33 protein-coding genes (2 of these 33 cut by a window edge) are annotated in these 57671 nt (G+C 71.3%); 15 read left to right on the top strand and 18 right to left on the bottom strand.

All coding sequences use genetic code 11. From position 1 onward, the window contains the following. The 7 genes from HNR07_RS04300 to HNR07_RS04270 form a co-directional block, all read right to left on the bottom strand. On the bottom strand, positions 1-1558 hold the 5' portion of the coding sequence (locus tag HNR07_RS04300) for a DEAD/DEAH box helicase (RefSeq protein WP_184362217.1). The gene continues 1298 nt to the left of window position 1, outside the view; 1558 of the gene's 2856 nt are visible here — the first part of the coding sequence; its start codon is at positions 1556-1558; its stop codon lies beyond the left edge, outside the window. Between the two features lie 12 nt (positions 1559-1570). Next, complete coding sequence (locus HNR07_RS04295; RefSeq protein ID WP_184362214.1) at positions 1571-2467, bottom strand: diacylglycerol/lipid kinase family protein; 897 nt, start codon at positions 2465-2467, stop codon at positions 1571-1573. A 116-nt stretch (positions 2468-2583) separates the two neighbouring features. Further along, positions 2584-3009, bottom strand: a complete 426-nt coding sequence (locus HNR07_RS04290; RefSeq protein ID WP_184362211.1) for a DUF397 domain-containing protein — start codon at positions 3007-3009, stop codon at positions 2584-2586. A gap of 149 nt (positions 3010-3158) precedes the next feature. Next, positions 3159-4010 (bottom strand): twin-arginine translocase subunit TatC, encoded by an 852-nt coding sequence (gene tatC / locus HNR07_RS04285; RefSeq protein ID WP_184371439.1) that lies wholly within the window; start codon positions 4008-4010, stop codon positions 3159-3161. Positions 4011-4213: 203 nt separating this feature from the next. Further along, positions 4214-4552 (bottom strand): Sec-independent protein translocase subunit TatA, encoded by a 339-nt coding sequence (gene tatA / locus HNR07_RS04280; RefSeq protein ID WP_184362208.1) that lies wholly within the window; start codon positions 4550-4552, stop codon positions 4214-4216. 66 nt (positions 4553-4618) lie between these two features. Beyond that, positions 4619-4804, bottom strand: a complete 186-nt coding sequence (locus tag HNR07_RS04275) for a hypothetical protein (protein ID WP_184362205.1) — start codon at positions 4802-4804, stop codon at positions 4619-4621. A gap of 60 nt (positions 4805-4864) precedes the next feature. Then, positions 4865-6916 (bottom strand): helix-turn-helix transcriptional regulator, encoded by a 2052-nt coding sequence (locus HNR07_RS04270; protein ID WP_184362201.1) that lies wholly within the window; start codon positions 6914-6916, stop codon positions 4865-4867. A 128-nt stretch (positions 6917-7044) separates the two neighbouring features. Between HNR07_RS04270 and HNR07_RS04265 the strand changes: the two genes are divergently transcribed. Continuing rightward, positions 7045-8163 (top strand): DUF3866 family protein, encoded by a 1119-nt coding sequence (locus tag HNR07_RS04265; protein WP_184362198.1) that lies wholly within the window; start codon positions 7045-7047, stop codon positions 8161-8163. Here the strand turns inward: HNR07_RS04265 and HNR07_RS04260 are convergent. Together HNR07_RS04260 and HNR07_RS04255 are read right to left on the bottom strand one after the other, a co-directional pair. Next, positions 8150-9268 (bottom strand): methionyl-tRNA formyltransferase, encoded by a 1119-nt coding sequence (locus HNR07_RS04260; protein WP_184362195.1) that lies wholly within the window; start codon positions 9266-9268, stop codon positions 8150-8152. The two genes, HNR07_RS04265 and HNR07_RS04260, sit on opposite strands and share 14 nt — an antisense overlap. A gap of 88 nt (positions 9269-9356) precedes the next feature. Then, the gene (locus HNR07_RS04255) at positions 9357-11543 is read right to left on the bottom strand and encodes a BTAD domain-containing putative transcriptional regulator (RefSeq protein WP_184362191.1); all 2187 of its coding nucleotides are present in this window, start codon (positions 11541-11543) and stop codon (positions 9357-9359) included. 482 nt (positions 11544-12025) lie between these two features. On the opposite strand from HNR07_RS04255, the gene HNR07_RS04250 reads away from it, so the two are divergent. Continuing rightward, positions 12026-12577: a VOC family protein gene (locus HNR07_RS04250; RefSeq protein ID WP_184362188.1), complete on the top strand. Its 552-nt coding sequence runs from the start codon at positions 12026-12028 to the stop codon at positions 12575-12577. Positions 12578-12653: 76 nt separating this feature from the next. Here the strand turns inward: HNR07_RS04250 and HNR07_RS04245 are convergent, their stop codons facing one another. Next, entirely contained in the window at positions 12654-13085 is a 432-nt protein-coding gene (locus HNR07_RS04245; protein WP_221318704.1) for a pyridoxamine 5'-phosphate oxidase family protein, read from the bottom strand. 51 nt (positions 13086-13136) lie between these two features. Continuing rightward, positions 13137-14681 (bottom strand): aspartate aminotransferase family protein, encoded by a 1545-nt coding sequence (locus HNR07_RS04240; protein WP_312893582.1) that lies wholly within the window; start codon positions 14679-14681, stop codon positions 13137-13139. A 172-nt stretch (positions 14682-14853) separates the two neighbouring features. Here HNR07_RS04240 and HNR07_RS04235 point away from each other — a divergent pair, with 172 nt between their 5' ends. Beyond that, the gene (locus tag HNR07_RS04235; RefSeq protein WP_184362182.1) at positions 14854-16221 is read left to right on the top strand and encodes an FAD-dependent oxidoreductase; all 1368 of its coding nucleotides are present in this window, start codon (positions 14854-14856) and stop codon (positions 16219-16221) included. Next, on the top strand, positions 16218-17063 hold the full coding sequence (locus tag HNR07_RS04230; RefSeq protein WP_184362179.1) for an alpha/beta fold hydrolase: 846 nt from the start codon (positions 16218-16220) through the stop codon (positions 17061-17063). Before HNR07_RS04235 ends, HNR07_RS04230 begins: the two co-directional genes overlap by 4 nt. On the opposite strand, the gene HNR07_RS04225 is transcribed toward HNR07_RS04230, so the two are convergent. After that, a complete protein-coding gene (locus tag HNR07_RS04225) occupies positions 16978-18048 on the bottom strand; it encodes an AraC family transcriptional regulator (RefSeq protein ID WP_246420077.1) in 1071 nt (356 codons plus the stop codon). The genes HNR07_RS04230 and HNR07_RS04225 overlap by 86 nt on opposite strands. A gap of 81 nt (positions 18049-18129) precedes the next feature. Between HNR07_RS04225 and HNR07_RS04220 the strand changes: the two genes are divergently transcribed. The 6 genes from HNR07_RS04220 (at position 18130) to HNR07_RS04195 (ending at position 25198) form a co-directional block, all read left to right on the top strand. Next, positions 18130-18987, top strand: a complete 858-nt coding sequence (locus HNR07_RS04220) for an NAD(P)H-binding protein (protein WP_184362176.1) — start codon at positions 18130-18132, stop codon at positions 18985-18987. A 66-nt stretch (positions 18988-19053) separates the two neighbouring features. Continuing rightward, positions 19054-20679: an MFS transporter gene (locus HNR07_RS04215; protein ID WP_246420075.1), complete on the top strand. Its 1626-nt coding sequence runs from the start codon at positions 19054-19056 to the stop codon at positions 20677-20679. 27 nt (positions 20680-20706) lie between these two features. Next, complete coding sequence (locus HNR07_RS04210) at positions 20707-21537, top strand: NmrA family NAD(P)-binding protein (protein ID WP_184362173.1); 831 nt, start codon at positions 20707-20709, stop codon at positions 21535-21537. A gap of 198 nt (positions 21538-21735) precedes the next feature. Next, complete coding sequence (locus tag HNR07_RS04205) at positions 21736-22494, top strand: SDR family oxidoreductase (RefSeq protein ID WP_184362170.1); 759 nt, start codon at positions 21736-21738, stop codon at positions 22492-22494. A 106-nt stretch (positions 22495-22600) separates the two neighbouring features. Continuing rightward, entirely contained in the window at positions 22601-24367 is a 1767-nt protein-coding gene (locus HNR07_RS04200) for an acetyl/propionyl/methylcrotonyl-CoA carboxylase subunit alpha (protein WP_184362167.1), read from the top strand. A 60-nt stretch (positions 24368-24427) separates the two neighbouring features. Further along, complete coding sequence (locus HNR07_RS04195) at positions 24428-25198, top strand: thioesterase II family protein (protein ID WP_184362164.1); 771 nt, start codon at positions 24428-24430, stop codon at positions 25196-25198. 102 nt (positions 25199-25300) lie between these two features. Here the strand turns inward: HNR07_RS04195 and HNR07_RS04190 are convergent, their stop codons facing one another. Continuing rightward, positions 25301-25504 (bottom strand): acyl-CoA carboxylase epsilon subunit, encoded by a 204-nt coding sequence (locus HNR07_RS04190; protein WP_184362161.1) that lies wholly within the window; start codon positions 25502-25504, stop codon positions 25301-25303. Positions 25505-25879: 375 nt separating this feature from the next. Between HNR07_RS04190 and HNR07_RS04185 the strand changes: the two genes are divergently transcribed. The 4 genes from HNR07_RS04185 to HNR07_RS04170 all read left to right on the top strand — a co-directional run bounded on the left by HNR07_RS04185 (position 25880) and on the right by HNR07_RS04170 (position 48633). After that, positions 25880-39586 carry a type I polyketide synthase gene (locus tag HNR07_RS04185; protein ID WP_184362158.1) on the top strand — a complete coding sequence of 4569 codons (13707 nt, stop codon included), beginning with the start codon at positions 25880-25882 and terminating at the stop codon, positions 39584-39586. Positions 39587-39639: 53 nt separating this feature from the next. Then, entirely contained in the window at positions 39640-46020 is a 6381-nt protein-coding gene (locus tag HNR07_RS34660) for a type I polyketide synthase (protein ID WP_184362155.1), read from the top strand. A 10-nt stretch (positions 46021-46030) separates the two neighbouring features. Further along, positions 46031-47608 carry an acyl-CoA carboxylase subunit beta gene (locus tag HNR07_RS04175; RefSeq protein ID WP_184362152.1) on the top strand — a complete coding sequence of 526 codons (1578 nt, stop codon included), beginning with the start codon at positions 46031-46033 and terminating at the stop codon, positions 47606-47608. A 71-nt stretch (positions 47609-47679) separates the two neighbouring features. Further along, a complete protein-coding gene (locus tag HNR07_RS04170; protein ID WP_312893580.1) occupies positions 47680-48633 on the top strand; it encodes a zinc-binding dehydrogenase in 954 nt (317 codons plus the stop codon). Here the strand turns inward: HNR07_RS04170 and HNR07_RS35435 are convergent. Beyond that, a complete protein-coding gene (locus tag HNR07_RS35435; protein ID WP_184362149.1) occupies positions 48623-51856 on the bottom strand; it encodes a BTAD domain-containing putative transcriptional regulator in 3234 nt (1077 codons plus the stop codon). The two genes, HNR07_RS04170 and HNR07_RS35435, sit on opposite strands and share 11 nt — an antisense overlap. A gap of 147 nt (positions 51857-52003) precedes the next feature. Here HNR07_RS35435 and HNR07_RS04160 point away from each other — a divergent pair, with 147 nt between their 5' ends. Beyond that, positions 52004-53074, top strand: coding sequence for an alkene reductase (locus HNR07_RS04160; protein WP_184362146.1), 1071 nt, complete (start codon positions 52004-52006; stop codon positions 53072-53074). A 118-nt stretch (positions 53075-53192) separates the two neighbouring features. On the opposite strand, the gene HNR07_RS04155 is transcribed toward HNR07_RS04160, so the two are convergent. The 4 genes from HNR07_RS04155 to prcB all read right to left on the bottom strand — a co-directional run. Beyond that, positions 53193-54329 carry an FKBP-type peptidyl-prolyl cis-trans isomerase gene (locus tag HNR07_RS04155; protein ID WP_184362143.1) on the bottom strand — a complete coding sequence of 379 codons (1137 nt, stop codon included), beginning with the start codon at positions 54327-54329 and terminating at the stop codon, positions 53193-53195. Positions 54330-54568: 239 nt separating this feature from the next. Then, a complete protein-coding gene (pafA, locus tag HNR07_RS04150) occupies positions 54569-55927 on the bottom strand; it encodes a Pup--protein ligase (RefSeq protein WP_184362140.1) in 1359 nt (452 codons plus the stop codon). Between the two features lie 110 nt (positions 55928-56037). Beyond that, a complete protein-coding gene (gene prcA, locus HNR07_RS04145) occupies positions 56038-56817 on the bottom strand; it encodes a proteasome subunit alpha (protein ID WP_184362137.1) in 780 nt (259 codons plus the stop codon). Positions 56818-56901: 84 nt separating this feature from the next. Beyond that, a protein-coding gene (prcB, locus tag HNR07_RS04140) for a proteasome subunit beta (protein WP_184362133.1) crosses the window boundary here: on the bottom strand, positions 56902-57671 show its 3' portion. The gene runs 79 nt beyond the window's last position; only the last 770 of its 849 coding nucleotides appear in the window; its start codon lies beyond the right edge, outside the window; its stop codon occupies positions 56902-56904.

Genomic DNA, 57671 nt, shown 5'->3' with positions numbered 1-57671 from the left:
GGCCGACCAGGTTGACCGCCATGTTGTAGGAGGGCTGGAAGCTGGAGTTGAGCGGGTAGGTGCGGGTGCCCGCCAGGCTGGCCACCGACTCGGGGTCGGTCCCGGCCTGCCAGACGACGACCGCGTGCCCCTCGACGTCGATGCCGCGGCGCCCGGCGCGCCCGGTGAGCTGGGTGTACTCGCCCGGGGTGAGCGCGGCGTGGGTCTCGCCGTTCCACTTGTCGAGCTTCTCGATCACCGTGGTGCGCGCGGGCATGTTGATGCCCAGGGCCAGTGTCTCGGTGGCGAAGACCGCCCGGATGAGCCCCTTGGAGAACAGGTGCTCCACGATCTCCTTGAAGGTGGGCAGCATCCCGGCGTGGTGCGCGGAGATGCCCGCCTCCAGGGCGCGCAGCCAGGAGTCGAAGCCGAGCACGGTCAGGTCCGCGCGCGGGATGTCCGCGCAGCGGGACTCGGCGTACTCGCGGATGTGGTCGGCCTCGTCAGGGGTGGTGAGCACCAGTCCGGAGGCCACGCACTGGCGGACGGCGTCATCGCAGCCGGCGCGGCTGAAGATGAAGGTGATCGCCGGAAGCAGCCCCTCGGCGTCCAGCTCCTCGATGATCATCGGCCGCGTGGGCGGGGCGAATCGGGTGCGCGGGCGCACGTTGCCGCGGGCCCGGCTCTGCGGGTGGCGGCGCCGGTTGGCCAGCTGGGTGGTGCGCGAGTCGTCCTCGGCGGTGCGGGTCAGGTAGGGGTTGATGAGCAGCTTGCGGCCGCCCACCTGGATTTCTCGCGGGCGCTGCTGCTGGGAGCGGCGCCGTTCGCGCTTGCGTTTGGCACGGCCGCCGCGCCCCTCCCCGTCGTCCTCACCGCCGGAGGCGGTCTCCTCGGGCCGCTCGTCCACGAACAGGTCGTGCAGGCGCTTGCCCACCATCACGTGCTGCCACAGGGGCACGGGGCGCTTCTCGTCGACGATGACGGTGGTGTCGCCGCGCACCTGCTGGAGCCACTCGCCGAACTCCTCGGCGTTGCTGACCGTGGCGGACAGCGCGACCATGCGCACCGACTCCGGCAGGTGGATGATCACCTCCTCCCAGACCGCACCGCGGAAGCGGTCGGCGAGGTAGTGCACCTCGTCCATGACCACGTAGGCCAGCCCGCCGAGGGTGGAGGATCCCTCGTAGAGCATGTTGCGCAGGACCTCGGTGGTCATGACGACCACGGGCGCCTCACCGTTGACGCTGTTGTCGCCGGTGAGCAGACCGACCTGGTCAGCGCCGTAGCGCTTGACCAGGTCGTTGTACTTCTGGTTGGACAGGGCCTTGATCGGCGTGGTGTAGAAGCACTTGGTGCCCTCGGACAGGGCCAGGTGCACAGCGAACTCGCCGACCACGGTCTTGCCGGAGCCGGTCGGCGCGGCGACCAGCACCCCGTGTCCGCCCTCCAGGGCCTTGCAGGCCCTGATCTGGAAGGGGTCGAACTCGAACCCGTAGAGCCCCTGGAAGGCCTCGATCGCGGCGCTGGAGGCGCTCTGGCGCCGGCGGAAGGCGGCGTAACGCTCGGAGTGACTACTCATAGGGCTCCCAGCCTATGAGGTCAGCTCCAGCATCTCGACCGCCTTGGGTACCACCTCGCACACCAGTCGCGGGGGACCCGTGCGTTCCCCGTCGGCGTAGGCGGTCCCGGCGTCGCCGCGGATGGTGACGACGCGCCCGCGTTCGAAGACGACCTCGTCCAGGCCCAGGTGGCTGCCGTTGAAGACCCGGGGGAACACGCGCAGGAAGCGGCCGATCGGGCCCTCCCTGACGAAGACCACGTCCAGGAGGCCGTCGTCGGGGACGGCCTCGGCGCACACGTGCATGCCGCCGCCGTAGGCGCTGGTGTTGCCGACGGCCACGAGCATGCCGGGTTCGGCGATGCTGCGGTCGTCGATGTCGATCTCGAAGTCGATGGGCTGGAAGGAGCGCAGTTCGGCGATCAGCCCGACCAGGTATCCGGCGCGGCCGACGCTGAAGCGGAAGTTGTTGAACCGCTCGTTGACTCGGGCGTCGAAGCCGCAGGCCAGGACGCTCATGTAGTAGCGCTGGGAGCCGTCGGCCGTGGTCAGGCGGACCACGTCGCTGGGGCGGGTGCGCCCGGCGAGAATCGCCTGGGCGGTCTTGTGGGCCGAGCCGCGGGGGACTCCGAAGGCGCGGGCCACGTCGTTGCCGCTGCCAGCCGGGACCACGGCCAGGGGCACACCGGTGCCCACCACGCCCTGGAGGGCCTGGTGGACCAGGCCGTCGCCGCCGACGGCGACCAGGGCGTCGGGGCGGTCGGCGGCCGCCAGGCGGGCCAGGCGGCGGCTGTCCGCGGCGGAGCGTCCGGTGTAGACGTGCACGCGGGCGCCCGCGGCGCGCAGGGCCTCCTTCAGACGCACCGCGATGACGGCGGCGCGGCGTCGGCCGGAGGCCGGGTTGACCAGAAGGGCGATATGAGGGGGCATGTACCGGTCCTTACCTACCCGGAGCCGGGGTCGAGCTGTCCGGATCCGGGACCAGTGGGGTGTACGGGTCGGGTGAGCGCCCGTACACCCGCGCGCCCGGGTGCGGGCGAGCCGCTTCAGTCGTCCTCGGCCGCGGACTTGTGCTCGGCCTCCTCACGCTGGCGGCGATGGTACTCCTCCATGACCTCCGGCGTGTTCAGCGGGGAGGGCACCCAGGTCGCCTCGACCTCGGTCTCACCACGCTGGATCTTGATCTCCTCCTCGGTGAGGTACTCCTCCGGGATGTCGAACTCGCCGTCGCGGGCGCCCAGGACGAAGGCCTCCCACTCCTCGGGGGTGAAGAAGAGCGTGCCCTTCTCCGGGGACTTGCCGTCGCGCACCGCGCGGAAGCCGTCGTCGAACTCGGCAACCTCGACGATCGCCTCGGAGTCCGGGTTGGACAGGGAGGAGCGCATCCACACCGCGTGCGTGGTGTCGTGCCACTTCTCGTTGCCCATGGCCTCGGGCGGCAGGTCCTTCTTGGTCTCGGTCTGCTCGCTCATCTCTTCTTCCTAGTCCGAGAGATCGGTGGAGGGGGCCCAACTGATGGCTCGGCGGTGTGTCCGGCTGAGTTCCCGGCTGAGGATTCATTCGCCGAAGGACCGTCTCCGGGGCACTCCCCAGCCGAACCCTAGCGTGCCCCCGAAGGTGTTCAGGAGCGCTTGGTCGATTTACCCTCGGAGTCGGATTCCTCCAGCGAGGAGGGGGTGTAGTCGAGGTCGGAGGGCTGGTCGTCCAGTTCGGAGATCTCATCGTCGTCCAGGTCGCCGGCGGGGTCCTTGCGCTTCCTGCGGCGGTCGTTGAGGAAACAGAACAGCTCGGCGATCTCGAAGAGGACCACGAGGGGGACGGCCAGGGCGAGCATGGAGACGGGCTCGGCCGGGGTGAGGACCGCCGCGACCAGGAAGGCGCAGAAGATGATGACGCGGCGCCACTTGGCGATGGCCTCGTGGGAGAGGATGCCGGCGATGTTGAGCAGGACCACCAGCAGCGGCATGACGAAGCCGAGGCCGAACATGCCCATCATGATGAGCATGTAGCTGAGGTACTCGCCGATGGTCAGGTACGGGTCCGCCTCCTCGGGCAGGAAACCGAAGAGCATCTGGAGGGCGAGCGCGGTGATCGTGTACGCCAGGGCCGCGCCGCAGACGAAGAGGATCCCGGCCAGCGGGGCGAAGATGTAGGCGTACCTCTTCTCGCTCTTGTGCAGTGCGGGGGCCACGAAGGCCCACAGCTGGTAGAGCCAGAGGGGCCCGGTGACCAGGGCTCCGGCGAACAGCCAGATCTTGAAGGCGACGAAGAAGGCGTCGAAGGGGCCGGTGACGATGAGGGAGCAGCCTCCGCCCTCGACCACCTGGGAGGCGGGCAGCGAGCAGTAGGGCCGGCTGAGGAAGTCCCAGATCTGGTCGTAGAAGACGAAGCCGACCACGGCCCCCAGGCCGAGGATGAGCATCACCTTGGCCAACCTGTTGCGCAGCTCGCGCAGGTGGTCCATGAGCGGCATCCGGGCGTCCGGGTTCGCCGTTCGACGTGGGGACCTCATCGTGCGGTCACTCTCTTCTCATCCGCTCTCGTCCGGGCCCGGGCCGACGGCGCGAGGCGCCCCAGAGGACGGCCCCGCCGAAAACAGCCGTCCGGCGCGGCACCGGGGGGTACCGCGCCAGTCCACCGGCCAGAACCAGGCGACTACCAGTCAGCTGCTTGGCTCTACTTGTTGTAGGTCTGGTTGGTGGGCTCACCGGACTCGTTGACGATGCGCTGGCCGGGGGGCAGCTGCGGGTAGCCCTGCTGCTGCGCCTGCTGGTTGTCGGCCTGGGGCTGGTTCGGCTGCGCGGCCTGCTGCTGGGGCTGCTGCGGCTGCTGGGCCTGGGACTCGCCCTCGCCCTTGGTCTCGTTGTCGTCGTCGACCAGGCCCTTGCTCTCGGCCTTGAGGATGCGCGCGCTGCGCCCCAGGGAACGGGCCAGGTCCGGGAGCTTCTTGGCTCCGAACAGCAGGATGGCCAGGATCACCAGGATGGCGATGGTAGGTCCGTTGAACGGTCCCATGGTTCTACCTCTCTACGGGGCGCGACCAAGCGCCTCTGATGGTACGCGCATTCATCCGCGGGGCCGTCATGTCCCAGCACCGCCACGGCGGATGCGCTCACGCAGGTCAGCGCTGCTCGCCTGGTACCCGCCCGCCGCACGTGTCACCTCTTCGGACAGCACGGAGGCCTCGCGGCGCGCTCTCACGACGAGGGCGCCGACGAAGTACGCTCCGACACAGAACGCACCGAAAAGGACAGCGAGGGCGATCACGCTTTCACCATATCCCTTTCGGGATGACCTACACCCCACCCCCCGGTGAACAGGTGAGCCTCACTCCGGCGACGAAGTGGTCTCGACCAATTTTCCGGAGGTTTGCCCTGGGCCGTAGTGGTCGAGGGCCCGCTGGGCCTCGGCCCGGACGTCCTTGGCCAGTCCCTCCGGAGACACCAGGCGCCCCTCCCGCCCCAGGGACAGGGCCAGCCTGGCCACCCACGCCGGGGCGGGGGTGCGCAGGGTCGCCCGCACCCCGCCGCCCGGGAGCTCCGCCGTCGACTCGCACACGTAGTCCTCGGTGACCCAGCGCGCGGAGGGCTCCAGGAGCAGGGTCACCAGGGCGTCGCGCTCGGAGCGCTGGAGCACCCCGGCGGACAGGTCGCGGCGGGCCACCCCCTCGGGCACCTCGGCGGCGAAGGGCAGCACGGTCAGTTCCAGGACCCGGTCCAGGCGGAACAGCCGCACGTCCTCACGCAGGTGGCAGTACCCCTCGAGGAAGGTCTGGCCGTCCTGGACCACCAGCCCCATGGGGTCCACGTCGCGCTCGGTCACCTGGTCCAGGTACCCGGACAGGTAGCGCAGGTGCAGGCGCTGCCCGGCTCCCAGGGCGTCGGCGCAGCGCTGCTGGGTCTGAGCCACCTGCTCGTCCACCTCGACCCGCACCTGCACCGCGTCGGCCAGGTCGCTCACGGCTCCGCCGGCGGCGGTGCGCAGCTTCTCCCCCACCCGCTTGAGGGCACCGCCCTCCACGCCCTGCGCCTCGGGCAGCGCCTCCAGCAGGGACAGGCCCACGACCAGGCTGGCCGCCTCGTCCGCGGTCAGCCGCAGCGGCTGGGCCAGGGTGTCGGCGTTGGCGATGATGATCTCGCCGGTCTCCTTGGCCGCGTCCAGGTCCACCTCGATCAGGTCGCCGGGGGTGTAGCCGGGCAGGCCGCACATCCACAGCAGGCTCAGGTCCGAGACCACCTGCTTCTCGCTGAGTCCGAAGTGCCGGGCCACCTCGGGCACCCGCACGTCGCGGCCGAGCGCGTAGGGGACCAGCATGAGCAGCCGGCGCAGCTGATCGGCGGAACGGGGGCCGCGCGCGGGGGTGTGCTCACCCTCCTGCTCCCCGGCGGCCTCCGCGTTCCCCGCGGTCTCGGCGCTCTCGACCACCCCGGTCAGGTGCTCGACCATCGCCGCCCGGGCCTGCTCGGGCTCCACCACCACCGCGCGCGCACCGTACGCGGCCACCTGCCGCACCAGCCCGCTCGTGCTGGTGTAGGGCAGGGTGAGCGTGTCCCAACCGGCGCCGGTGCTGTCCCGCTCCCCCGGGACCACGCGCAGCGCGCGGCGTCGCAGGGCGTGCGCGGAGTCGGTGCGCACCCGCAGGGTCGCGGTCCGCTCGGGCACGGCGCTGTGCCGGGAGGCGACCGAACGCAGGTCCACGCCCTCGGGCACGACCACGTCCGGGCCGGTGCGCACCACCCGCACCCCGCCCCGGATCCGGCCCAGGCGGAACACCCGGCGGGCGTCGCGCAGCCGGTCGTGGCCGACCACGTACCAGTGGCCCTGCAGGTTGACGATGCCCCAGGGCTCGATCTCCCGGCGCTGGGCCCGGCTCTGCCCGGGCTTGCGGTAGTCGAAGGAGATCGGGCGGCGGTCGCGGATCGCCTGCCAGACGGGGCCGAAGGCGGGTTCGTCGGTGCGCATCGCCGGGGTCAGTCCGGGGGCGGCCTCGGTGTCCACCGGGACCCCGGCCGAGCGGAGCTTGAACAGGGCGTTGGCGGCGGCCTCGCCCAGGGAGGCGTGCCGCCAGGCGCGGGCGGCCAGACCCAGCACGACGGCCTCGTCGGGGAGGAGCTCGATCTCGGGCAGCTCGTAGTCCGAGCGGGAGATCCGGTAGCCCTCCTCGCCGCTGAAGGCGTCTGCGGTACCGACCTGGATGGGGATGCCGCTGTCGCGCAGCTCCCGCTTGTCCCGCTCGAACATGCGCTTGAAGGCGGACTCGGTATCGGCCTCGGCGTAGCCGTGGACGGTCGCGCGGATCTCCTGCGCGGTCAGGTGGCGCCGGGTGGACAACAGGCAGATGACCAGGTTCAGCTGCCGTTCGGTCTTCCTGCGCGACATCGTCCGCACTCCTCTTACCCGCTGTGTTGCCCGCTGTGGTGGGGTCACCGTCTGGTGGTTGGACCGGGCGGGGCCGCCAGGGCGCGTCCTCCCACCTTCGGTTCAGCTCCGACGGTACCGTGCCCAGCATGATCCGGTGGCGCCGTGGTGAAGTCCGTCAGGTCCTGCCCTCCTGGCCCGGGGTCCGTCTGTGCGCGGTCTCGGTACCCGCTGACGGGGAAGGCACAGGAGAGGGTACCGGTAAGAGCTCGGAGGCGTCGGTGACCTGCCGTGCGCTGGCCTACACGGACCTGGTCGGCACCCCCGAGGTCGGCGACACCGTCCTGCTCAACACCGGGGCGCTGGACCTGGGGCTGGGCACCGGCGGATACGCCCTGGTGGTGGCCCTCCCCGATCGGCTTCCCGCGGACCGCCAAGGCCCCGGGCACCTGGTCAAGGCCCGCTACACCCCGCTCCAGGCCACCGTGCTGGGCGCGGACGAGCAGGGTTCGCCGCACCACGAGGCGCTGCGTACGGCCGACGGGATCGACGGGATGCCGGTGGTCGTGGCCGACCTGCACTCCGCGCTGCCCGCCGTGCTGGCGGGGGTGCGCGCCGAACGCCCCGGCACCCGGGTGGTCAACGTGATGCTGGACGGCGGAGCGCTGCCCGCCGCGTTCTCGCGGATCGTGGGGGCGCTGCGCGAGGACGGCCTGCTCACCGGGTGTGTGACGACGGGGCAGGCTTTCGGCGGCGACCTGGAGGCGGTCACCGTGCATTCGGGGCTGCTGGCCGCCCGGCACGTGCTGGGGGCGCAGATCGCGGTGGTGTGCCAGGGGCCGGGCAACCTGGGGACCGGCACCCCGTGGGGGTTCTCGGGGGTGGCCTGCGGCGAGGCGATCAATGCCGCGGCCGTCCTGGGCGGGCGGCCGGTGGCCAGCCTGCGGATCAGTGAGGCGGACGCGCGCGGTCGGCACCGGGGAGTGTCACACCACAGCCTGACCGCCTACGGGCGGGTGGCCCTGGCCCCGGCGGACGTGGTGGTCCCCAGCCTGCCCGGTTTCTTCGGTGAGCGCGTTCGCGACCAGGCCTGGCACCTGGGCGAGCGGCACACGCTCGTGGAGGTGTCGGTGCAGGGCCTGGAGGACGAGGTGCGGTCGCTGCCGGTGAAGGTGTCCACGATGGGGCGCGGGTTGGAGGAGGACCGGGCGGCCTTCCTGAGCGCGGCCGCTGCCGGGCGGCACGCCGCCACCCTCATCGACGGTTGAGGCCGCCGCGGGTGTTGAACCGGCTGTCGAGCTGGTCGCCGTGGCGGCCGCCGAGCTCATCGTCGAACTGGTCGTCGGGTCCGTCATGGATCCGGGCGGCGGGACGGCGGTGTTCGGCGTCGCCGTTGCCGGGGACCGGGGTGCGGCGGGTCGCGGCGAGCATGTGCTCGGAGGGGGCGTCGAAGTAGCGCCCCGGACGGAACATGGCCAGGGAGGTCGGATCGGCGAGCACGCCTTCGTCCACGCGCACCGCCTCGGGCACGAACACGCTGCCGTCCCCGCAGGTGACACCCCACTCGCGGCCCGGCCCGGCGGAGACGATCTGGCCCGGGTCGCCGCCCACGACCTCTTCGGACAGGCTGCCTCCGCACAGGGTGATCCGGGCCCCGCCGAACATCGCGAAGGCACCGGGGTAGGGGGCGGCCAGGGCGCGCACCATCCGGTCCACGTCCCGTCCGGCAGCCGTCAGGTCCAGGCGGCCGTCGCTGGGGCGGCGGCGTGGCCACACGGAGACGTGGCCAGTCTGCGGGCGGCGGGGGGCGCGTTCCTCCAGGAGCGCCTCCAGGTTGCGTACGAGCAGCTCGGACTGCAGGTGCGCGACCCGCTCGTACAGGCCGGTGGCGGTGACGTCGGCGGCCAGGTCGAACCAGATGCGGTCCACGACGTCGCCCGCGTCGGCCTCGCGTTCGAGGTGGAAGAGGGTGACGGCACTGGAGCGCATGTCGCGCAGGATCGTCCAGGGGATGGGCGCGCGGCCGCGGCCGACCGGCAGCGGGGAGGGGTGCAGGCCCACGCCGCCCAAGGGCAGGGAGGACAGGACCTGTTCGTGGACCAGCTGCGACCAGCCCGCGACCACCATGAGGTCGATCCGGTGCGCGCTCAGGGCGTCGCGCACCTCGTCGGTGTTGATGTCGGCGGCTCGCAGGTGGGGCAGGTCGTGACGGCGGGTGATCTCCTCGAAGTCCACGTAGCCGGAGCGGTGCGCCAGTTCGGCCGGATAGGAGACCACCAGGTGCGGCGGACGGCCCTGGGCACAGAGCTCCTCCAGTGCCGGAACCCCCAGGCGCAGACCGGACACATAGCAGTACCGCCGCTGGTCTGGCATGGTTCCCCCTCGCCCAATGCTCACCCTGGGTGACTGACTCTACGCATCCGGCCCCGCTCCCGCGCGCAGGTCCGGGCCCGTCTGCGTGTCAGACCCGACCGTCGGCCAGTTCCGCGCGGCGCTCCTCCAGGGCGTGCTCGTAGTCGCTCAGGGTGAGGGTCGGCAGGGGTGCGAGAGTGAGGGTTAGCGCGTGCCCCTGAGCGCCGCCCCAGCTGGGGCGGCGCTCCAGAAGCTCCTCCTGGGCTCCTGTCACCACGACCAGGGTCAGGTCGCCGGTACCCACCAGCTCCTCGATGGCGCCCAGGAGATCGTCGTGGGCACGATGCAGATCGTCCAAGAGCAGGAGCAGGGTCCGTTCGCGGGCCGCGTGTCTGAGCAGACGTACCAGCGCCGCCAGCCGATCGGGGCAGCTCTCCCCCTTGGCGGGGAGGGGGCCCGGCGGGAGCAGGACGGTGAGCGCCTCCTCGTCGTCCGCGGACAGCTCACCCGCGCACCGGCGCAGTTTCTCGCGGGCCTCGTCCCTGGTGTCGTGCGGGTTCAGGCCGCAGAACTCGGCTAGCAGGCCCGCGATCACGATGTCGGTCGCCCGTGCCCCCAAGGACCTGGGGGAGGGGACCTGGACCGCGAGCACCCGGGTGTCCTCCCCCTTCAGACCGGCACGGTGCTGGAGTTCCACGAGCAGCCGGGTCTTGCCCACGCCCGCGCCGCCGAGCAGGGTGACGAGTTTGGGCGTGTGCCGGTGCTGGACCCAGCGGATCATGCCCTCCAGCAGCTCGAGTTCGTGGTCGCGGTCCACCAGGGCGCCCTCGTGGCACTCCGGGTACTCCCAGCGCGCGGTCAGGACCCGTCGGCACTGGTCCGAACCGGCGACGAGCACCGTGGTGTTGGGCGCGCTGCGGGTGGACTCGTCCACCACGATCTCGTTGCTCCCGGCGGTGGCCAGGAGCTCCTCGCACCTCTCGACGAGCTGGCCCAGGACCATGGTCCGCACGTTGCCGTCGTGCGTCTCGTGCCGGCTGATCACCGCCGCCCCGCTGCACACCGCGGCGTTCAGGGTCAGTGCGCCGACCGGGAAGACCGTGCCCTCGTCTGCGGCGAGGATCTCGCGCAGGTTCAGCAGCATGTGGGAGGCCCGGCCCACGTGGTCGCGGTGTTTCTCCCCGGGCTCGAACAGGGCCAGGACGGTGGTGCCGATCGCGGCTGTGACGTTGCCCCCGTAGCACTCGACGACCTCACGGACGGTGTCGGTCATGTACAGGCGGATCATGTCAGCGCGCTCCGCGTCCAGCAGCTGGCAGTCCGGGTGGACCTTGAGCCGGATCATGACCACGCTGGTCTCGTAGTACCTGCTCATGCTCGGGGTGTCCGCGCTCCGCCCGGGCTCGGCTGTTTCGGGGGCGGGTGCTGCGGTGGCGGGTGTCGTGGCGGGTCCTTCACGGTCCGGGGTCCTGACAGCCGGCTCCTCGGGGGCGGCGGGGCTCAGGCGCACGGGGTCAGAGCAGTCCCAGGTCATGAGCGCGGGGTCGTGGGCGAGGATGGCCTGCTGGATGCCGCGCAGCTCCCTCCCCGGTTCCAGGCCCAGTTCCTCGATGAGCGTGCCGCGCACCCGCTGGTATACATGCAGGGCGTCGGCCTGGCGCCCGCAGCGGTAGAGGGCGAGCATCAGCTGTCCGCTCAGCCGCTCCCGCAGGGGCTCGGTCTCAGAGAGGGTCTCCAGTCCACTCAGGACGGAGTGGTGGTGGCCTCCGCTCAGGGCGGCATCGTAGTAGTCCTCGGCGACGTCCAGGCGGGTGTTCTGGATGCTGGCCAGTTCGGGCCAGAGCATCCCTGCCTCCGCCAGGTCGGCCAGGAGCGGACCGCGCCACAGCGACAGCGCCTCCTTGAGAGCGCGTTCGGCCGACTCCGCCTTCCCGCCTACCAGCAGCGCGCGCCCTTCCCCCGCCAGTCTCTGGAAGCGAAGCAGGTCCACCTGCTCCGTGCCGACGTAGAGGACGTAACCGGGCTCCTGGGTGCGTAGGCGGACCGGATCAGGGTCGGTGGAGCACGTGTCCAGGGTTCGCCGGAGGTTCCACACGGCGTTCTGGATGATCTTGCGGGCCGTCTGGGGCGGGTCCTGTGTCTCCCAGAGCGCCGATATCAGCTCGCTGGTGGGCACCGCCCGGTTCGGGCGTAGGAGCAGGTAGGCCAGGGTGGCCCTCTGTTTGACACCCCTCAGGTCCTGGCTGCGGCCGTCATGCACCATCTCTAGCGGGCCGAGCATCCTGAACTCAACCAAGGCTCACTCCTCATAGCCATTGGGGATCCACATACCTCTCCTGCGCTTCTCTCACGCCCGAAGCGGGGCACCGTGCGTCCACTGACCGTGTGGCAAGGAGTGAACCTCCACCACCGGGAACGATTCCGCACTGTAACGCGATGCACACAAAAGATGGAAATTCACTTCCCGCAGATATCCCCGAACAGACTGCGCCCAAAGGCTACATTCAAAGACACGCATCCAGCGAAGTTCTGGCCGATTCCGGACAGGGCACCCAACCAATATGCCCATCCGGCGCGCAACACCTAACCTGAGAGAGCCACGCTGCGCACGCCTGAACCAAGGAGACGTTCCATGCGATCAGGGAGTGAACAGAATGGAAGTGGGAAGTGACAAACATCCCACCAACGCCCAGACAAATCCATTGACAGCGCGTGCGCCCTGGCATTTTGTTCCACTTTATTGTTTCAGCAATATGACAAACAAAGAGGTCATCACTCATGGCAGGAATTCCCGGAGCACGGTCGGTCCACCACGTCGGACTCACCGTCCCCGCCCTGGAGGAGGCCGTCGACTTCTTCACCGAGGTGCTCGGGGCGGCTGTCGTCTACCGCCTGGACACGGTCGAGGACCCCAAGGGGCAGTGGATCGCCCAGAAGCTCGACGTCCACCCCGACTCCACCGTGCGCCTGGCCCTGCTCCGGCTGGGCCCGACCACCAACCTCGAACTCTTCGAGTACTCCGCCCCGGATCAGAGCAAGCGGGTACCGAAGGCGAGTGACGTGGGCGGCCACCACCTGGCCATCCAGGTCGAGGACATCGACAAGGCCAACGACTACCTGCGCGGCCGCCCGGAGGTCCGCCTCCTCGGCAGTCCCGGCAGCATCGAGGAGGGCCCGCTCGCCGGTGACCGGTGGGTGTACTTCACCACCCCGTGGGGGCTCCAGCTGGAGGTGATCGAGATCCCCGCGGAGATGGCGTCCGCCGAGGGCGAGAGCGCCCGCATGTTCACCTTCGACGGGACGTGGGAGGAGGCCGGCTCCCGAAGCTGAGCCCACCGGGACACGCGAAAGGTGGGGCCGCCCCGCGGGGCGGCCCCACCGCACACATCCTCTGTGGTCAGTACATCTAGCGCGCCACCCTCATCCCCGGCAGTGCGCCCACGTCCTGGCCGACCCACCGCTCGGGGCGCAGCCGGTAGAGGACCTGCCCCTCGGGGGAGGACCAGTTCTCCTCGACGAACCTGCGGCCGCCCTCCTCGCCCATGTAGCGGGTGGCGATCCCCCGGAGCTGCTCCCAGGTGGCGTCCTCACGCTCGGCAGGCCCCTCCACCGAGACGTGCCTCAGGGTCGGCTCCACGCGTTCGACCATCAGTGTGAACCGACCCGCCAGTTCGATCAACCGGGACTTGCGCGACTTCTGGTAGGTGACGATCCACGGGTCGCCGCCCGGTTCGTAGTGGTACCAGATCGGCACGGTGAACGGCCCCGCGTCCCCCTCGCGCCGCACCGCCAGGGTGGCGATGCGCGGTTCGGCCAGGAACTTCTCTCGCTCTCGCACGGGCAACGACACTGCCTCGTCCTCATTCCTCTTCGCGGTGACCCCGGGGGGTCAGAACTGGAACACCTTGGGGTCCCCGTCGCGCAACAGCCGGCACAGCTCGCGCAGTCCCTGCTCCAGTCGGTCGACCTCCGCGTCGGTGATGTACACGGAGGGCTCGAAACGCAGGGTCTGCATGGCGCTCGCGGTGGGGAACACCCGGATGCGGTGCTCACGGAGCAGATACCCCGCCAGGTGGTAACCGAAGAACCCGGAGCGGGCCCTTTCCCTGATCTCCTCGGAGCCGGACTCCGACTGGTCGGCGAACTCCAGCCCGAGGATCAGACCGCGTCCGCGCACCTCGCGCAGGACCTGCGGATAGTCCTCCACGATCAGTTCCAGCATCCGCCGCAGCCGCTCACCCCGCTCGGCAGCCCGGCGGTACACCGCCCCGTCATCGGCCTCCAGGACCTCCAGCACCCGGTTACCCACCAGGCAGGAGAAGGCGTCCTTGGCGAAGGTCGAGCTGTGGACCATCTCGAACGCCTCGCGGTAGCGGTTCTCCCGGACCAGCATCACCCCGGCCTTGGCCACTCCCCCACCCAGGGTCTTGGCCAGCGTGTAGTAGTCGCCCTCCAGCCCGATCTGGGCCGAGGACAGGAACGCGCCGGTACGGCCCATACCGCTCTGGATCTCGTCCACGATGACCGGGCAGTCGATCTCCTGGGAGACCAGGCGGATCTGCTCGGCGAACTCCGCCGTCAGCTCGTGAATACCGCCCTCCCCCTGGACCGGTTCGACGAGCAGGGCGCAGAACAGCGGGAAGGGAACCGCGGTCCGCAGCACCTGACCGTCGACGACGGTCAGGGTGTCCAGCCGGGCGTCCTCGGCGGCGACGGCCGCGCGCAGCGCCCCGGCGTCGTTGGGCGGGACGAACCTGGCTTGTGCGGCCAGGGCACTGAAGGGTGAGCGGTATACCTCGTTGTGGGTGTACTGCACGCTGCCCACCAGCTTGCCGTGGAACCCGCCTTCCAGGGCGAGGAAGAGGGGCCCGGCGGCCAGTCTGGCCGCGTTGTCGGAGCGGACGCCCTCCGCCAGAGCGTCGGCGTCGGTGTGGCCCTCGGGCAGGGTGGCCGCACCGGCGGCGACGGCCGCGCGGGCCGCCTCGATGTCGGTGTCGATCCGCGCGGTCAGGTCGGCCAGGCGCAGCTGCCGGTCGAGCTCGGCGTTCTTGACCGCCGCCTCGATCGCCTCGGCGCCGCTGTTGGTGAAGATGGCGTAGAAGCGCTGCTCGGTGTCGAGCTCCCGGTGCAGGATCCGGTTGAGCGCGTCCGCCAGCTCGTTGGCATAGGGGTGTTTGGAGAACTGGGCGTGCACCGGCACGCCCGAGCTCAGCAGTTCGACGGCGTAGTCGTTGATGTCGGGGTGGTTGTGCCCCAGGAGCAGGGAGCCGTAGCCGCCCACGACGTCCAGGACGGCCACCTCCTCGCCCTGACCGTCCAGGTAGTAGACGGTGTCCTTCTCAGAGCGGACGTATTCGACGTCGAGTCCGGCGGTCGCCAGGACCCCACGCAAGTAGGGTTCGGCGAGTTCGGGTACCGCACGCCCAGAGTTCACTTCTGATTCCTTTCGGTATCCCACAACGCTGGTCGGAGCGTACGAAAACGCGATCCTAACCTGGTAATTGCGGTGTAACAGCGCTCCTCAACTGACTGCTCGAAAGAAAATGACCGGACGGTTGAACTTCCCCGGATAGCTTGATCACCCGCCACAGGGAAGAGGATTTCCAATGAGCAATGAGAAACGCGGACACGCCGTTGTCCTGGGAGCCGGAGTGGCCGGGCTGTTCGCCGCCCGGGTGGTTGCGGAAAGCCACGCGAAGGTGACCCTGATCGACCGGGACGAGCTGTCGGTCCCGGTCTCGGCTCGGCGCGGACTGCCCCAGGCCGGGCACCTGCACGGCCTGCTGGCCCGGGGCCAGCAGATCATGGAGGAGCACTTCCCGGGGATCACTGAGGAGCTGATCGCCGACGGCGCCCAGCACGGCGACGTGGCACGGGACGTGCGCTGGATCATCAACGGCCGCCACCTGCGCCGGGCCGACTCCGGGTTGACCGTCATCACCTGCACCCGGCCCTTCCTCGAACGCCACATCCGGGAGCGGCTCCTGGAGGTGCCCGAGGTCGAACTGTCCCCGAGCACCGACCTCCTACGCCTGGTCACCGCCCCCGACGGGCGTACCGTCACCGGGGTCGTGGTCGAGCGCGGGGGCGTCGAGGAGGAGGTCCCCGCCGACCTGGTGGTGGACGCCACCGGCCGGGGGTCGCGCACCCCGCTGTGGCTGGCGGAGCTGGGCTTCGGCCGCCCCGAGGAGGAGAAGCACAAGATCGGCCTCGGGTACACCACGCGCTTCTACCGCACCTCCCACGAGGCCTTCGAGGGGGACATCTCGATCAACACGGTGGCCTCCGCGGGCATCCCCCGGGGCACGATCTGCCAGAAGGTGGACGGCGGCCGCACGATCGTGACGGCGTACGGCATCCTGGGCGACCACGCCGCCACCACCCCCGACGGGTTCATGGAGTTCATCGGCTCCCTGGCGGCACCGGACATCCAGCGGGTGCTCGAACGCTCCGAGCCGATCACCGACCCGGTCCAGTACCGTTTCCCCACCAACCTGCGCCGCCACTATGAGCGGCTGACCGACTTCCCCGAGGGTCTGCTGGTCATCGGGGACGCGGTGTGCAGCTTCAACCCCAGCTACGCCCAGGGCATGACGGTCGCCGCGATGAGCTCGCTGGTCCTGCGCCGCCACCTGGCCCAGGAAGTGCGCCCGGCGCCAACCTCCTACTTCAAGAGCCTGGCGGAGGAGGCCGTCGACGGAGTCTGGCAGATGGCGGTCGGCGCCGACCTCAGCTTCCCCGAAGTGGAGGGGGTGCGCGACGAGGCCGTGCTGCGGGCCCACGAACACGTCACCCGGGTCCAGCACGCGGCCGCGCTCAGCGGTGAGGTGGCCGCCCGCTACGCGCGGGTGATCGGGCTGGTCGACCCGCCCTCGGCCCTGGGCGACCCGGAGTTCCTGGAGCTGTTGGACCGGGTGGAGGCCGCCGGGGCCAAGGGCACCGAGACCGCCGAGGTCGAAGGAGCGCGACGATGACCCGCCTCCGCGTCGGCGCGAGCGGCGGGCTCAGCTTCGACACCTACGTCGAGGGCCCCGAGAACGGCCCGACCGTCCTGCTGCTGCACGGGTTCCCGCACCACCACCGGTCCTGGGACGACGTGGTCCCCGAGCTGGTCCGCGCCGGGGTCCGCACCGTCACCTTCGACCAGCGCGGCTACGGCGACGGGGCCCGGCCCCGGGACGTCTCCGCCTACGCTCTGCCGCTGCTGGCCGCGGACGCGCTGGAGGTGCTCGACGCCCTGGGCGCGGACTCCGCGCACGTGGTGGGGCACGACTGGGGGGCCGCGGTCGCCTGGTACCTGGCGGCCCGCCACCCCGACCGGGTACGCAGCCTGACCGCGGTGGCCATCCCCCACCTGGATGCCTACCAGGACGCCTACCGGGACGACCCCGAACAGCGCGCCGGGTCGAAGTACGTCGAGTTCCTCATGGCGAAGGACACCGCGGACGTGTTCCTGGCCGACGACGGCGCCCAACTGCAGGCCTGGTTCCGGCAGGCGGGCGACGTGCTCACCGAGGAGCAGATCTCCCGCTACGTCACCTGGCACTCGCGGCCCGGTGTGCTCGACGCCGCACTGAACTGGTACCGGGCCAACAACCTCCTCGGAGAACGGTTCGACCTGGGGCCGGTCGCGGTTCCCAGCACACTGGTGTGGAGCCGGACCGACCCGGCGGTGAGCACCACGGCGGCCGAACGGACCGCGGAGTACGTGACCGGCCCCTACCGGCTGGTCACTCTGGAGAAGACCTCGCACTGGCAGCCTCAACAGGCTCCCGGAACGGTGAGCGAGGAGATCCTGGGACGCGTCCGCGGGTGAGTTCGGGCGTGCGCGGGACGCGGGACGTCCCCGCCGCACGCGGGGCCCTCTCCCACAAGGCCCTGCGGTAGTCGGTGGGGGTCGTCCCGCGCATGCGTTTGAAGGCGACGCTCAGCGCGAAGGCGCTGGAGTAGCCCACCCGGTGGGCGATGCTCTCCACGGTGGTCTCACCCTCGCGCAGGTACTCGGCGGCACGGGTGATGCGCCACTCGGTCAGGTAGGACATCGGCGGTTCACCGACGAGCGTGTTGAAGCGCCGGGCCAGGGAGGCGCGCGAGACACCGCAGCGTTCGGCCAGGGAGGCAACTGTCCACGGCTGCGCGGGCCGCTCGTGCATCAGGCGCAGCGCACTGCCGACGACCGGGTCGGCCATCGCGGGATACCAGCTGGGTGCCCGGGTCTCGGGGCGGTCGAACCAGTGCCGCAGGGTGGAGATCAGCACCAGGTCCAGGAGGCGGTCGAGCACGACCTGCTGGCCGGGCCGTTCCTTGAGGGTCTCCTCCACCACCAGGCCCATCGCAGCGCACCGGTACTCGGTGGCCGGAACGACGAACGCGCGGGGCAGGACCGAGAGCAGGCGCCGGCTGACCTCGCCCGCCACGTCGTAGGAGCCGCTGAGCAGCAGGTCGGGGCCGTCCGGGCTGACTCCGCACACCCGCAGCCCCAGGGCGAGTTCGGCGCGGACCGGTGTGCCGTCGGGGGTGGTGCACACGTCCGCCTCGCTGATCACGTACTGCGGCACGGTGTCGGGCTGGTCGGCCACGGTGTGCGGACCGGGGCCCTGCACGATGGCGATGTCACCGCTGTCCAGCCGCAGCGGTTCGCCGCCCTCCGGGAGCAGCCAGCCGCTCCCCCGGACCATGGTGACCACCGTCAGGGCCGTGGGGTGGGAGAAGAGCAGGGACCAGGGTGGGCTCAACAGGGTCTGGCTGAACAGGGAACCGCGGGCCCTGACCCCGTCGAGGAGATCCGCTAGAGCGTCCATAACTTCAATGTAGACGATGGAACATCGGAGTGAGCCTCCCAACCATGGAGAGTCTCATAACCCGGGTGTTGACTCTGTGTCATGACTCAGAACACGACTCTCGGTACCGTGCTGGTCACGGGAAGCTCCGGCACGACCGGCCGCCGGTTGACCGAACTGCTCCGTCAGGGCGGCCACGACGTGCGCGCCGCCTCCCGCACCTCCGAGCACCGCTTCGACTGGCTCGACCGCAGCACCTGGGAGCCGACCCTGAAGGGGGTCGACGCCCTCTACCTGCTCCCCTACGACCCCGAACCGCTCACTGCCGACTTCGTGCGCGCCGCCGTCGACCTCGGCGTGCGCCGGATCGTCCTGCTCTCGGGGCGCGGCGTGGACGTGCCCGGCTACGGGGGCGAGGGGAACGAGGCGGTCGCCCACCACCTGGCCGGTGAGGAGGCGGTGCGCACCAGCGGCGCGGAGTGGACCATCCTGCGGCCGGGCTGGTTCGCCCAGAACCTCAGCGTGGGCTTTCTGCGCGAGGACGTCGTCGCGGGGGAGCTCCGGCTGGCCGACGGCGACGTGCCGGTGGCCTTCGTGGACGCCGAGGACATCAGTGCCGTGGCCGCCGAGGCCCTCACCGGGTCGGGCCACTCCGGTCAGGTCTACGAGCTGACCGGTCCGCGCGCCCTGACCCTGGACGAGGTGGCCGAGGCGATCTCCGCCGGAACCGGCCGGAGCGTGCGCCACGTGCGGCTGACACCCGAGGAGTTCGTCGCGGAGAAGGTCACCCAGGGGATGTCCGAGGAAGACGCCCGGGGTTACGAGGCCGTGCTCTCCCCCATCCGGCTGGGGCTGGACTCGCACGTGTCCGACGGCGTCCGGCTCGCGCTGGGCAGGCCTCCGCGCCCGTTCTCCGCGTTCGTCGAGGACGCCGAGGCCTCCGGGGCCTGGAACCGCTGACACCGCTGACCAAGGCGGCGGCCCGGGAACGCCCCGGACCGCCGTGTACCGATGAGGAAGGACACCATGGAACCGTCCGCCGTCCCGGCGCGCGACACCCGGCCCCCGCGGGCCGGGGCGCGGGAGTGGATCGGGCTGGCAGTCCTGGCGCTGCCCACCACGCTCCTGACGCTGGACATCACCGTGCTCAACCTGGCGGTCCCACACCTGAGCGCCGACCTGGAGCCGAGCAGTACCCAGATGCTGTGGATCATCGACGCCTACGGCTTCATGATCGCGGCGTTCCTGGTCACCATGGGTTCCCTGGGTGACCGGATCGGCCGCAGGCGGTTGCTGATGATCGGTGCCGCCGGGTTCGCCGCGGCCTCCCTGGTCGCGGCCTACGCGACCAGCCCCGCGATGCTCATCGCGGCCCGGGCGGCCCTGGGGATCGCCGGGGCGACCCTGATGCCCTCCACGCTGGCACTGATCAGCAACATGTTCCGCGACCCCGGCCAGCGGGGCACGGCCATCGGGGTCTGGGCGACCTGCTTCTCGGTGGGGGCCGCCTCCGGTCCGCTCGTGGGGGGTCTGCTGCTGGAGTACTTCTGGTGGGGTTCGGTGTTCCTGATGGGGGTGCCGGTGATGGTGCTGCTGCTGGTCACCGCGCCGTTCCTGCTGCCCGAGTACCGGGCCCCCGGCGCCGGTCGCCTCGACATGACCAGCGTGCTGCTGTCACTGGCCGCGATCCTGCTGTTCGTCTACGGGATCAAGGAACTGGCCGCCTACGGCCTGAGCGCGGAGTACCTGGCCGCGCTCGCGGGCGGTCTGCTGCTGGGCGTGGTGTTCGTGCGCAGGCAGCGGCGGCTGGCCGATCCCCTGCTCGACCTGCGGCTGTTCGCCGACCGCGCCTTCGGAGTGGCGCTGACCGTACTGCTGCTGGGGCTGGCCACGCTGGGCGGCCTGTACCTGCTGGTCTCCCAGTACCTGCAGTCCGTACAGGGACTTTCGCCCTTCCAGGCCGGGCTATGGCTGCTCCCCTCGGCCCTGGGAACCGTGGTCTCCTCCCTGACCGCACCGGCCCTGGCCCGCCGGTTCGGGCCCGCGAACGTCCTGGGAACCGCCATGGTGCTGTCCGCGGTGGGCTGTGTCCTGCTGGCCCAGGCGCCGCACGTCGGCCTGCTCGCGGCGATGGCGGGGTTCACGCTCTTCTACGTCGGAACCGGACCGCTGACGGTGCTCGCCACCGACCTGGTGGTGGGGTCCGCGCCGGCGGAGAAGGCCGGGGCCGCCTCCTCGTTGTCGGAGACCAGCATGGAGATCGGCTTCGCGGCGGGGATCGCGCTGCTGGGCAGCCTGGGAGCCGTGTTGTACCGGGCAGGACTGGCCCGGGAGGCTCCCTCGGACGTACCGGCCGAGGCGTTGGAGTCGGCTTCCGTCTCGATCCCGGCCGCCACGGCGGAGGCGGAGCGGCTCTCCCCGGAGGTCGGTGAGGCGCTCCTGGAAGCGGCGCGCCTCGGCTTCACCGACGGCGTGGCGGGCGCGGCCTGGGTGGGCGCCGTCATCACGGCCGTGCTGGGCGTCCTGTCGTTCGCGGTGCTGCGGAGCGTGTCCTCCGGCCAGGTGCCGGAGCCTTCGCAGGACACAACGCCCGTGCGGGACACAGCTCCTTCGAAGAACGGCGTCGAAGAACACACCGGTTCGGAAAACTGACCCTCAACCGATGGGTGGATACGGAAAATGGCTGAAAGAGTGATCACGGTCCTGGGTGCCACGGGCACGACCGGCCGCCGCGTGGCGGAGCGGCTGCGCGCGGAGGGAGTGCCCCACCGCACGGCCTCGCGTTCGAGCTCGACACGGTTCGACTGGACGGACGAGAGCACCTGGAAGGGGGCCGCCACCGACACCCGGGCTCTCTACCTGGTAGCGCCGGAGGACCCCCGTCCCGTGCGCGACTTCGTCCAACTGGCCGTGGCGGAGGGGGTGGAGCGCATCGTGGGCCTCTCGGGCCGGGGCGCCCAGCACTTCGCCACACCCGGGGTGTCCTTCGGAGCGGACATGGTCGCCGCGGAGGAGGCGGTCCGGGAGAGCGGCGTGTCCTGGACGCTCCTGCGGCCGAACAACTTCGACCAGAACTTCGGTGAGGGTCTGTTCCGCGACGCCCTCGCGCAGGGAAGGCTGGGACTGCCCATCGACTCCACCCACGAACCGTTCATCGACGCCCAGGACGTGGCCGACGTCGCGGTGGAACTGCTCCTGCGGGGCGGGTTCGAGGGGCAGACCCTGGAACTGTCCGGGCCCGAGGCGATCAGCTTCGGCGAGGCGGTGAGCACGATGTCCGCGGCGCTGGAACGGGAGATCGCCTTCCAGCCCCTCTCCCGCGGCCGTTACCTGGAGGAGCTACTCGACCAGGGTGTGCCCCACGAGGACGCGCTGGCGCTGATCACCATGTTCGAACTGCTCGGCGCAGGCATCAACACCGAGGTCACCGACGGGGTCGAAAGCGTCCTGGGGCGCGCGCCCCGGGACTTCGAGTCCTATGCCCGGCAGGCCGCCATGGCCTGGCACTGACCGCGACGGGTCCCCTACCGGGTCCTGCGCAGTCCCGCGCACACGCACCGGGCCCCGCCCCACCGGCACGAACGACCGGATGCCTACCCGATGACCGAACGGTGAGAACGGCCTTCCCGCGCCGGACTAGTGTCACCGAGGCACTGTCACGAACAACCCGGCACGACATGCCGGGGCGGCGAGAGGACGGGATTTCGCATGGGAACACTGGACGGCAGGACGGCACTGGTCACCGGTGGGGCGAGGGGCATCGGCCGGGGAATCGCGCTGCGGCTGGCCCGCGACGGCGCCCTGGTCGCGGTGTTCGACCGGGACCCTGCCAAGGAGACGGTCGCGGAGATCGAGGAAGCCGGCGGCCGGGCCTTCGCGATCCAGGGTGAGCTGGGGGTTCCGGGCGACGCCCGGAACCTGTGGTCCGCCTTCGAGGAGCGGATCGGCGAGCACACCGACCGCGAGGGCGTGGACATCCTGGTGAACAACGCCGCGGTGGCCGCGTACGCGCACATCCACGAGGTCAGCGAGGAACTGTACGACCAGGTGTTCGCGGTCAACGCCAAGGCTCCTTTCTTCATCGTCAAGGAAGGCCTGTCACGCCTGCGCGACGGGGGCCGGATCATCAACCTCTCCTCGGGGGTCACCAAGGTGGCCATGCCCGACCTCATCGCCTACTCGGCGGCCAAGGGCTCGATCGACGTGCTGACCCTCACCCTGGCCCAGGAGCTGGGCTCGCGCGGGATCACCGTGAACGCCGTGGCCCCGGGCACCGTGGACACCCCCATCCACCCGTGGATCAAGGACGAGGAGCGGCGGACACTGGCGGCCGGGTACTCGGTGTTCGGACGGCTGGGTCAGCCCGCCGACATCGCCGACGTGGTCGGCTTCCTGGCCTCGGACGACTCCCGTTGGGTGACCGGCCAGGTGATCGACGTCAGTGGCGGGTCCGCCCTGGCCGTCTGAGTGAGACGGTCTCACCAGATCTTCGGGGCGTCGGAACCCCGGACGCCGGGTCCACGGTGCCGGGGTTCCGATGTGCCCGTCCTCCGTGACGGAAAGGCACTCGACCGTGCGTAAAGTTCTGATCGCCAACCGCGGCGAGATCGCCGTGCGCATCGCCCGCGCCTGCCGCGACGCCGGGATCACCAGCGTCGCCGTCTACGCCGAACCCGACCTGCACGCCCTGCACGTCAAGGTCGCCGACCAGGCCCACAGCCTGGGCGGCTCCACCCCGGCCGACTCCTACCTCGACATCGACAAACTCCTGACCATCGCCGCGGAGTCCGGTGCGGACGCCGTGCACCCCGGGTACGGGTTCCTGGCCGAGAACGCCGACTTCGCCCAGGCCGTCATCGACGCCGGGCTCACCTGGATCGGCCCGCCACCAGCGGCGATCACCGCACTCGGCGACAAGGTGCAGGCCCGCCACATCGCGCAGAAGGTCGGCGCCCCCCTGGTCGCGGGCACCCCCGACCCGGTCACCTCCGCCGAGGAGGTCGTGGCCTTCGCCGAGCAGCACGGACTGCCGATCGCGATCAAGGCCGCCTTCGGCGGCGGCGGGCGCGGGCTCAAGGTCGCCCACACCCTGGACCAGGTGCCCGACGCCTACGAGTCGGCGGCACGCGAGGCGGTCACCGCGTTCGGTCGGGGCGAGTGCTTCGTGGAGCGCTACCTGGACAAGCCCCGCCACGTGGAGACCCAGTGCCTGGCCGACTCCCACGGCAACGTCGTGGTGGTCTCCACCCGCGACTGCTCGCTGCAGCGCCGCCACCAGAAACTGGTGGAGGAGGCCCCCGCCCCCTTCCTGTCCGACGATCAGACGCAGCGGCTGTACGCCTCCTCCAAGGCCATCCTCAAGGAGGCGGGCTATGTGGGCGCGGGCACCTGCGAGTTCCTGGTCGGCGTGGACGGCACCATCTCCTTCCTGGAGGTCAACACCCGCCTGCAGGTCGAGCACCCCGTGTCCGAGGAGGTCACCGGGATCGACCTGGTCCGTGAGATGTTCCGCATCGCCGACGGCGAAGCCCTGGGCTACGACGACCCCGCCATCCGCGGACACTCCTTCGAGTTCCGGATCAACGCCGAGGACGCCGGACGCGGCTTCATGCCCGCCCCCGGCACCATCACCTCCTTCACCCTGCCCGGCGGGCCCGGGGTGCGGGTGGACACCGGCTGTGAGGCGGGGTTCACCGTCCCCCAGGCCTTCGACTCGATGGTCGCCAAGCTGATCGTGACCGGCCGCACCCGCACCGAGGCGCTCCAGCGCTCCAAGCGGGCGCTGGCCGAGTTCGAGGTCGGCGGGATGCCCACGGTGATCCCCTTCCACCAGACCGTCGTCGAGGACCCGGCGTTCGCCCCCACCGACCCCGCCCAGCCGTTCGGGGTCTACACCCGGTGGATCGAGACCGAGTTCGACAACCAGATCAAGCCCTGGGCGGGTGAGCCCGGAACCGCCGAGACACCTGAGCGGGAAACCGTGACCGTGGAGGTGGGCGGCAAGCGCATCGACGTGGTCCTGCCCGCCTCCCTGGGCGTGGCGGCGGCCCCCGCTGCCGGGAACAGCGGTGGGAAGAAGAAGCGCGCCGCCCGTAAGAGCGGTGGCGCGGCCTCGGCCAGCGGGGACTCGCTGGTCTCGCCGATGCAGGGCACCGTGGTCAAGGTCGTGGCCGCCGAGGGCCAGACCGTGGCCGAGGGCGAGACGGTCGTGGTGATCGAGGCGATGAAGATGGAGCAGCCGCTGACCGCGCACCGGGCCGGGACCGTGACCGGGTTGAAGGTCGCCCCGGGCGAGACCGTGGGCAACGGCGCCGTGGTCTGCGACATCAAGGACGCCTGAGAGTATCCCCCGCCGCCAGCCCGAACCCGTACACCCGTAACCCGATGAACGGAGAAGCACGTGCCCAGCCCCGATCGCCCCTCCGCGTGGACACGCGGTTTCCATCCGGCCCATGACGGGGCACCGACGCTGGTCTGCTTCCCATACGCGGGCGGCTCGGCGAGTTTCTTCCATCCGCTGTCGGCGGCCCTGTCCCCGCACACGCGCACCCTGGCCCTGCAGTACCCCGGACGCCAGGAGCGCCACAGCGAACCCGGGATCACGGACCTGGACGAACTGGTCTCCCGAATCAGCGCGGAGCTGCTACCGCTGACCGAACCCGGTCGCTCCCCCGTGGTGTTCTTCGGGCACAGCATGGGCGCCCTGCTCGCCTTCGAGGTGGCCGAGCGCCTGGAGCTGGTCTCGGGTACACCGATCGACCACCTGATCCTGTCCGGTCGGCGACCGCCCTCGCGCGCCTACCCGAGGAACCAGTGGCGGCTCACCGATGACCAGCTCCTCGCCGAGGTCGCGGCCCTACACGGCACCACCAGGGCGGCCCTGGACGATCCGGACCTGCGGGCGATGTTCCTGCCCGCACTGCGGGCGGACTACACCGCGCTGGCCGGGCACACGCCGTCCCCGAACGCGGTGGTCGGCTGTCCCCTCACCGTCCTCACCGGTGACCGGGACCCGCTGTTCCCGGTGGAGGACGCCGGGTCCTGGGCCGAGCACACCGGAGCCGGAGCCGAGGTTCACGTCCTGCCCGGCGGGCACTTCTACCTGACCGAACACGCGAACGAGGTCACCCGCCTGATCGCCGATCGCGTCCCCCGGCTACCCGTGCCCTGAACCCTGCCGTGGGCCCCGCCCACCCCTTCGGTCCGCCGTACCGCGTCCGCGGCACGGCGGGCCTCGCCATGCGGCGGACGCGCGCCCTTCGACACCCGCCCCTCAGCCCCCCGCCGCCCAGGATCCGGGGGCGCGGTAGGTGTTGCGGTGCCCGCGGAACCAGCGCGGACGCTCCGGCGCGGGTCCGGTGTCCCCGCCCGTGGTCCGGGCGGCCTGTGCCAGAGCCACGACCAACGCCGCGATCTCCTCGGCGTCCGGGTCGCCACGCACGATCCTGAGCACCGCGCCTACCTCGCTGTTCACCATTTCAGAAACCTTCCTTTCGCAATTTTGAGAGAAACTCAAAAACGATCTGATTCAAGCCCGATTACCGGACGATTATCGAATAGTTGATTTCATGACCGGGGTCACATCCACGGGACTCCGTGCTGCTCCAGCCAAATTCTCACACCACCCCCAAGCGCCCACAAGCCTAGACAAAACAGGGAACAAGAGACCCACCGAACAGCCATCGAGCCTTCGTGAGAAGCACCGAAAAAAGGCACTTACCAAGCCGTGGACGCACTGTAGAACACTCTCCATGGAAGCGGACGTACCGTCGATTCCAGCTGATTTCCCGGCGACCCGGATACGCCCTCAGAGGGCACCGGAGCGCATCAGAGAAAACGGAGAGGTGAACCCATGGCGCCCGAGAGGCCGATCAACACCGAGAAAGCCATCGCGGTCGTCGGTGTGTCCTGCCGCCTGCCGGGGGCCGAGGGTCCCGAGGAGTTCTGGCGGCTGCTGCGCGAGGGCACCAGCGCCGTGGGAACGACACCACCGGAGCGCCGTGGTGACGGAGAGGGCCCGAACCGGGGCGGTTACCTCGACCAGGTCGCCGACTTCGACGCGCGCTTCTTCGGGATCTCCCCGCGTGAGGCCGCGGCGACCGACCCCCAGCAGCGGCTGGTGCTGGAGCTGGCCTGGCAGGCGCTGGAGGACGCCGGGATCGTCCCCGCCACTCTGCGCGACAGCTCCACCTCGGTGTTTGTCGGCAGCCTCCGGGACGACTACACCGGCCTGCTCTACCGGCACGGGACCGAGGCGATCACCCAGCACACCATGACCGGCACCAACCGGGGTGTGATCGCCAACCGGGTCTCCTACCACCTGGGGCTGCACGGGCCGAGCCTGACCGTCGACTCCGCGCAGTCCTCCTCCCTGGTCGCCGTTCACCTGGCCGCCGAGAGCCTGCGGAGCGGGGAGAGCACCACGGCCCTGGCCGCCGGGGTCAACCTGAACCTGCTCCCCGAGAACGGGGTCACCGAACAGCGTTTCGGCGCTCTGTCCCCGGACGGGAACACCTACACCTTCGACGCCCGCGCCAACGGGTTCGTCCCCGGAGAGGGGGCCGGGGTCCTGGTCCTCAAGCCGCTGGCGGCGGCCCTGGCCAACGGTGACCGGGTGCGCGCGGTGATCCTGGGCAGCGCGGTCAATAACGACGGGGCCACCGAGGGACTCACCGTCCCCGGGTCCGAGGCCCAGGAGCGGGTCATCGCCCGGGCCGTCGAGCAGGCCGGGGTCCGCCCGCAGGACGTCCAGTACGTGGAGCTGCACGGCACCGGCACCCCGGTCGGCGACCCGATCGAGGCCGCCGCCCTGGGCGCGGCTCTCGGCTCCTCCCGGGACGGCGGGCACCCGCTGCGCGTGGGTTCGGTCAAGACCAACATCGGCCACCTGGAAGGCGCCGCCGGGATCGCGGGCCTGATCAAGACACTGCTCAGCCTGGAGCACCGCGAGCTGCCGCCGAGCCTGAACTTCGCCTCCGCCAACCCGGCCATCCCGTTGGAGCGGCTGAACCTGGCCGTCCAGACCGAGACCGCCCCGTGGCCCGAACCGGACCGCCCGCTGGTGGCGGGGGTCAGTTCCTTCGGCATGGGCGGAACCAACGCCCACGTGGTGCTCGGCGAGGCCCCCGCACACGCACCCGCTCACACGCCCGCGACCGAACCGGGCCAGGCCGGACCGGGACACGGCGAGCCGGCCGCCCCGTGGGTGCTCTCCGCCAAGAGCCCCGAAGCCCTGCGCGGCCAGGCCGCCCGGCTCCTCGACCACCTGGCCGAGCGCCCGGACGCGGAGCCCGCGGACATCGGCTACTCCCTGGCCACCACCCGCACCTTCTTCCCGCACCGGGCGGTCCTGGACCCCGGGAACCACGAGGCGCTGGCGGCGCTGGCCGCGGGGCGCACCCACCCCGGCACGGCGACCGGGCGGACCGACGAGGGTGGCCTGGCCTACGTGTTCACCGGTCAGGGCGCCCAGCGGCAGGGCATGGGGCAGGAGCTGCACGAGGCCTCCCCCGTGTTCGCCACTGCCTTCGACGAGGTCTGTGCCGCCCTGGACCCCCACCTGGAGCGGCCGCTGCGCGAGGTCATCGCCTCCGGGCAGGGCCTGGCCGAGACCGAGTACACCCAGCCCGCGCTGTTCGCCTTGGAGGTGGCGCTGTTCCGGTGGCTGTCCGCGCGCGGCCTGCGCCCGGACGTCCTGGCCGGTCACTCCATCGGTGAGATCTCCGCCGCGCACGCGGCCGGGGTTCTAGACCTGGCGGACGCCGGCCGGCTGGTGGCCGCGCGCGGCCGCCTGATGCAGGCGCTGCCCCGGGGCGGGGCGATGGTCGCGGTGGAGGCGACCGAGGAGGAGGTGGCACCCCTCCTCGCCCAGTACGAGGAGCAGGTGGGCCTGGCCGCGGTCAACGGCCCGCGCGCCGTGGTGGTCTCGGGTGCGGCCGACGCCGTGGCCGAGATCGAGCAGGAGTGCTCCCGTGCGGGCGCCCGGACCAAGCAGCTGACAGTCAGCCACGCCTTCCACTCCCCGCTCATGGAGCCGATGCTGGCCGACCTGCGGGCGGTGGCCGCGGAACTCACCTGGCACGAGCCGACCGTCGCCGTGGTGTCATCGGTGACCGGGCGCCGGGTCGGCGCGGGCGAGTGGAGCGATGCGGAGTACTGGGTCGACCAGGTGCGCCGTCCGGTGCGCTTCCTTGAGACCGTGCGCGCCCTGGAGGAGAGCGGTGCACGCACCTTCCTCGAACCGGGACCGGACGGGGTGTGCTCCGCGCTGGTCCGGAACGGGGTCCTCGACCCGGACGCGGTGGCGGCCGTTCCGCTGCTGCGCGCGGGCCGCCCCGAAGTCGCGACCGCGCACACCGCCCTGGCCACCGCCTTCGTGCGGGGCGCGCGGGTGGACTGGTCGGTGCCCTTCACCGGAACCGGCGCGCACCGCGTCAGCCTGCCTGGTTACGCGTTCCAGCGGGAGCGCTACTGGCTGGACGGGACCCGCGAGGCTCCCCGACCGCTGACCACAGAGAAGGCCGCACCCAAGACCCCGGAGCGCGCTTCCAAACCGCTCGCGGCGGAGAGCGCAGAGGGCGCGCCGTGGGCCATCGGACCGGAGAGCGCGCGCCGACGCGCCGTCGCCGATCTCGTACTGCGGCTGACCTCCGAGGTCCTGGCCAGTACCGGGACGACCGGCGTGGACGCGCGGGAGAGCTTCCGCGGCCTGGGCTTCGACTCGCTGATGTCAGTGGAGCTGCGCGACGCCCTGGCCCGGGCCACCGGGCTGCGCCTGGGTGGCGGTCTGCTGTTCGACCACCCGACCCCGCGCGCGCTGACCGACTTCCTTGTCAACGAACTGCTCGGCGGACCCGACGGTTCCGACGCGGCGCGCCCGACCGCCGCCGCGGACGAGCCGATCGCAATCGTCGGGATGGCTTGCCGCTACCCGGGTGCGGCCGCCTCCCCCGAGGACCTGTGGAGACTGGTCCACGAAGGGGTGGACGCGGTCGGTGACTTCCCCCTCGACCGGGGCTGGAACCTGGACGACCTGTCGGTGCGCCGAGGCGGGTTCCTGTACGACGCGGACCGCTTTGACGCGGAGTTCTTCGGGATTTCCCCGCGCGAGGCCGCGGCGATGGACCCGCAGCAGCGGCTGCTGTTGGAGACCGCGTGGGAGGCGGTGGAGAGCGCCCGGGTCGACCCGGGATCCCTGCACGGCAGCCGGACCGGGGTGTTCGTGGGCGGCACCGCCCTGGACTACGGGCCCCGCATGCACGACGGACCCGAGGGCTCCAGGGGGCACCTGCTGACCGGGGGGACGTCCAGCGTGATGTCGGGCCGGATCGCCTACCGGCTCGGTCTGGTGGGCCCGGCGGTCACGGTGGACACAGCCTGTTCCTCCTCCCTGGTCGCCCTGCACCAGGCGGTGCGCTCCCTGCGTCAGGGGGAGACCACGATGGCACTGGCGGGCGGGGTGACGGTGATGTCCACCCCGGGCATGTTCGTCGAGTTCGCCCGCCAGGGCGGACTGGCCGGTGACGGCCGCTGCAAGCCCTTCGCGGCCGCCGCGGACGGCACCGGCTGGTCCGAGGGGGTCGGAGTGCTTCTGCTGGAACGACTCTCCGACGCCGAACGCAACGGCCACCGCGTCCTCGCGGTCGTCCGCGGCTCAGCCATCAACCAGGACGGCGCCTCCAACGGACTCACCGCACCCAACGGCCCCTCCCAGGAGCGAGTCATCCGGGACGCACTGGCCGACGCCGGACTGGCCGCCACGGATATCGATGCCGTGGAGGCACACGGCACCGGCACCCGGCTGGGCGACCCGATCGAAGCTCAAGCGCTGCTCGCCACCTACGGCCAGGACCGGGAACCGGAGCGGCCGCTCTACCTCGGGTCGCTCAAGTCCAACATCGGCCACGCCCAGGCGGCGGCCGGGGTCGGCGGACTCATCAAGATGGTCCAGGCGATGCGCCACGGCACCCTGCCGCGCACCCTGCACGTGGACCAGCCCTCGCCGCACGTGGACTGGGCGGCCGGAGCCGTCGAGCTCCTCACCGAGGAACGCCCCTGGGAACAGGAGGGCGGCCGGCCCCGCCGCGCCGCGGTGTCGTCCTTCGGCATCAGCGGCACCAACGCCCACGTCATCATCGAAGAGCACGGGACCGAGGTGGCCCCGGTGCCGGAGCCTTCCGGAGAGCAGGCCCCGGGACCCTGGCTGCTCTCTGCGCACAGCGACGCCGCTCTACGAGCTCAGGCCGCACGTCTGCGCGAGCATGTGGCCAAGCGCCCCGAGCTGAACCCCACCGATATCGGGTACTCCCTGGCCATCACCCGGGCCGCGTTCGATGAGCGGGCGGTCGTTTTGACGGACTTCAGCACCGGACTCGATGCCCTGGCTGAGGGGCGCGAGACACCCGACCTCGTGCGGGGTACCGCGCTCGCTAACGCTCGGACCGCGTTCCTGTTCACCGGTCAAGGTGCCCAGCGGCTGGGCATGGGCCGCGAACTCTACGAATCCTCACCGGTGTTCGCCCTGGCCTTCGACCAGGTCGTCGCCGCCCTGGACCCGCACCTGGACGCCCCGCTCAAGGACGTCCTCTTCACCGAAGACGCCGAGCTGCTCAACACCACCGCCTACACCCAACCCGCCCTCTTCGCCCTGGAAACGGCGCTATTCCGGCTTCTGGAACACCACGGCCTCGCACCTGACCTGCTGGCCGGGCACTCCATCGGAGAGCTCACCGCCGCCCACGTGTCCGGGGTCCTGAACCTGAACGACGCGGCCACCTTGGTCGCTACTCGGGGCCGTCTCATGCAGGCCGCCCGAAGCGACGGCGCCATGATCGCCATCCAGGCCACCGAAGACGAGATCACCCCGCACCTCGTGCCGGGCCAGGTCTCCATCGCGGCCATCAACGCCCCCAGCTCACTGGTCATCTCCGGCGACACCCAAGCCGCGCAGAAGATCGCTTCCCACTGGGCAGAGCAGGGCCGACGCACCAAACAGCTCACCGTCAGCCACGCCTTCCACTCACCCCACATGGACGAGGCGCTGGAGGAATTCCGCGCTGTCGCCGCGACGCTCACCTTCGCGGCCCCCAACCTCCCGATCATCTCCACCCTGACCGGCGAGCTGGCCACCACCGAGCAGCTGACCTCACCCGGCTACTGGACCGACCAGATCCGCGGCGCCGTCCGCTTCCACCACGCACTCACCACGCTTCAAGAACAGGACGTGACCACCTACCTGGAGCTCGGACCCGACCCCGTCCTGACCACGCTTGTCCGCCAGAGCCTGGGAAGGGACACCACCGCCGTCCCGCTTCTGCGTACCGATGTGCCTGAGACCCGGACCGTCACCGAGGCGCTGGCCCGCGTGTACGTGACCGGGGTCCCGCTGGACACCGCCTCCCTGTACCCCGCAGAGGCCGCCACCGTCTCCCTACCGACCTACGCCTTCCAGCGGGAGCGCCACTGGTTGTCCTCGGCCGGCACCGGTGACCTGCGGGGACTGGGCCTGGACCGCACCGGCCACCCCTTCGTCGGCGGAAGTGTGGAGCTGGTCGACCAGGACGGGACAGTGTTCACCGGCCGTCTCGGCCTGGACTCGCACCCCTGGCTCGCTGACCATCGGGTGGGCGGGGCCGTGCTGCTGCCCGCCACCGCCTTCCTCGAACTGGCCCTGACCGCCGGGCAACGGACGGGATGCGGCCGCGTGGCCGACCTGGTCGTTGCGGCTCCGCTGGTGTTCCCCGAACCCGCGGGCAGTGGCGGGTTCCTGGTCCAGGTCTCCGTGGGCGCCGCTGATGCGGACGGACTGCGCTCGCTCAGCGTGCACGCCCGCCCAGAGGGCGCGGACGGGCCCTGGACCCGCCATGCCACCGGCACGCTCGCCCCGACCGACACGGTCACCGCCGCGGTCGGGGAGGACTCGTGGCCGCCGGACTCCGCCATCCCGGTCGACCTGGCCGACGGTTACGACCGGCTGGCCGGGCTCGGGTTCGAGTACGGTCCGGCGTTCCGCGGCCTGCGGGCACTGTGGCGCGACGGCGACGACCTGTTGGCCGAGGTCGTCCTCCCCGAGGGGCAGGGCGATGACCTCACGCCGCTCTTCCAGCTGCACCCGGCGCTGACCGATGCCGCGCTCCACCCGGTGGTGCTGGAGGGCGCTGCCGAGGACCGGCTGACCCTGCCGTTCACCTGGTCGGACGTGGAGCTGCACGCCACAGGGGCGACGGAGCTGCGGGTCCGGGTCTCCCCCGGCAGTGGCAGGGTCGGTGCGGGCGAGGTCTCGCTCAGCTTCACCGACCCGTCCGGGGCCCCGGTCGCAACGGTGCGCTCCCTGGTTCTGCGGCCGGTCGCACCGGAGCACCTGACCGCCGCCGCCAGCCCACACGGACCCGCCCCGCTGGTCCTCGGCTGGCCGGTGGTTCGCGCTCCGGAGGACGCTGAGCTGGGCTGGAGCCGGATTCCGGTCAGCCCTCTCCCTGAAGCTTTCCCCGAGGGGATCGGTGTTGCCGTCCTCCCGCGTTCCTCTCAGGCAGAGGGGGAGCGGACCACCGAGGAGGCCAGGGCCGTGGCCGGCCGGGTGCTGGAGCTGGTGCAGCACCGCCTCGCCGACGATCAGGACGGTACCGGCCGCCTGGTCTTGGTCACCCGTGGTGCGGTGGGTGTCGAGGACGGCGAGGCGGTCGACCCGACCCACTCCACGGTGTGGGGGCTGCTCCGCTCCGTCCAGGTCGAACACCCCGGTCTGGTGTCGGTGATCGACGTCAAGACTGAGGACGGGGGCGATCTCGCTTCCGCCCCCCTGTTCGCTGCCGCCCTGGCCACCGGCGAGGAGCAGTTGGCGATCCGGGACGGCCGACTGCACATCCCCCGGCTGGAGCGGATGACGGCTGCGGAGGCCACCGCCTCCGAAGCACCGCTGTCCGAAGCACCGCTGTCCGAGGGAACGGTTCTGGTCACCGGTGGCACCAGAGGACTGGGTTCCCTGTTCGCCCGCCACCTGGTCACCGAACACGGCGTACGCCGCCTGCTGCTGGTCAGCCGACGCGGCCCCCAAGCAGGTGGCGCCGAGGAGCTCCGCGCCAAGCTCACCGAACTCGGCGCCACCGTCACCATCTCCGCGTGTGACACCACCGACCGGGACCAGCTCGCGGCCCTGCTCGACGGGCTCCCCGCCGAGCACCCGCTCACCGGGGTCGTGCACACCGCCGGAGTCCTGGACGACACCACCGTGGAGAACCTCACCGGAGACCGGCTGGACGCGGTGCTGCGGCCCAAGGTGGACGCCGCCTGGCACCTGCACGAGCTGACCCGGGGTCTGGACCTGCGCCTGTTCGTCCTGTTCTCCTCCGTGTCTGGGCTCCTGGGCACGGCTGGTCAGGCCAACTACGCGGCCGGGAACACCTTCCTGGACGCCCTCGCCCAGCACCGCCGCGCCCAAGGACTGCCCGCAACCTCCCTGGCCTGGGGTCTGTGGGACGACAGCCACGGCATGGGGGCCGGGCTGAGCCCCAAGGCGGTCGCCCGCTGGGAGCGGATCGGCATCGCCCCGTTGAACCCGGAGCAGGGGCTGGCCCTGTTCGACCAGGCCCTCGCCCTCGGCCGTCCGCTCGCCGTCCCCGCCCGGTTGATTGCGGCGGCTCCGCTTCCGGCCGACGAGGTGCGCCCGGTGCTGCGCGGGCTGCTGCGGACCTCGCCGCGCCGGGCCGCCAGCTCGGGCTCGGATGCGGGCGGCAGGGAACAGGGTTCCGCCTGGCTGCGGAGCATCGCCGACCTGGCCGTGGAGGAGCGCGAGGCCGCCGTCCTGGAGTTCGTGCGAACGACCGTCGCCTCGGTGCTGGGGCACTCGGGAACCGGCGCGATCTCCGCCGAGCGGGCCTTTGGCGACCTCGGTTTCGACTCGCTGTCCGGGGTGGAGCTGCGCAACCGGCTCGCTGAGACCACCGGGGTCCGGCTGTCCCCCACCACCGTCTTCGACCACCCGACCCCGCGTGCCCTGGCGGCGCACTTGACCGGTGAGGTGGCCCGGCGCGCGGGCGGTGCGACGGCCGCGAAGGCCGGGGCGTCGCGGATACGGGCGCGGGTGGCCGCCGACACGGACGAGCCGATCGCGATCGTCGGGATGGCCTGCCGCTACCCCGGCGGGGTCGCCTCCCCCGAAGCCCTGTGGACACTGGTCCACGAAGGGGTCGACGCCGTCAGCGGCTTCCCCACCAACCGCGGCTGGGACCTGGAAGCCCTCTACGACCCGGACCCCGACCGGATCGGCACGTCCTACACCCGGCACGGCGGCTTCCTACACGAAGCCGACCAGTTCGACCCGGCCTTCTTCGGACTCTCCCCGCGCGAAGCCACCGCGATGGACCCCCAGCAACGGCTCCTCCTGGAAACCGCCTGGGAAACCTTCGAAAACGCCGAACTCGACCCCGCCGCCCTACGCGGAACCGACACCGGCGTCTTCACCGGCGTGATGTATGACGACTACGCTTCCCGGCTGCCCCGGGTTCCGGAGGACTTCGAGGGGTTCCTGCTCGCGGGCAACCTGTCGAGCGTCGTGTCCGGGCGGTTGTCCTACACCTACGGTCTGGAGGGCCCCGCGGTCACGGTGGACACGGCCTGTTCCTCCTCCCTGGTCGCCCTGCACCAGGCGGCGTCCGCGCTGCGCCGGGGCGAGTGCGGCCTGGCGCTGGCCGGTGGTGTGACGGTGATGTCCAGCCCGAACACCTTCGTGGAGTTCTCGCGGCAGCGGGGGCTGTCGGCGGACGGCCGGTGCAAGTCGTTCGCGGCCGACGCCGACGGCACCGGCTGGTCCGAGGGTGTGGGCCTTCTTCTGCTGGAAAAGCTCTCCGACGCCGAACGCAACGGCCACCGCGTCCTCGCGGTCGTCCGCGGCTCGGCCATCAACCAGGATGGCGCCTCCAACGGGCTGACCGCTCCCAACGGTCCCTCTCAGGAGCGGGTCATCCGGCAGGCTCTCGCCGACGCCGGACTGACCGCCACGGATATCGATGCCGTGGAGGCACACGGCACCGGCACCCGGCTGGGCGACCCCATCGAGGCCCAAGCACTGCTCGCCACCTACGGCCAGGACCGCCCCGAGGACCGGCCGCTCTACCTGGGTTCGCTCAAGTCCAATATCGGACACGCGCAGGCGGCGGCCGGGGTCGGCGGGATCATCAAGATGGTCCAGGCCATGCGGCACGGCGCTCTGCCGCGCACCCTGCACGCGGAGCAGCCCTCGCCGCACGTGGACTGGGAAGCGGGAGCGGTCGAGCTCCTCACCGAGGAACGCCCCTGGGAGCAGGAGAGTGAGCGTCCCCGCCGCGCCGCTGTGTCGTCCTTCGGCATCAGTGGCACCAACGCCCACGTCATCATCGAGGAACCGGAACACTCTGGCCGGGAGACCCCCGCCGACAGTCCCGAAGCCCTCAGCGCGCAAGCGGCACCGGTAACAGCGCTGCCGTGGGTGCTTTCAGCCAAGACCCCCGAAGCCCTGCGGGGCCAGGCCGCCCGGCTACGCGAACACGTGGCCGCGCACCCCGAGCTGGACCCGGCGGACGTCGGCCACTCCCTCGCCACCACCCGAGCCGACCTCGACCACCGTGCCGCCGTGATCGGCAAGGATCGCGCGGAACTCCTCGGTGCTCTCGACGCCTTCATCGAAGGTGCTGACGGGAACGTGGTCACCGGTTCCCCCGCCGGAGGCAAGACCGCGTTCCTGTTCACCGGTCAAGGTGCCCAGCGGCTGGGCATGGGCCGCGAACTCTACGAATCCTCACCGGTGTTCGCCCTGGCCTTCGACCAGGTCGTCGCCGCCCTGGACCCGCACCTGGACGCCCCGCTCAAGGACGTCCTCTTCACCGAAGACGCCGAGCTGCTCAACACCACCGCCTACACCCAACCCGCCCTCTTCGCCCTGGAAACGGCGCTATTCCGGCTTCTGGAACACCACGGCCTCGCACCTGACCTGCTGGCCGGGCACTCCATCGGAGAGCTCACCGCCGCCCACGTGTCCGGGGTCCTGAACCTGAACGACGCGGCCACCTTGGTCGCTACTCGGGGCCGTCTCATGCAGGCCGCCCGAAGCGACGGCGCCATGATCGCCATCCAGGCCACCGAAGACGAGATCACCCCGCACCTCGTGCCGGGCCAGGTCTCCATCGCGGCCATCAACGCCCCCAGCTCACTGGTCATCTCCGGCGACACCCAAGCCGCGCAGAAGATCGCTTCCCACTGGGCAGAGCAGGGCCGACGCACCAAACAGCTCACCGTCAGCCACGCCTTCCACTCACCCCACATGGACGAGGCGCTGGAGGAATTCCGCGCTGTCGCCGCGACGCTCACCTTCGCGGCCCCCAACCTCCCGATCATCTCCACCCTGACCGGCGAGCTGGCCACCACCGAGCAGCTGACCTCACCCGGCTACTGGACCGACCAGATCCGCGGCGCCGTCCGCTTCCACCACGCACTCACCACGCTTCAAGAACAGGACGCCACCACCTACCTGGAGCTCGGACCCGACCCCGTCCTGACCGCACTCACCCAGCAGACCCTGGACGAGTCACCGGTCACCGCGCTCCCACTCCTGCGCACCGGCGTTCCCGAACCGCACACCTTCGCCACCGCCCTGGCCACCCTGCACATCAACGGCGCCAACCCGGACTGGGACACCGTCTTCCCCGAAGCCACCACCGTCCCCCTGCCCACCTACGCCTTCCAGCACGACCGCCACTGGCTGGAGCTCGGGCGCAGCGCTCCCACCGACGCGACCAGCCTCGGCCTTCAGGGCACCGGGCACCCGCTCACCGGGGCCGTGCTCACCCTCGCCGACCGGAACGAGACCGTCCTCACCGGACGCCTGTCCGCAGCCACACACCCCTGGCTCACCGACCACCGGGTGGCCGGAACCGTGTTGGTCCCGGGCACCGCACTGGTCGAACTGGCCGTGCAGGCCGCCGATCGGGTCGGTTACGGGCTCGTGGAGGAACTGACGTTGTCCGCTCCGCTCGTGCTGCCCGAGCAGGGTTCCGTCGACCTCCAGGTGGTCGTCACCGAAGCCGACGCGAACGACCGCCGGGCCGTCACCGTGTACTCCAGAGCGGAGAGCACGGTGGGCGCGAACGGTACGGACGATGCGGACAGCGGGTGGACCAGCCACGCGGTGGGGGCTCTCACCGTGTCCGCACCGCCCGCCGCCACCGGTGACCTGGTGGTGTGGCCGCCTGCCGGGGCCGCGGAGGTCGATCTGACCGGCGCGTACGAGCGCCTCACCGCCCACGGCTACGAGTACGGTCCCGTGTTTCAGGGCCTGCACCGCGCCTGGCGGGACGGCGGCACCCTCTACGCCGAGATCCGGACCGACGAGGCGGCGACCGCGGCGGACTTCGCGGTGGATCCGGCCCTGCTGGACGCCGCCCTGCACGTCCTCCTGCCGGGGGTCGTGGACGAGGACCGGCCGCCGGTACTGCCGTTCTCCTGGTCGGATGTGCGCGTTCACAACACCGGAGCGAGCGTGCTCCGAGTCCGACTGGAGCCGGTCGGCAGCGGCTCCTACGCGCTGACCGTCGTCGACGGTACCGGCGGCCCGGTGGCCTCCATCGGTTCGCTGGACCTGCGCCCCTTCAGCACCGATTCCCTGCGGCAGGGCACCGACCCGGCTCTGGGGCTTCTCACCGAGGTCACCTGGACCCCGTTCTCCGAGACCGCTGCGGTCGCCGATCCTGTCCCCACCGGTCCGGTCGTGGCGGGCACCGAGGACCTGGCAGCTCTCGCGGACTCGGAGGGCCCCGTGCCGCCCGTGGTGGTGCTGTCACCGCCCACCGCGGGATCGGCCGGGGACCGCTCCGTGGCCGAGCGGGCCCGGGAGACCACCCACCAGGTCCTCTCGGCCGTGCAGGCCTGGTTAGCTGCGGAGCGGTTCGCCGAGTCCCGCCTGGTCCTGCACACCCGGGGCGCGGTCGCCGTCCATGAGAAGGAGGACACCGACCCCGCACAGGCCACCGTCTGGGGGCTGGTGCGTTCGGCCCAGACCGAGAACCCCGGCCGCCTCGTGCTCGTAGACACCGGCGCCGACGCCAACGCCAACGGCGCTGAACCGCAGCCGGACGCCCTCGCCGCCCTACTCGCCTCCGGCGAACCCCAGGCGGCCCTGCGCGACGGTCAGATCCTGCTCCCCCGACTGGCCCGGAGCACCGCCCCCGCGCCCGAGTCCGAACCGGGGCAGCCGGTCGACCTGTCCCAGGGCACCGTCCTGGTCACCGGCGGCACCGGAACCCTGGGCCGGATCGCCGCCCGACACCTGGTCTCCGAGCACGGCGTCCAGCACCTGCTCCTGGTCAGCCGACGCGGACCCAACGCCCCCGGCACCCAGGACCTGCACACCGAACTCAGCGACCTCGGCGCCACCGTCACCATCACCGCCACCGACACCACCGACCGCGACCAACTCGCCGACCTCCTCGACACCATCCCCGCCGCACACCCCCTCACCGGGATCGTGCACACGGCGGGAACCGTGGACAACGGGCTGCTCACCGGGATGTCCGCAGAGCGGCTCCACTCCGTGCTGCACCCCAAAGCGGACACCGCCTGGCACCTGCACGAGCTCACCCGCAACCACGACCTCGCCGCCTTCGTGCTCTTCTCCTCGTTCACGGCGACCCTGGGCGGGCCCGGGCAGGGCAACCTCGCCGCCGCGAACGCCTTCCTCGACGGCCTGGCCGCACACCGCACCGCCCAGGGCCTGCCCGCCACCTCCGTCGCCTGGGGGCTGTGGCGCGACACCGGGATCAGCGCAGGACTCGGCGATGCCGAGCTGCGCCGCTACGGCCGCGACGGACTCCGGCCGCTCACCCCGCAGGAGGGGACCAGCGCCCTGGACCAAGCCCTGAGCACCGCGGCCCCGTTCCTGCTGGCCGCGCCGCTCTCCGGTGCGAGCACCCACCCCCTCATCGCAGGTTCGGCGGCCCCCGACGGCACCATCGGCACCGAGGACACGGACAGCGCCCACGGCTCCGGGCAGGCGCACACCGAAGCCGGGTCCGGTCCGTCCCTGCCCGGTCGGGTGGCCGCCGCCGACCCCGCTGACCGCCCCGCCCTGGTCCTCGACGCACTCCTGACCCGCATCGCGGCGGTCCTGGGCCACCCGAGCACCACCTCCATCGACCCCGAACAGCCCTTCCAGGAACTCGGCTTCGACTCGCTCACCGCCGTGGACCTGCGCAACAGGCTGAGCGAGATGGTCGGGGAACGCCTGCCCGCCACGGTCGTCTTCGACCACCCCACCCCCGCCGCCCTGGCCGCGCACCTGCTGGAGGGATTGGCACCGGACGGGGCCGGCCAGGCGTTGGGCAGCCTCGACCAATTGGAGACCGCTCTGGCCGACCTCCCCGAGGACGAGGAGGAGCGCCGCCAGATCTCCTCGCGGCTGCGCGTCCTGCTGTCCCGGCTGGCACCGGCCGCGCCGGAGCAGGAGGCGGAGGACGACACCAGCAGGATCGACCAGGCCTCGGCCTCGGAAATCTTCGACCTCATCGACAACGAACTCGGCCGGTCCGGCGCCTAGGCACGGAACCGCTTTCGTACACCGATGGCCACAAGGGAGACAAGGACAGCCAGATGGCCGATGAAACCAAGTTGATGGACTACCTGAAGTGGGTCACCGCCGACCTGAAGAAGGCGCGGGCCCGCATCACGGAGCTGGAATCGGCCACCGCCGAGCCGGTGGCGATCGTGGGTATGGCCTGCCGCTACCCCGGCGGGATCAGCTCCCCCGACGACCTGTGGGAGATGGTTCGCGAGGGCCGGGACGGGATCACCGTGTTCCCCGACGACCGCGGCTGGGACGTGGACGCGCTCTACGACCCCGAACCGGGCCGTCCCGGGCGCACCTACACCCGTGAGGGCGGGTTCGTCGCCGACGCCACCCGCTTCGACGCCGCCTTCTTCGGGATCTCGCCCCGTGAGGCGCGGTCGATGGACCCGCAGCAGCGGCTGCTGCTGGAAACCGCCTGGGAGGCGTTCGAGCACACCGGGATCGCGCCGACCTCGCTCAAGGGCAGTCGGACCGGCGTTTTCGTCGGTGCGGTGGAGGAGAGTTACCTCGGCCTGAACGCCCCGGAGGAGTTCGAGGGCTACCTGATGACCAGTCGCCTGGGCAGTGTCGCCTCGGGCCGGGTCTCCTACACCTTCGGCTTGGAGGGCCCGGCGGTCACCATCGATACCGCCTGCTCCTCCTCCCTGGTAGCGGTGCACCTGGCCTTGGAGTCGCTGCGCCGGGGTGAGAGCACGCTGGCGCTGGCGGGCGGGGTGACGGTTAACGGCGACCCGGGCGGTTTCGTGGACTTCTCGCAGCAGCGCGGGCTGGCCCCCGACGGCCGGTGCAAGTCGTTCGCGGCCGCCGCTGACGGCACCGGCTGGTCCGAGGGGGTCGGGCTGCTGGTCCTGGAGAAACTCTCCGACGCCCGCCGCAACGGGCACACCGTGCTCGGCCTGGTCAAGGGTTCGGCGATCAACCAGGACGGCGCTTCCAACGGACTCACCGCACCCAACGGCCCCTCCCAGGAGCGGGTCATCCGGGACGCGCTGGCCGACGCCGGACTGACCGCCGCTGACGTGGACGCGGTGGAGGCACACGGCACCGGCACCCGACTGGGCGACCCGATCGAGGCCCAAGCACTGCTCGCCACCTACGGCCAGAACCGGCCCGCGGACCGGCCGCTCTACCTCGGGTCGTTCAAGTCCAATATCGGCCACAGCGTCGCGGCGGCCGGGGTCGGCGGGATCATCAAGATGGTCCAGGCGATGCGCCACGGGACTCTGCCGCGCACGCTGCACGCGGATCAGCCCTCGCCGCACGTGGACTGGGAGGCCGGAGCGGTCGAACTCCTCACCCAGGCCCGGCAATGGCCCGAGCGTGACGCGCCTCGGCGCGCGGGGGTCTCCTCGTTCGGGGTGAGCGGGACCAACGCGCACGTCATCGTGGAGCAGGCCCCGGAGCCGGAACCCGTGGCGGATCGGAGCTCCGTGGAGACCTCAACAGGGAGCTCCGCGGTTCCGTGGGTGCTCTCCGCCAAGAGCCCCGAAGCCCTGCGCGCCCAGGCCGCCCGGCTGCGCGAACACGTCACCGAGCGCCCCGAGCTGGATCCGGTCGACGTCGGGTACTCCCTCGCCACCACCCGCGCCGACCTCGACCACCGCGCCGCCGTCATCGGCGGCGACCGCGCGTCGCTGTTGGACTCCCTCACCGCACTGGCGGAGTCGGAGGAGGTCACCGCCCCGGCCCTCACCGAGCCCGCACGGTCCGGCCGGACCGCGTTCCTGTTCACCGGTCAGGGCGCTCAGCGTTTGGGGATGGGGCGTGAGCTCTACGAGAGCTCGCCGGTGTTCGCCCTGGCCTTCGACCAGGTGGTCGCCGCCCTGGACCCGCATTTGGACGCGCCGCTCAAGGACGTCCTCTTCGGCGAAGACGCCGCGCTGCTCAACACCACCGCCTACACCCAGCCCGCCCTCTTCGCCCTGGAGACCGCGCTCTTCCGGCTCTACTCCTCGTGGGGGGTCGTGCCCGACTACCTGGCGGGGCACTCCATCGGCGAGCTCACCGCCGCCCACGTGTCCGGGGTCCTGAACCTGAACGACGCGGCCACCTTGGTCGCTACTCGGGGCCGTCTCATGCAGGCCGCCCGAAGCGACGGCGCCATGATCGCCATCCAGGCCACCGAAGAGGAGATCACCCCGCACCTCGTGCCGGGCCAGGTCTCCATCGCGGCCATCAACGCCCCCAACTCACTGGTCATCTCCGGCGACGCAGACGAAGCCCGGACGATCGCCGCACACTGGGCCGAGCAAGGCCGACGCACCAAACAGCTCACCGTCAGCCACGCCTTCCACTCACCCCACATGGACGAGGTGCTCGACGAGTTCCGCACCATCGCCGCCAAAACCGACTTCCACCCGCCCCGCATCCCGATCATCTCCACCCTGACCGGAGAGCTCGCCACCACCGAACAACTCACCTCCCCCGACTACTGGACCGACCAAATCCGCGGCGCCGTCCGCTTCCACCACGCACTCACCACGCTTCAAGAACAGGACGCCACCACCTACCTCGAACTCGGACCCGCCCCCGTCCTCACCGCACTCACCCAGCAGAGTCTGGAAGGCCGGGTTCTGGCCACCGCGGCTCTGAACGCCGACGCCCACGAGGCGACGACCGCCCTCACCGCGCTGACCCGACTGCACCTGAGCGGCCGGAACGTGGCCTGGGACGCCGTCTTCTCCGACGCCGCCACCGTCCCGCTGCCCACCTACGCCTTCCAGCGCCAGCGCCACTGGCTGGACGCCTCCCACGTGCGTGCCGACGCCGCCGACCTCGGGGTGACCGACACCGGACACCCGCTGCTGCGGGCCGAACTCACCCCGCCCAACGGGGAGCAGACCCTGTTCACCGGCAGGCTCTCCCGCCGCACCCACCCCTGGCTCACCACCACCGCCACAAACCCCGTGATCTCCACCGCCGCGCTGGTCGAACTGGCCGTGTACGCCGGGGACCGGCTGGGCTGCACCCGCCTGGACGAACTGCGCGTGCACACCCCGGTGGTCCTGCCCGAAGACGCCGCGCTCCTGGTCAACGTGGCAGTCGGCCCAGAGCGGGATGGCGAGCGCGCCCTCACCGTGCACACCCGCACCGATGCCGTCGGCACGCCCTGGCAGGCCAACGCCGACGGTCGGCTCAGCTCCGGGGCCCCCGCGGCCGCGTCCGATCTCGCCGACCTGTCCGTCTGGCCGCCCACCGGGGCCGAGGCCGTCACCGACCAGCCCCTACCGGCCGGGGTCGCCGGTCTGTGGCGGCTGGATGAGGAAGTCTTCGCGGAGGTCGCGCCCAGCCCGGAGGGGCTGCCCGAATCCGCCGGGTTCGGTCTGCACCCGCTCCTGTGGGAGGCGGCTCTGAGCCCGCTGGGCTCGCGCCCGGACGCCGCCACCCGCTGGCAGGGGCTGCGCCTGCACGCCACCGGCGCCACCGCCCTGCGGGTGCGCCTTTCCCCGGACGGGACCGGTGGCCACCGGGTGCTGTTGGCCGACCGCAGTGGGCTGCCCGTCGCCACCGCCACGGTCACCCTGGACCAGCCGGCCTCCGACGGTCTGCGCGCACGCCACGCCCATGAGGCCCTCTTCCGGGTTGATTGGGTCCCCACCCGCTTGGCAGCGGCCCCCAAAACCTTCCGCTGGATGCAGCTGGACCCCTCGGGTTCGGTGGCCGAGGTCGCCGAGGCAGCGGCGCCCCCGGACGCCGTACTGGTGCGCTTCGACTCGGCCGCACCGTTGCGAGAGACCCTGGGTTCGGCCCTGCGCCTGGTCCAGGCATGGCTGGCGGAGGAGCGGCTCACCGACGTGCCCCTGGTCGTGGCCACTCGAGGCGCGGTCCCCCGCGGAGCCGAGATCTCCCCCGAGGCCACGGCGCTCTGGGGGATGCTGCGCTCGGCCCAGTCCGAGGCACCCGACCGGATCGTCCTGGTCGACACGGACCTCGACGACGGGCTCACTGATCTGTTGACCGCCCTGCTCACCTCCGGTGAACCGCAGGCAGCTGTGCGAGCCGGACAGGTCCTCCTCCCCCGCCTGGAACGCCTGCCTGAAGCCCCCTCCACGCCCGCTCCGGTGTGGAGTTCCTCGGGCACCGTCCTGATCACCGGCGGCACCGGTGCTCTGGGCGCCCGGTTCGCCCGTCACCTGGTCACCGAACACAACGTCCACCATCTCCTCCTGGTCAGCCGACGCGGCCCCGACGCACCCGGCGCCCAGGACCTGCACACCGAGCTCAGCGACCTCGGTGCGACCGTCACCATCACCGCCACCGACACCACCGACCGCGACCAACTCGCCGACCTCCTCGACACCATCCCCGCCGAGCACCCCCTCACCGGGATCGTGCACACGGCCGGGGTCCTGGACGACGGCATGGTCACCGCGATGGACAGCGACCGGATCGACCGGGTCCTGGCGCCCAAGGTGGACGCCGCCCGGCACCTGCACGAGCTCACCCAGGGCCTGGACCTGAGCGCGTTCGTGCTGTTCTCCTCGGTCGCCGCGACCATCGGCGGCCCCGGGCAGTCCAACTACGCCGCCGCCAACGCCTACCTCGACGGTCTGGCCGCACACCGCCGTTCCCTGGGGCTGCCCGCCACCGCCATCGCCTGGGGCCTGTGGCGCGACACCGGACTGGGCGGTCACCTGGAGGAAGCCGACCTCCAGCGCATCGCCCGTTCCGGTCTGCTCCCGGTCCCCGCCACGCTCGGCACCGCGCTGTTCGACCGGGCCGTGGCCTCGGGCGAGCCGACCGTCTTCGCCACCCCGCTGGATCTCGCGGCGCCCCGGGACTCAGGCCAGGTCCATCCGCTGCTGCGCGGCTTGGTCTCCGTCCCCGTCCGGCGCGCCGCCGACAACTCGGGGCAGGGGTCGGAGCCCCTGCCCGACCGGTTGGCGGGGCTGGCACCGGACGAACGCCACCGGGCCGTACTGGATCTGGTCCGGGAGCGCACCGCCGAGGTTCTGGGCCACTCCGGAACCGGCGGGGTCGGACCCGACCTGGAGTTCTCCGGGCTGGGCTTCGACTCACTCACCTCGGTAGAACTGCGCAACCGGCTGGCCGCGGCCACCGGGTTGCGGCTCCCGCCGACCCTGGTCTTCGAGCACCCCACCCCCGAGGCGCTCGCCGACCACCTGTTGGCGGCGCTCACCTCCGAACCCGACACCGGCGCCGAGTCCGACCGCCAGGCCGCCGGCGCCGCGATCGACTTCGCCGCGGAGGTGGCCCTGGCGGACGACATCCAACCGGCACAGGAGGTCGTGCGGGCCGTGACCGCCCCCGAGGAGGTGCTGTTGACCGGGGCCACCGGTTTCCTGGGCGCCTTCCTGCTGCGCGACCTGATGCGCAGCACTCGGGCGACCGTGCACTGCCTTGTGCGTGCTCACACGCCCGAGTCGGGGCTGGCCCGGCTGCGCGAGAACCTCGAGTGGTACCGGGTGTGGGACGAGGTGGACCCCGAGCGGCTGCACGTGGTCACCGGTGACCTGTCCGCCCCCGCGCTGGGGCTGTCCCCCGAGGGGTTCGACTCCCTTGCCAAATCCGTGGACGCCGTCTACCACGCCGGGGCCACGGTCAACTGGCTGCGCCCCTACTCGGCGCTGCGGGACGCCAACGTGACCGGTACCGAGGAGGTACTTCGCCTAGCCGCGCGGCACCGCAGCGTCCCGGTCCACCACATGTCCACCACCGGAGTGTTCGCCGGGCCCGCCCCCGACAGCGGTGCCCTGACCGAGGACGGACCGACCGGACCCGCCCAGGACCTGCCCAGCGGCTACCTCCAGAGCAAGTGGGTGGCCGAGCAGGTGGTCGAGCTGGCACGCGGGCGCGGACTGCCCGTGTCGGTGTACCGCATCGACGTCATCTGCGGCGACCAGCGGACCGGTGCCTGCCAGACCCAGGACTTCGTGTGGCTGGCCCTCAAAGGCCTGGTCCAGTCCGGGGCGGTCCCCGAAGGGTTGGGCGGGACCGTCCACCCGGTCCCGGTCGACCACGTCAGCGCCTCCGTGTGCGCGCTCTCGCTGGGCGAGGAGAACGCGGGCCGTACCTTCCACTTCCACAACACCGACCACTTCGACTTCGGCGATCTGGCCGACCACCTCAGGGAGCTCGGCCACCGGCTGGACACCCTGCCCTGGGAGCGGTGGAGCGCGCGGGTACGCGCGGACCGGGACAACGCCGTGCTGCCGCTGTTCGACGCCTTCGAGCTCGTGGTGGCCGACAGCGACAGCTTCTACCCCCGGATCGACACCGCCGCGACGGAGCGGGCCCTGGCCGGGCTCGGCCTGCGCACACCGTCCCTGACCAAGGAGCTGTTCACCACCTACGTGCGCTTCTTCCGCGAGGTGGGCTACCTGCCCCTGCCGGATGCCCAGCGCGGCGCCGAGCACACCACTCGTCCGACCACCAGCGACTGAAGGCGGAGCCATGACCATCACCGAGGGAACCCCGACCGACACCGCGTCGGGCCGTCTGGCCGAACTACGTGAAATCCGTGAGCGCACCCGGCAGGGCCCCGACCCGGCGGCCACCGAGCGCCAGCTGGCCAAGGGCAAGCTGACGGTGCGCCAACGCATCGACCTGCTCATGGACCAGGGGTCGTTCCAGGAGATCGAGCAGCTGCGCCGCCACCGAGCCTCCGGGTTCGGTCTGGAGGACCGCAGACCCCACACCGACGGTGTCGTCACCGGTTGGGGCACCGTGCACGGGCGGACCGTGTTCGTCTACGCGCACGACTTCCGCATCTTCGGCGGTGCGCTGGGTGAGGCGCACGCCGCCAAGATCCACAAGGTCATGGACTTGGCCGAGCAGGCCGGTGCGCCCATCGTCTCCCTGAACGACGGGGCCGGGGCCCGCATCCAGGAGGGCGTTTCGGCGCTGGCCGGATACGGCGGCATCTTCCAGCGCAACACCCGCGCCTCGGGGGTCATCCCGCAGATCAGCGTGATGCTCGGCCCGTGCGCAGGCGGCGCCGCCTACTCCCCCGCGCTCACCGACTTCGTGTTCATGGTGCGTGAGACCTCCCAGATGTTCGTCACCGGCCCCGATGTGGTGGCAGCCGTCACCGGGGAGCAGATCTCCCAGAACGGGCTGGGCGGCGCCGACGTACACGCCCAGCAGTCCGGGGTGGCCACCCTGGCCTACGACGACGAGGAGTCGTGCCTGGAGGACGTGCGCTACCTGCTGTCCCTGCTGCCCGCCAACAACCGGGAGGCCCCGCCGGTGGAGCCGACCGCGGACCCGGTGGACCGGCGCACCGACCGGTTGTTGGAGATGGTACCCGTCGAACCCAACCAGCCCTATGACATGGGTGAGGTTCTGGCGGAGATCGTCGACGACGGCGAGTACTTCGAGGTCCAGCCGGCCTGGGCAGGCAACGTCCTGTGCGCCCTGACCCGCCTGGACGGGCACGTGGTGGGCGTAGTCGCCAACCAGCCCAAGGTCATGGCCGGGGTACTGGACATCCACGCCAGTGAGAAGGCGGCCCGGTTCGTACAGTTCTGCGACGCCTTCAACATCCCCGTGCTGACACTGGTCGACGTCCCCGGATTCCTGCCCGGTGTCCAGCAGGAGCACGGCGGCATCATCCGGCACGGGGCCAAACTCCTGTACGCCTACTGCAACGCGACCGTCCCACGGATCTCGCTCACCCTGCGCAAGGCCTACGGTGGCGCCTACATCGTGATGGACTCCCAGTCCATCGGGGCCGATCTCACCTATGCCTGGCCCACCAACGAGATCGCCGTCATGGGCGCGGAGGGCGCGGCCAACGTCATCTTCCGCAAACAGATCGCGGCATCCCAGGCTCCGGAGGAGACCCGGTCACAGATGGTCAAGAAGTACCGGTCGGAGCTGATGCACCCCTACTACGCGGTCGAGCGCGGCCTGGTGGACGACGTCATCGACCCGGGTGAGACGCGATCCCTGCTGGCCGGGGCCCTGGCGATGCTGCGCACCAAGCACGCCGACCTGCCCTCACGCAAGCACGGCAACCCTCCGGCCTGACCCGCGGGACGTGCACCGCAACCGGAACCGAAGCCGTCCGCAACCCTCGCGGCCCAGGCTGGTGGGGCAGCGTGATCGAACGCCACCGTGACACCTACGACGAGGGAGCACCCATGCACGCACTGGTCCACGACCCGGACGCACCACAGGGCCTGCGGATCGCCGAAGTGGGCGAGCCGCGTCCCGGCCCCGCCCAGGCCCTGGTGCGGGTGTCGGCGGTGTCGTTGAACTTCGGTGAGATCGCCTTCCAGGCCGGGGTGCCGGGGGCCGTGGTCGGCTTCGACGCGGCGGGGGTCGTGGAGCGGTCCGCCGCCGACGGCTCCGGGCCCGCCGAAGGCACCCGTGTGGCCACCTTCGGTTGGTCGCAGGGTTGGGCCGAGCTGCGCGCGGTGGACACCGAGGACATCGCCGTGGTCCCCGACTCCGTGGACCTGGGTGAGGCGAGCACCCTGCCGGTTGCCGGGGTCACCGCCCTCCAGGCGCTGCGCAGGCTGGGTTCGGTGATCGGCCGCAGGGTGCTGGTCACCGGAGCCTCCGGAGGCGTTGGCCGCTACGCGGTGCAGTTGGCAGCTCTGGCCGGGGCGGAGGTCGTCGCCTCGGTTGGCGGACCGCACCGGGCCGAAGGGCTGCGGGAACTGGGCGCCGCCGAGATCGTCTTCGGCCCCGAGAAGCTGTCCGCGCCGGTCCACGGCGTTCTGGACAACGTGGGCGGTGCCCAGCTGGCCCAGGCCTTCGGCCACCTGGAGGCGGGCGGGATCCTGATAGCGATCGGCATGGCCGCCAAGGAGCACACGCTCATCGACTTCGAGACAGAGCGCTCGCGCGGCCCGCTCAAGCGTATCGAGCCCTTCATCGTCGACACGCCCTTCGGCCCCGACCTGGACTACCTGCTGCGGCTGGTGGAGTCGGACCGGCTGGCGCCCCAGGTCGGTTGGCGCGGTTCCTGGGAGAAGGCCGCTGAGGCGGCCGAGGCCCTCCTGGGGCGCCGTGTGCGCGGCAAGGCGGTCCTGGACCTCAGCGGCTGACCCGGTCCCGGGCGGCCTCCAACACCAGGTCGCCCGGGTCGGCCCGCTCCCCGCGCCCGAACTCCGCCTCGTAGCGCTCGCCCAGCAGCTCACGGCAGCGCACGGAGATTCTGTCCACGTCGGCGCTCTCGGTCTCGGGCAGGGGCGCACCGACCGAGGCCCGCAGTGCGGTGGCCGCGCCCAACAGTCGGGCGGCCCGCTCCACCTGGCCGTACAGGGCACAGGCCCCGGCGGTCCCTTCCAGGGCCAGGGCGAGCGCCCGCGGATCCCCGGTCTCCCGAGCGGCCTCCACGCCCCGCAGGTGGGTGTCCAGCGCGGTCTCGGCGTCCCCGCGCAGTTCGGCCGCGAAACCGAGTTCGGTGGTGCCGAAGGCGACCCCCGGCAGGTCGCCGGCGCTTCGGCACCAGGGCAGCAGCCGGTTCCACCACCGTTCGGCCTCGGCCAGGCGGCCCTGGCGGCGCGCCCCGATGGCCAGGCCGAACTCGGCGAACGCCTCCCCTTGGCGGTCGAAGCGCTCCGCGGCCAGCCGGGCCGCCCTGCCGTGCAGGTCGTCGGCGCGTCCGTGGTCACCGGTGAGCAGGGCGATCCGGCCCAGCCCGGACAGGCGCCCCACCACCTCGGGGGCCAGGGACAGCCGTTCGGCCATGCCCAGGCCGTCCCGATGCAGGGCGGTGGCACGGTCGTAGTCCCCGGTGATCTCGGCCAGGTAGGCCATCCCGGCTGCAGCGCGCAGCTGCCCCCACTGGTCTCCGACCCGGTCGAACAGGGCCATGGCCTCCTCCGCGTCACGGCGCACGGCTTCGAGGTCACCCAGGACCAGCGCGTACCGGGCCCGGGTGGCCAGGGCGGCGGCGGTACCCCAGAGGTCGCCCTCGGCGCGCAGGCGGTCCACCACGGGGTCCAGACTCTTGGGTCCCCCGCTGTGATCACCGAGGTCGGCGCGGGCGTGCAGGACGAACCACGCGGCCCGGGCCTGCCCGACCGGGTCGTCCACCCCCGCGAACGCCTGGTCGGCGGTGGCCTCCGGAGTACACGGGGAGGCACTGGTGCCCGCGAGCATGGCGATGGCCTCGCACCACGCGGCCACCCGGGCCCGGGTGCCCCGCAGGTGGTCGGGCACCGGCGCGAGCTCGGCGGCGATGCGGGCCTCGGCCAGCGCCCGGTGGGCCTCGTGGTAGCGGCCACGCAGGAAGAAGTACCAGGTCGTGGCGGCGGCCAGGCGCAGCGCCGTGGCCGCGTCCCCGGCCTGGACGGCGCGGCCCAGGACGGCCCGGATGTTGAGCGCCTCCAGGTCCAGCCGGGCCAGGGCCTCCCGTTGTCGGCGGCCGCGCAGCCCGGCCTCGGCCTGTTCGGCCAGCGTCACGTAGTGGGCGCGGGCCCGCTCGTACGCTGCCTCCTCCTCGCCGGCCTCGCGCAGCCGCTCCCGGCAGTAGGCGTTGACCGACTCCAGCAACCGGTAGCGCGGACGGCCGCCGTGGAAGGTGACGGTGACCAGGCTGCGGTCCACCAGCCGGGTGAGGGTGTCCAGGACCTCGGTGCGGTCGACCCCGTCGAAGGCCGACACCGTTTCGGCAGCGGCCAGGGCGCAGCCGTCGGCGTGTACCGCCAAGCGGCGCAGCACCCGTTGCTCGACGGCCTCCAGCAGGTCCCAGCTCCAGTCGATGACGGCTCGCAGCGTGCGGTGCCGTTCGGGGATGCCCCGGTAACGGGCGGTCAGGGTGGTAAACCGGTCGTCCAGGCGCGCGGCCAGCTCGTGCACGCCCAGCCCCCGAACCCGGGTGGCGGCCAGTTCCAGGGCCAGCGGCACGCCGTCCAGCCGGCGGCACAGGGCCGCCACCGCCTCGGCGTTGCCCTCTAGCAGGGCGAACCCGGGAGCGGCCGCCGCGGCGCGTTCGACGAACAACCGGGCTGCGCTGGAGCGGCGCAGGTCGTCCGGGGTGTCGCCCTCTGGGGGTTCCAGGGGCCGCACCACCCGCACGTGCTCGGCGGGCAGGCGCAACGACTCACGGCTGGTCACCAGCAGTCGCGTGCCCGGGCAGACACCCAGTAGTCGGTCGACGAAGACGGCCAGCTCCTCCACCAGGTGTTCACCGTTGTCCAGGACGATCAAGGCCTCGCGGTCGCCCAGGGCGCGGAACAGGTGTGCGTCGACGACCTCCGGCCCGGCCCCGGTGTCGTCGCGCAGACGCAAGGCGGCGGCGACCGCCTCGGCGATCTGGGAAGGTTCGCTCAGCGGGGCCAGTTCGACCAACCACACGCCGTCGCCGAACTCCCCGGTGAGCCCGGCCGCCACGTCAAGGGCCAACCGGGTCTTGCCCACCCCGCCCGCTCCGGTCAGGGTGACCAGACGTTCGGTGGCCAGCAGGTCGCGGACCTCGCTGGCCTGCTCCTGGCGGCCGATCAGCGCGGTGGCCGGTGCGGTGAGGTTGCCCGGGCCGCCCCGGTCGTCCCGGGCGGGCCCCGCCGCGAACGCACCCAGACCGCGGTCGTGGCGCAGGATCGACTGGTACAGCTCGGCCAGCTCGGGTCCGGGTTCCACCCCCAGCTCCCGGTCGAGTTCGGAACGCAGGTCCAGGTAGCTCTGGAGGGCGTCGGACTGGCGGCCGGTCGCGTACAGGGCGCGGATGTGCACGGCCCGCAACCGCTCCCGGAAGGGGTGGCGCCGGACCAGGTCGGCCAGGTCACCGGAGACGGCGGAGTGCCGCCCCAGCTCGAGCCGGGCCTGGTAGAGGTCCTCCAGGGCGGAAAGGCGCAGCTCGGCCAGACGGATGGCGGCGGGTTCGGCGAAGGACTCGGCGCCGAGGTCGGTGAAGGCCTCGCCCCGCCACAGCGACAGCGCCTCGGAGAGTGTGCGCTCCCTGGCCTCGGAGTCGGGTTCTGACCGGGCGCGCTCGACCAGGGCCGCGAAACGTCCCGCGTCCACGTCCTGGGCGTCCACGGCCAGCAGGTAACCGCCCGTCCGGTGGCGCACCAGCTCGCGTCCGCCGGGTTCGGCCTCCTCCAGCGCGCGGCGCAGCTGTGAGGCCTTGGAACGCAGGGAGGGCAGCGGTTTGGCCGGGGGCCGCTCACCCCACAGGTTCTCGACCAGGCGGTCCGCGGGGATCACGCGTCCGGGTTCGACCAGCAGACCGGCCAGCAACACCCGGACCTTGGCCTCGGGGATGGGGACGCTGCGCCCGTCCGAGGTCCAGACGGTGAGGGGACCGAGCACTCCGAACCTCATGGAAAGCACGCTAGCACAGGAGTCCGGGGCGGCTACGGGGCGACCGCAAGCGAACCCGAACCCCCACGCAACCCCCAACCGGCACGGTGGAACCGGCGCCGAGAACGCCACCGTGACCCTGTCGTCCGCACACTTGAGGACCAACTGATGAGCGAGTTCTTCACCAAGACCACCCTGGGCCGCCTGGAGCTGCCCAACCGGCTCGTGATGGCCCCCATGACGCGGGCCCGCTCCGCCGACGGCCTGGTCACCGACCTGACCGCCGAGTACTACGCCCAGCGCGCCAGCGCCGGACTGATCATCAGCGAGAGCGTCCAGCCCAGCGTGATCGGCCAGGGCTTCCTGGGCACCCCCGGCCTGCACTCGGCCGAGCAGGTCAAGGCCTGGCGCAAGGTCACCGACGCCGTGCACGCCAAGGGCGGTCGGATCGTGGCCCAGATCACCCACACCGGGCGGATCGGGCACCCCGTCATCCAGCCCGACGGGGCCCTGCCGCTGGCTCCCTCCCCGATCGCCTCCGGCGAGAAGCTCTTCACCATGGAAGGTCTGCTCGACCACCCCGAGCCGCGTGAGATGACCACGGCCGACATCGAGCAGACCGTGGCCGACCACGTCAGCGCCGCCCGCAACGCCGTGGAGGCCGGTTTCGACGGGGTCGAGATCCACGGCGGCAACGGCTTCCTCGTCCACCAGTTCCTGGCCGACAACACCAATGTGCGCACCGACTCCTACGGCGGTTCGCTGACCAACCGCGTCCGGTTCGCCGTCGAGGTCGTCACGGCCGTGGGCGAGGCCATCGGCCTGGACCGCACCGGCCTGCGCATCTCGCCCGGGAACCCGTACAACAACATCGTGGAGAGCGACCCGCTCGCCCTCTACCTGGAGCTGGCGCGCGCCCTGCCCGAGAGCCTGGCGTTCCTGCACATTTCCGAGATCGTCACCCGCGAGGTGACCAAGGCGCTGCGCGAGGCCTGGAGCGGGCCGATCGTGCTCAACCCGCACCCCACCGCCGACTCCTTCCCATCCTCCCCGGAGACCGCCCTGGAGGCCCTGCGCGAGGGTCTGGCCGACGCCGTCGCCCTGGCCGAGCTGTGGCTGGCCAACCCCGACCTGCCCGCCCGCATCGCCGCTGGCGGCCCCTACAACGTCTCCGACAGCTCCACCCACTACGGCGGCGACGCCAAGGGCTACACCGACTACCCGACGCTCAACGGCTGACCTGATCCGAGCGCTCCCGCCGCGGCCACGGCGGAAGGCCCCCCGGCACAGCGATCGCCCCCGCCGCGCTCGGGCGCGGCGGGGGCGATCAGCTGTTCAACTATGCGGCGGGTGGACGCTACTCCGAGTCCTCCTCGGACTCGCCGGCTTCCTCGTCCGCGCCCTCGTCGCCCTCCGAGGCCTCCTCGTCGGCCCCGTCATCCTCGGCGTCCTCCTCGGACTCCTCCGGCTCGGGCGGCGGCGCGTTGTCGAAGGCGCCCAGCACGTCGACCACGAAGACCAGTGTGCCCGCGGGGGCGCCCATGGCCTCCTCCTCGGACTCGCCGTAGGCCATGTCGCCGGGCACGATGAGCATCAGGCGGTCGCCGACGTTCTGGCCGACGATGCCCTCGTCCCAGCCCTGGATGACCGCCCCGCCACCGATGGTGGTGTCGAAGGGGATACCGCCCTGGTTCCACGAGGAGTCGAACACCTCGTGGTTGCCGTCCTCGTCGGCCTCCCAGCGCACACCCGTGTACTGGACGATGATCTGCTGGCCCTCCTCGACCTCGGCGCCGCCGCCCTCGATCAGCGGCACCACCTCCAGCTCGTCGGGGGCGTCCGCGTCGGGGATCTCGATCTCGGGCTGGCTGCGGCCGTCCTGCGTCACCGTGGGCAGGTCGCCGCCGCCGTCGTTGGTCTGCTCGCCCGGCACCACGGCGCCCTGGCTGAAGCGGTCGATCATGTCGATCACCAGGACGCTGGCGCCCTCGGGCGCCTCCTGGCCCATCGCCTCGGCCTGCGCGATCTCCTCGGAGCTCAGCGCGGGGAAGACGTAGACCGCGCGGCTGCCCAGGGGCTGGCTGATGAGGGTGTCGGTGATGTACTCGGGCATCTGGTCCATGCGGATCAGGTCCGGGGCGCCGCTCTCGTAGCTGGACTGGCCCTCGACCGGCTCACCCTCACCGGGCGCCGTCCACTGGTACTGGGCGACGTTGGCGATGACGAGGTCGTCCGCGCCGACCAGCGCGTCCTCACCGGACCCCTTGCTGACCACACCGGAGATCTCCTCGTCCGGCGGCTCGATGTCGGGGAAGGTGACCTCGGGTTCCTCACCGACGTCTCCGGTGACCTCGGGCAGCCGAGAGTCGAGCGCGTCGTCGTTCATGCGCAGGAAGGCGGGGGTACGCCACTCCTCCGGGATCGATGCGCAGCTGGAGACCACCAAGGTAACGGCGGTCAGTGGCACCGCGAGGGCGGCAACACGTCGGTGCATGGGTCACAACCTCTGATTTCCGGCTCAGGACAGGGTCACACTACCGAACAGTCGGAGTGCGGCCAGCCCCTGGGAGCTGACGATCCCGGTTTTCGGCCCATGGGAACACAGATCATGAGCTTCCGGAAAGTCAGGGCCCCGCGGGGAGCCGTCTCCAGCCGTCCCACGGGGCCCGCGCACACGGGTCGTGCGCCCACACAGCGCCCACACAGCGCTCACACCGGATTCACACCCGGTTCTCACATCCCGGCGATCAACTTCTCCACCCGTTCGTCCACGGACTTGAACGGGTCCTTGCACAGCACGGTGCGCTGCGCCTGGTCGTTGAGCTTGAGGTGTACCCAGTCGACGGTGAAGTCGCGCCGCTGCTCCTGGGCGCGGCGGATGAACTCACCGCGCAGCCGTGCCCGGGTGGTCTGCGGGGGCACCGACTTGGCCTCGAAGATCTTCAGGTCCCCCACCACCCGGTCCATCTGCCCGCGCTTTTGCATCAGGTAGAACAGCCCGCGTTCGCGGTGGATGTCGTGGTAGGTCAGGTCGAGCTGGGCCACCCTGGGCGAGGACAGCGACAGGTCGTGCTTGTCCCGGTAGCGCTCCAGCAGCATGTACTTGGCGACCCAGTCGATCTCGCGCTGGACCGTCTCCAGGTTCTGGGTCTCCACCGCCTCCAGGGTGCGCTGCCACAGGTCCAGGACGCGCTTGCCCACCGCGTCGGTCCCGTGCCGGTCCACGTAGCTCTGCACCTTCTCCAGGTACTCGCGCTGGATCTCCAGCGCGCTGGCCTCGCGGCCGTTGGCCAGGCGCACCTTGCGGCGGCCGGTCATGTCGTGGCTGACCTCGCGGATCGCCCGGATGGGGTTCTCCAGCGTGTAGTCGCGCATGACCACCCCGGCCTCGATCATCCGCAGCACGAGGTCGGTCGAGCCCAGCTTGAGGAGGGTGGTGGTCTCGCTCATGTTGGAGTCGCCCACGATGACGTGCAGGCGCCGGAACCGCTCGGCGTCGGCGTGGGGTTCGTCGCGGGTGTTGATGATGGGACGGGACCGGGTGGTCGCGGAGGAGACGCCCTCCCAGATGTGCTCGGCGCGCTGGCTGACGCAGAACAGCGCTCCCCGGGGGGTCTGCAGCACCTTTCCGGCTCCGCAGATGATCTGCCGGGTGACCAGGAAGGGGATCAGGACGTCGGCGAGGCGGCCGAACTCCCCGTGTCTGCCGACGAGGTAGTTCTCGTGGCAGCCGTAGGAGTTGCCCGCCGAGTCGGTGTTGTTCTTGAACAGGTAGATGTCCCCGGCGATGCCCTCCTCGTGCAGGCGCTGCTCGGCGTCGACCTGCAGCCCCTCCAGGATGCGCTCACCGGCCTTGTCGTGGGCCACCAGGTCCACGAGGCTGTCGCATTCGGGGGTGGCGTACTCGGGGTGGCTGCCCACGTCCAGGTACAGGCGGGCGCCGTTGCGCAGGAACACGTTGCTGCTGCGCCCCCAGGAGACCACCCTCCGGAACAGGTACCGGGCGACCTCGTCCGGAGACAGCCGGCGCTGCCCCCGAAAGGTACACGTGACCCCGTACTCGTTCTCCAGCCCGAAGATCCGTCGTTCCACGCGGCCTCACCAACTTCCCGTCTGGTGCGGACGACGGGGCCGCGTCGCCCACACCCGCCCGGCCCCGGTGCGGCGCCCGTGTGGCGCCGCACCACCTCTTCGATCTCAGATCACTTGTCGGCCTCGTCCGCGTCGCCGGTTCCGTTGCCCTCTCCGCTGTCGGCGGCGGTCTCGGCGGCGGTCGCGGCTGTGCCCCGCTTGCCCTCCTCGATGAGGGCGGTCAGGCGGCTGCCGTGGATGCGGCGGAACTTCCGGTGCTGCCTGGACCGCTCCAGGATGGCGACCTCCAGGTTGCCGGCCTCCAGTTCGCGCTCCTCACCGTTCTCGTGGGCCAGGGCGTGGGTGGCCGCGTTCAGCGCCGCGCTGAGCGGGGCGTCGGCGGCGAACCGGTCCTTGAGCTGACTGGACACGTGCTCCGAGGAGCCGCCCACCGCGACGAAGCCCTGTTCGTCGACGATGGACCCGTCGAAGGTGATGCGGTAGATCTCGTCCTCGGCCGCGGTGTCGCCGACCTCGGCGACGACGATCTCGACCTCCCAGGGCTTGAGGCTCTCACTGAAGACGGTGCCCAGGGTCTGGGCGTAGATGTTGGCGAGCTGACGGCCGCTGACGTCGCGGCGGTCGAACTGGTACCCGCGTACGTCGGCGAAACGGACGCCCATCAGGCGTAGGTTCTCGAACTCGGGGTAGCGGCCGACCGCCGCGAACCCGATGCGGTCGTAGAGCTCGCTGATCTTGTGCAGTGTGCGGGACATGTTGTCCGCCACCAGCAGGATTCCGCCCTCGTACTGCAGAACGACGGCGCTGCGGCCGCGCGCGATGCCCTTGCGCGCGTAGTCCGCCTTGTCCTTCATCTGCTGTTCGGGGGCGACGTAGAACGGCATCGACACCGCGGATCGTTTCCTTACCTAGTAGGGAGAAGTCTGGGTGGGGGGCGGTGGCCGCCGCGGCTCAGCTGTGTCAGCTCAGCCGTGTCAGCCCAATCGGGCCTTGGGACCGTCCGGGTCGGCGGCGCGCCCCTCGACCACCTCCGTGGCCAGGCGGGCGACCTCGTCGGCGGAGATCCGCCGGTGGCCGTCCTCGGTGATGACGTCGACCAGGGGGAAGATCTTGCGGTGCAGGTCGGGACCGCCGGTGGCGGAGTCGTCGTCGGCGGCGTCGTAGAGCGCCTCCAGCGCGACCCTGATCGCCGTGGTCTCGTCCAGGTCCTCGCGGTAGAGCTTCTTGATGGAGCCCTTGGCGTAGACCGAGCCGGAACCGACGGAGTAGTAGCGGTGCTCCTCGTAGCGGCCGCCCACGGCGTCGTAGCTGAACACCCGTCCCTGTTCGGTGTTCTCGTCGAAGCCGACCAGCAGGGGGATCACGACGAAGCCCTGCATGGCCATGCCGAGGTTGCCGCGTACCATCTGGGCGAGCTTGTTCGCCTTACCCTCGAGGGACAGCGAGCGCCCCTCCAGCTTCTCGTAGTGTTCGAGCTCGACCTGGTAGAGCTTGGCCAGCTCGATGCCGATCCCGGCTGAACCGGCGATGGCCACCGCGGAGAACTCGTCCGTGCGGAAGAGCTTGTCCATGTCCCGGTTGGCGATGACGTTGCCCTGGGTGGCGCGCCGGTCACCGGCCAGCAGGACGCCGCCGGGGAAGGTCAGGGCGACGATGGTCGTCGCGTCCGGGGTGAGGTGCTCGGCCTTGACCGCCCCACCCGAACCCAGGTGCTGGCCGGGCAGCAGGTCGGGCTTGACCTCCC

The sequence above is a fragment of the Nocardiopsis metallicus genome (assembly GCF_014201115.1).
GTDB classification, from domain to species: domain Bacteria; phylum Actinomycetota; class Actinomycetes; order Streptosporangiales; family Streptosporangiaceae; genus Nocardiopsis; species Nocardiopsis metallicus.
The sequence above is the reverse complement of the archived record's forward strand: the minus strand, read 5'-3'. Positions and strand labels throughout refer to the sequence as shown.

Coding starts and splice junctions, on each gene's coding strand:
- HNR07_RS04185 (WP_184362158.1), top strand. CDS start 25,880: ATGGCGCCCGAGAGGCCGATCAACACCGAGAAAGCCATCGCGGTCGTC.
- HNR07_RS04290 (WP_184362211.1), bottom strand. CDS start 3,009: ATGAGCGAGCAGACCGAGACCAAGAAGGACCTGCCGCCCGAGGCCATG.
- HNR07_RS04260 (WP_184362195.1), bottom strand. CDS start 9,268: ATGCCAGACCAGCGGCGGTACTGCTATGTGTCCGGTCTGCGCCTGGGG.
- HNR07_RS04215 (WP_246420075.1), top strand. CDS start 19,054: ATGGAACCGTCCGCCGTCCCGGCGCGCGACACCCGGCCCCCGCGGGCC.
- HNR07_RS04155 (WP_184362143.1), bottom strand. CDS start 54,329: ATGCACCGACGTGTTGCCGCCCTCGCGGTGCCACTGACCGCCGTTACC.
- HNR07_RS04250 (WP_184362188.1), top strand. CDS start 12,026: ATGGCAGGAATTCCCGGAGCACGGTCGGTCCACCACGTCGGACTCACC.
- tatA (WP_184362208.1), bottom strand. CDS start 4,552: ATGGGACCGTTCAACGGACCTACCATCGCCATCCTGGTGATCCTGGCC.
- HNR07_RS04225 (WP_246420077.1), bottom strand. CDS start 18,048: ATGGACGCTCTAGCGGATCTCCTCGACGGGGTCAGGGCCCGCGGTTCC.
- HNR07_RS04295 (WP_184362214.1), bottom strand. CDS start 2,467: ATGCCCCCTCATATCGCCCTTCTGGTCAACCCGGCCTCCGGCCGACGC.
- HNR07_RS34660 (WP_184362155.1), top strand. CDS start 39,640: ATGGCCGATGAAACCAAGTTGATGGACTACCTGAAGTGGGTCACCGCC.
- HNR07_RS35435 (WP_184362149.1), bottom strand. CDS start 51,856: ATGAGGTTCGGAGTGCTCGGTCCCCTCACCGTCTGGACCTCGGACGGG.
- HNR07_RS04175 (WP_184362152.1), top strand. CDS start 46,031: ATGACCATCACCGAGGGAACCCCGACCGACACCGCGTCGGGCCGTCTG.
- HNR07_RS04190 (WP_184362161.1), bottom strand. CDS start 25,504: ATGGTGAACAGCGAGGTAGGCGCGGTGCTCAGGATCGTGCGTGGCGAC.
- HNR07_RS04235 (WP_184362182.1), top strand. CDS start 14,854: ATGAGCAATGAGAAACGCGGACACGCCGTTGTCCTGGGAGCCGGAGTG.
- HNR07_RS04230 (WP_184362179.1), top strand. CDS start 16,218: ATGACCCGCCTCCGCGTCGGCGCGAGCGGCGGGCTCAGCTTCGACACC.
- tatC (WP_184371439.1), bottom strand. CDS start 4,010: ATGCCGCTCATGGACCACCTGCGCGAGCTGCGCAACAGGTTGGCCAAG.
- HNR07_RS04160 (WP_184362146.1), top strand. CDS start 52,004: ATGAGCGAGTTCTTCACCAAGACCACCCTGGGCCGCCTGGAGCTGCCC.
- HNR07_RS04210 (WP_184362173.1), top strand. CDS start 20,707: ATGGCTGAAAGAGTGATCACGGTCCTGGGTGCCACGGGCACGACCGGC.
- HNR07_RS04265 (WP_184362198.1), top strand. CDS start 7,045: ATGATCCGGTGGCGCCGTGGTGAAGTCCGTCAGGTCCTGCCCTCCTGG.
- HNR07_RS04270 (WP_184362201.1), bottom strand. CDS start 6,916: ATGTCGCGCAGGAAGACCGAACGGCAGCTGAACCTGGTCATCTGCCTG.
- HNR07_RS04205 (WP_184362170.1), top strand. CDS start 21,736: ATGGGAACACTGGACGGCAGGACGGCACTGGTCACCGGTGGGGCGAGG.
- HNR07_RS04220 (WP_184362176.1), top strand. CDS start 18,130: ATGACTCAGAACACGACTCTCGGTACCGTGCTGGTCACGGGAAGCTCC.